The organism is Morganella sp. TYF_1 (genome assembly GCF_043105645.1).
In the GTDB taxonomy this organism is placed as follows: Bacteria; Pseudomonadota; Gammaproteobacteria; order Enterobacterales; family Enterobacteriaceae; genus Morganella; species Morganella morganii_B.
On the sequence record NZ_JBICLU010000012.1, the window covers coordinates 115,344 to 173,014 of the forward strand.

At 49.7% G+C, this 57,671-nt stretch carries 53 protein-coding genes, 1 tRNA gene and 3 pseudogenes (2 of these 57 cut by a window edge); 25 read left to right on the plus strand and 32 right to left on the minus strand.

The window, feature by feature from the left end:
- Positions 1 to 940, minus strand: partial view of an ATP-grasp domain-containing protein gene (locus ACF8OF_RS04690; RefSeq protein WP_392495880.1) — the 5' portion only. 119 nt of this gene lie to the left of the window's left edge; 940 of the gene's 1,059 nt are visible here — the first part of the coding sequence; it begins with the start codon at positions 938 to 940; its stop codon lies beyond the left edge, outside the window.
- A 294-nt stretch (positions 941 to 1,234) separates the two neighbouring features.
- Here ACF8OF_RS04690 and ACF8OF_RS04695 point away from each other — a divergent pair, with 294 nt between their 5' ends.
- From ACF8OF_RS04695 to ACF8OF_RS04720, 6 genes are read left to right on the plus strand one after another with little or no spacing between them, the layout of a single operon-like run.
- Positions 1,235 to 1,822, plus strand: coding sequence for a TerD family protein (locus ACF8OF_RS04695; RefSeq protein WP_262861561.1), 588 nt, complete (start codon positions 1,235 to 1,237; stop codon positions 1,820 to 1,822).
- Positions 1,822 to 2,979: a TerD family protein gene (locus ACF8OF_RS04700; RefSeq protein ID WP_262862558.1), complete on the plus strand. Its 1,158-nt coding sequence runs from the start codon at positions 1,822 to 1,824 to the stop codon at positions 2,977 to 2,979. The genes ACF8OF_RS04695 and ACF8OF_RS04700 overlap by 1 nt, the downstream gene beginning before the upstream one ends.
- Positions 2,980 to 2,998: 19 nt before the next feature.
- Complete coding sequence (locus ACF8OF_RS04705; RefSeq protein WP_025153947.1) at positions 2,999 to 3,454, plus strand: tellurite resistance TerB family protein; 456 nt, start codon at positions 2,999 to 3,001, stop codon at positions 3,452 to 3,454.
- Positions 3,455 to 3,476: 22 nt separating this feature from the next.
- Entirely contained in the window at positions 3,477 to 4,511 is a 1,035-nt protein-coding gene (locus tag ACF8OF_RS04710; protein WP_392495883.1) for a TerC/Alx family metal homeostasis membrane protein, read from the plus strand.
- A 42-nt stretch (positions 4,512 to 4,553) separates the two neighbouring features.
- The gene (locus ACF8OF_RS04715; protein WP_004238854.1) at positions 4,554 to 5,132 is read left to right on the plus strand and encodes a TerD family protein; all 579 of its coding nucleotides are present in this window, start codon (positions 4,554 to 4,556) and stop codon (positions 5,130 to 5,132) included.
- A 60-nt stretch (positions 5,133 to 5,192) separates the two neighbouring features.
- Positions 5,193 to 5,768 (plus strand): TerD family protein, encoded by a 576-nt coding sequence (locus tag ACF8OF_RS04720; RefSeq protein ID WP_262861559.1) that lies wholly within the window; start codon positions 5,193 to 5,195, stop codon positions 5,766 to 5,768.
- An 83-nt stretch (positions 5,769 to 5,851) separates the two neighbouring features.
- On the opposite strand, the gene ggt is transcribed toward ACF8OF_RS04720, so the two are convergent.
- From ggt to ACF8OF_RS04740, 4 genes are all read right to left on the minus strand, one after another.
- Positions 5,852 to 7,615 carry a gamma-glutamyltransferase gene (gene ggt, locus ACF8OF_RS04725; protein WP_262883058.1) on the minus strand — a complete coding sequence of 588 codons (1,764 nt, stop codon included), beginning with the start codon at positions 7,613 to 7,615 and terminating at the stop codon, positions 5,852 to 5,854.
- Between the two features lie 244 nt (positions 7,616 to 7,859).
- Positions 7,860 to 9,329: a dipeptide/tripeptide permease DtpB gene (gene dtpB / locus ACF8OF_RS04730; protein ID WP_392495884.1), complete on the minus strand. Its 1,470-nt coding sequence runs from the start codon at positions 9,327 to 9,329 to the stop codon at positions 7,860 to 7,862.
- Between the two features lie 409 nt (positions 9,330 to 9,738).
- The gene (gene hpaC, locus ACF8OF_RS04735) at positions 9,739 to 10,263 is read right to left on the minus strand and encodes a 4-hydroxyphenylacetate 3-monooxygenase, reductase component (protein ID WP_392495885.1); all 525 of its coding nucleotides are present in this window, start codon (positions 10,261 to 10,263) and stop codon (positions 9,739 to 9,741) included.
- A 148-nt stretch (positions 10,264 to 10,411) separates the two neighbouring features.
- Complete coding sequence (locus ACF8OF_RS04740; RefSeq protein ID WP_392495886.1) at positions 10,412 to 11,884, minus strand: NAD-dependent succinate-semialdehyde dehydrogenase; 1,473 nt, start codon at positions 11,882 to 11,884, stop codon at positions 10,412 to 10,414.
- Between the two features lie 238 nt (positions 11,885 to 12,122).
- Between ACF8OF_RS04740 and hpaR the strand changes: the two genes are divergently transcribed.
- Positions 12,123 to 12,554, plus strand: coding sequence for a homoprotocatechuate degradation operon regulator HpaR (hpaR, locus tag ACF8OF_RS04745; RefSeq protein WP_032097842.1), 432 nt, complete (start codon positions 12,123 to 12,125; stop codon positions 12,552 to 12,554).
- A 42-nt stretch (positions 12,555 to 12,596) separates the two neighbouring features.
- Here hpaR and ACF8OF_RS04750 read toward each other — a convergent pair whose 3' ends face one another.
- Together ACF8OF_RS04750 and ACF8OF_RS04755 are read right to left on the minus strand one after the other, a co-directional pair.
- Positions 12,597 to 14,597: a choline BCCT transporter BetT gene (locus ACF8OF_RS04750; protein ID WP_262861556.1), complete on the minus strand. Its 2,001-nt coding sequence runs from the start codon at positions 14,595 to 14,597 to the stop codon at positions 12,597 to 12,599.
- 429 nt (positions 14,598 to 15,026) lie between these two features.
- A complete protein-coding gene (locus ACF8OF_RS04755; protein ID WP_392495887.1) occupies positions 15,027 to 15,461 on the minus strand; it encodes a hypothetical protein in 435 nt (144 codons plus the stop codon).
- A 311-nt stretch (positions 15,462 to 15,772) separates the two neighbouring features.
- Between ACF8OF_RS04755 and ACF8OF_RS04760 the strand changes: the two genes are divergently transcribed.
- A complete protein-coding gene (locus tag ACF8OF_RS04760) occupies positions 15,773 to 16,450 on the plus strand; it encodes a DUF421 domain-containing protein (RefSeq protein WP_262861554.1) in 678 nt (225 codons plus the stop codon).
- A 2-nt stretch (positions 16,451 to 16,452) separates the two neighbouring features.
- On the opposite strand, the gene ACF8OF_RS04765 is transcribed toward ACF8OF_RS04760, so the two are convergent.
- The 12 genes from ACF8OF_RS04765 to ACF8OF_RS04820 all read right to left on the minus strand — a co-directional run bounded on the left by ACF8OF_RS04765 (position 16,453) and on the right by ACF8OF_RS04820 (position 31,055).
- Entirely contained in the window at positions 16,453 to 17,208 is a 756-nt protein-coding gene (locus tag ACF8OF_RS04765) for a DeoR/GlpR family DNA-binding transcription regulator (protein WP_279799165.1), read from the minus strand.
- A 43-nt stretch (positions 17,209 to 17,251) separates the two neighbouring features.
- Positions 17,252 to 18,061, minus strand: coding sequence for a Cof-type HAD-IIB family hydrolase (locus ACF8OF_RS04770; protein WP_392495888.1), 810 nt, complete (start codon positions 18,059 to 18,061; stop codon positions 17,252 to 17,254).
- A 43-nt stretch (positions 18,062 to 18,104) separates the two neighbouring features.
- Positions 18,105 to 18,947: a histidine biosynthesis protein gene (locus ACF8OF_RS04775; protein WP_392495889.1), complete on the minus strand. Its 843-nt coding sequence runs from the start codon at positions 18,945 to 18,947 to the stop codon at positions 18,105 to 18,107.
- A gap of 123 nt (positions 18,948 to 19,070) precedes the next feature.
- Positions 19,071 to 20,645: a PTS sugar transporter gene (locus ACF8OF_RS04780; protein WP_279799170.1), complete on the minus strand. Its 1,575-nt coding sequence runs from the start codon at positions 20,643 to 20,645 to the stop codon at positions 19,071 to 19,073.
- Between the two features lie 356 nt (positions 20,646 to 21,001).
- Positions 21,002 to 22,144, minus strand: a complete 1,143-nt coding sequence (gene lldD / locus ACF8OF_RS04785) for an FMN-dependent L-lactate dehydrogenase LldD (protein ID WP_004238839.1) — start codon at positions 22,142 to 22,144, stop codon at positions 21,002 to 21,004.
- A 46-nt stretch (positions 22,145 to 22,190) separates the two neighbouring features.
- A complete protein-coding gene (locus ACF8OF_RS04790) occupies positions 22,191 to 23,771 on the minus strand; it encodes an L-lactate permease (RefSeq protein WP_392495891.1) in 1,581 nt (526 codons plus the stop codon).
- Between the two features lie 323 nt (positions 23,772 to 24,094).
- Positions 24,095 to 25,018: a LysR family transcriptional regulator gene (locus ACF8OF_RS04795; RefSeq protein ID WP_072871983.1), complete on the minus strand. Its 924-nt coding sequence runs from the start codon at positions 25,016 to 25,018 to the stop codon at positions 24,095 to 24,097.
- Positions 25,019 to 25,109: 91 nt separating this feature from the next.
- A complete protein-coding gene (gene rnz / locus ACF8OF_RS04800; protein ID WP_392495893.1) occupies positions 25,110 to 26,027 on the minus strand; it encodes a ribonuclease Z in 918 nt (305 codons plus the stop codon).
- A 42-nt stretch (positions 26,028 to 26,069) separates the two neighbouring features.
- Complete coding sequence (locus ACF8OF_RS04805) at positions 26,070 to 26,633, minus strand: YiiX/YebB-like N1pC/P60 family cysteine hydrolase (RefSeq protein ID WP_279799177.1); 564 nt, start codon at positions 26,631 to 26,633, stop codon at positions 26,070 to 26,072.
- On the minus strand, positions 26,633 to 27,037 hold the full coding sequence (locus tag ACF8OF_RS04810) for a DUF4878 domain-containing protein (RefSeq protein ID WP_262862562.1): 405 nt from the start codon (positions 27,035 to 27,037) through the stop codon (positions 26,633 to 26,635). The genes ACF8OF_RS04805 and ACF8OF_RS04810 overlap by 1 nt, the downstream gene beginning before the upstream one ends.
- Before the next feature lie 412 nt (positions 27,038 to 27,449).
- Positions 27,450 to 29,093 carry a methyl-accepting chemotaxis protein gene (locus ACF8OF_RS04815; RefSeq protein ID WP_349466367.1) on the minus strand — a complete coding sequence of 548 codons (1,644 nt, stop codon included), beginning with the start codon at positions 29,091 to 29,093 and terminating at the stop codon, positions 27,450 to 27,452.
- A 330-nt stretch (positions 29,094 to 29,423) separates the two neighbouring features.
- Entirely contained in the window at positions 29,424 to 31,055 is a 1,632-nt protein-coding gene (locus tag ACF8OF_RS04820; RefSeq protein ID WP_392495896.1) for a methyl-accepting chemotaxis protein, read from the minus strand.
- Positions 31,056 to 31,778: 723 nt separating this feature from the next.
- On the opposite strand from ACF8OF_RS04820, the gene ACF8OF_RS04825 reads away from it, so the two are divergent.
- The 10 genes and pseudogenes from ACF8OF_RS04825 to ACF8OF_RS04870 all read left to right on the plus strand — a co-directional run.
- Positions 31,779 to 32,837, plus strand: coding sequence for a CZB domain-containing protein (locus ACF8OF_RS04825; RefSeq protein ID WP_392495897.1), 1,059 nt, complete (start codon positions 31,779 to 31,781; stop codon positions 32,835 to 32,837).
- 137 nt (positions 32,838 to 32,974) lie between these two features.
- Positions 32,975 to 34,300 carry a hypothetical protein gene (locus ACF8OF_RS04830; RefSeq protein WP_392495898.1) on the plus strand — a complete coding sequence of 442 codons (1,326 nt, stop codon included), beginning with the start codon at positions 32,975 to 32,977 and terminating at the stop codon, positions 34,298 to 34,300.
- A 285-nt stretch (positions 34,301 to 34,585) separates the two neighbouring features.
- A pseudogene (gene tssD, locus ACF8OF_RS04835) lies at positions 34,586 to 34,915 on the plus strand (type VI secretion system tube protein TssD); the annotation flags it as partial.
- Positions 34,916 to 35,046: 131 nt separating this feature from the next.
- Positions 35,047 to 35,178 (plus strand): annotated as a pseudogene (locus ACF8OF_RS04840) (contractile injection system protein, VgrG/Pvc8 family); the annotation flags it as partial.
- Positions 35,179 to 35,961: 783 nt separating this feature from the next.
- A complete protein-coding gene (locus tag ACF8OF_RS04845) occupies positions 35,962 to 36,519 on the plus strand; it encodes a fimbrial protein (RefSeq protein ID WP_262863025.1) in 558 nt (185 codons plus the stop codon).
- Positions 36,520 to 36,648: 129 nt separating this feature from the next.
- Positions 36,649 to 37,275, plus strand: coding sequence for a molecular chaperone (locus tag ACF8OF_RS04850; protein ID WP_349468085.1), 627 nt, complete (start codon positions 36,649 to 36,651; stop codon positions 37,273 to 37,275).
- Positions 37,241 to 39,802: a fimbria/pilus outer membrane usher protein gene (locus tag ACF8OF_RS04855; RefSeq protein WP_349468084.1), complete on the plus strand. Its 2,562-nt coding sequence runs from the start codon at positions 37,241 to 37,243 to the stop codon at positions 39,800 to 39,802. Before ACF8OF_RS04850 ends, ACF8OF_RS04855 begins: the two co-directional genes overlap by 35 nt.
- A 5-nt stretch (positions 39,803 to 39,807) precedes the next feature.
- Positions 39,808 to 41,130, plus strand: a complete 1,323-nt coding sequence (locus tag ACF8OF_RS04860) for a fimbrial protein (protein ID WP_262883112.1) — start codon at positions 39,808 to 39,810, stop codon at positions 41,128 to 41,130.
- A gap of 44 nt (positions 41,131 to 41,174) precedes the next feature.
- Positions 41,175 to 41,837, plus strand: coding sequence for a molecular chaperone (locus ACF8OF_RS04865; RefSeq protein WP_392495900.1), 663 nt, complete (start codon positions 41,175 to 41,177; stop codon positions 41,835 to 41,837).
- Positions 41,838 to 41,847: 10 nt separating this feature from the next.
- Positions 41,848 to 42,603 (plus strand): annotated as a pseudogene (locus tag ACF8OF_RS04870) (IS3 family transposase); the annotation flags it as partial.
- A gap of 230 nt (positions 42,604 to 42,833) precedes the next feature.
- On the opposite strand, the gene ACF8OF_RS04875 reads toward ACF8OF_RS04870, so the two are convergent.
- The 4 genes from ACF8OF_RS04875 to mutY all read right to left on the minus strand — a co-directional run bounded on the left by ACF8OF_RS04875 (position 42,834) and on the right by mutY (position 45,564).
- Positions 42,834 to 42,909 (minus strand) — tRNA-Phe (locus ACF8OF_RS04875).
- A 174-nt stretch (positions 42,910 to 43,083) separates the two neighbouring features.
- On the minus strand, positions 43,084 to 44,160 hold the full coding sequence (mltC, locus tag ACF8OF_RS04880) for a membrane-bound lytic murein transglycosylase MltC (RefSeq protein WP_262859279.1): 1,077 nt from the start codon (positions 44,158 to 44,160) through the stop codon (positions 43,084 to 43,086).
- Between the two features lie 69 nt (positions 44,161 to 44,229).
- The gene (locus ACF8OF_RS04885) at positions 44,230 to 44,502 is read right to left on the minus strand and encodes an oxidative damage protection protein (protein ID WP_004237812.1); all 273 of its coding nucleotides are present in this window, start codon (positions 44,500 to 44,502) and stop codon (positions 44,230 to 44,232) included.
- A 9-nt stretch (positions 44,503 to 44,511) separates the two neighbouring features.
- A complete protein-coding gene (gene mutY, locus ACF8OF_RS04890) occupies positions 44,512 to 45,564 on the minus strand; it encodes an A/G-specific adenine glycosylase (protein ID WP_392495901.1) in 1,053 nt (350 codons plus the stop codon).
- 228 nt (positions 45,565 to 45,792) lie between these two features.
- Between mutY and trmB the strand changes: the two genes are divergently transcribed.
- From trmB to ACF8OF_RS04915, 5 genes are all read left to right on the plus strand, one after another.
- Positions 45,793 to 46,512, plus strand: a complete 720-nt coding sequence (gene trmB / locus ACF8OF_RS04895) for a tRNA (guanosine(46)-N7)-methyltransferase TrmB (RefSeq protein WP_262862566.1) — start codon at positions 45,793 to 45,795, stop codon at positions 46,510 to 46,512.
- A complete protein-coding gene (locus tag ACF8OF_RS04900; RefSeq protein ID WP_025154052.1) occupies positions 46,512 to 46,838 on the plus strand; it encodes a YggL family protein in 327 nt (108 codons plus the stop codon). Before trmB ends, ACF8OF_RS04900 begins: the two co-directional genes overlap by 1 nt.
- A gap of 106 nt (positions 46,839 to 46,944) precedes the next feature.
- Positions 46,945 to 47,871, plus strand: coding sequence for a glutaminase B (gene glsB, locus ACF8OF_RS04905; RefSeq protein ID WP_262859276.1), 927 nt, complete (start codon positions 46,945 to 46,947; stop codon positions 47,869 to 47,871).
- Positions 47,872 to 47,915: 44 nt separating this feature from the next.
- Positions 47,916 to 48,644 carry a DUF2884 family protein gene (locus ACF8OF_RS04910; RefSeq protein ID WP_262859275.1) on the plus strand — a complete coding sequence of 243 codons (729 nt, stop codon included), beginning with the start codon at positions 47,916 to 47,918 and terminating at the stop codon, positions 48,642 to 48,644.
- 160 nt (positions 48,645 to 48,804) lie between these two features.
- The gene (locus ACF8OF_RS04915; RefSeq protein ID WP_392495903.1) at positions 48,805 to 49,761 is read left to right on the plus strand and encodes a siderophore ABC transporter substrate-binding protein; all 957 of its coding nucleotides are present in this window, start codon (positions 48,805 to 48,807) and stop codon (positions 49,759 to 49,761) included.
- Between the two features lie 57 nt (positions 49,762 to 49,818).
- On the opposite strand, the gene hemW is transcribed toward ACF8OF_RS04915, so the two are convergent.
- The 4 genes from hemW to ACF8OF_RS04935 all read right to left on the minus strand — a co-directional run bounded on the left by hemW (position 49,819) and on the right by ACF8OF_RS04935 (position 52,878).
- Positions 49,819 to 50,949, minus strand: a complete 1,131-nt coding sequence (hemW, locus tag ACF8OF_RS04920) for a radical SAM family heme chaperone HemW (RefSeq protein WP_349467911.1) — start codon at positions 50,947 to 50,949, stop codon at positions 49,819 to 49,821.
- The gene (rdgB, locus tag ACF8OF_RS04925) at positions 50,942 to 51,538 is read right to left on the minus strand and encodes an RdgB/HAM1 family non-canonical purine NTP pyrophosphatase (protein ID WP_072871876.1); all 597 of its coding nucleotides are present in this window, start codon (positions 51,536 to 51,538) and stop codon (positions 50,942 to 50,944) included. Before rdgB ends, hemW begins: the two co-directional genes overlap by 8 nt.
- Before the next feature lie 12 nt (positions 51,539 to 51,550).
- On the minus strand, positions 51,551 to 52,099 hold the full coding sequence (locus ACF8OF_RS04930) for a YggT family protein (protein WP_262883090.1): 549 nt from the start codon (positions 52,097 to 52,099) through the stop codon (positions 51,551 to 51,553).
- 80 nt (positions 52,100 to 52,179) lie between these two features.
- Entirely contained in the window at positions 52,180 to 52,878 is a 699-nt protein-coding gene (locus ACF8OF_RS04935; RefSeq protein ID WP_262868095.1) for a YggS family pyridoxal phosphate-dependent enzyme, read from the minus strand.
- Between the two features lie 21 nt (positions 52,879 to 52,899).
- Between ACF8OF_RS04935 and ACF8OF_RS04940 the strand changes: the two genes are divergently transcribed.
- Positions 52,900 to 53,922: a type IV pilus twitching motility protein PilT gene (locus tag ACF8OF_RS04940; protein WP_392495905.1), complete on the plus strand. Its 1,023-nt coding sequence runs from the start codon at positions 52,900 to 52,902 to the stop codon at positions 53,920 to 53,922.
- Between the two features lie 27 nt (positions 53,923 to 53,949).
- On the opposite strand, the gene ruvX is transcribed toward ACF8OF_RS04940, so the two are convergent.
- The 4 genes from ruvX to rsmE form a co-directional block, all read right to left on the minus strand.
- Positions 53,950 to 54,372, minus strand: a complete 423-nt coding sequence (ruvX, locus tag ACF8OF_RS04945) for a Holliday junction resolvase RuvX (RefSeq protein WP_262859269.1) — start codon at positions 54,370 to 54,372, stop codon at positions 53,950 to 53,952.
- The gene (locus ACF8OF_RS04950; RefSeq protein WP_262859268.1) at positions 54,372 to 54,935 is read right to left on the minus strand and encodes a YqgE/AlgH family protein; all 564 of its coding nucleotides are present in this window, start codon (positions 54,933 to 54,935) and stop codon (positions 54,372 to 54,374) included. Before ACF8OF_RS04950 ends, ruvX begins: the two co-directional genes overlap by 1 nt.
- A gap of 76 nt (positions 54,936 to 55,011) precedes the next feature.
- Complete coding sequence (gshB, locus tag ACF8OF_RS04955) at positions 55,012 to 55,962, minus strand: glutathione synthase (protein WP_354622181.1); 951 nt, start codon at positions 55,960 to 55,962, stop codon at positions 55,012 to 55,014.
- Positions 55,963 to 55,971: 9 nt separating this feature from the next.
- Positions 55,972 to 56,703 (minus strand): 16S rRNA (uracil(1498)-N(3))-methyltransferase, encoded by a 732-nt coding sequence (gene rsmE / locus ACF8OF_RS04960; protein WP_349467920.1) that lies wholly within the window; start codon positions 56,701 to 56,703, stop codon positions 55,972 to 55,974.
- Between the two features lie 241 nt (positions 56,704 to 56,944).
- On the opposite strand from rsmE, the gene ACF8OF_RS04965 reads away from it, so the two are divergent.
- The gene (locus tag ACF8OF_RS04965) at positions 56,945 to 57,598 is read left to right on the plus strand and encodes a prepilin peptidase (protein WP_392495907.1); all 654 of its coding nucleotides are present in this window, start codon (positions 56,945 to 56,947) and stop codon (positions 57,596 to 57,598) included.
- On the opposite strand, the gene ACF8OF_RS04970 is transcribed toward ACF8OF_RS04965, so the two are convergent.
- Positions 57,578 to 57,671: the 3' end of a DsbA family protein gene (locus ACF8OF_RS04970; RefSeq protein WP_392495909.1), read on the minus strand. Its footprint extends 518 nt past the window's final position; only the last 94 of its 612 coding nucleotides appear in the window; the start codon falls outside the window, past its right edge; its stop codon occupies positions 57,578 to 57,580. The genes ACF8OF_RS04965 and ACF8OF_RS04970 overlap by 21 nt on opposite strands.

The following is a 57,671-nucleotide window of genomic DNA, read 5'->3' on the forward strand; positions in this document are numbered from 1 at the left end:
CGATACTGTGCAGGGCAAACAGACCCGGCAGATTCACCCCGCTCAGCGCGGTATAACCGATACCGCCGGACGGCCGCATATTGATTTCCAGCAGCAGCGGCTGCCCGTGATGGTCATGGCGGGTCTGCACATTCACCAGTCCGTCCGCCTTCATTACCCGCGCACAGGCGCAGGCCAGTTCAAATGCGGTGCCGTCATGTTCAAGGTATTGCAGGGAACCCTCTTTGCGCCGCGCAACAGCAGCCAGCACGTCACCGTTATCAGCCAGAATATCCACGGAATACTCCGGGCCGGGCAAATAAGGCATCAGTACCTGCGGGGGGCATTTATCAGCACTGTCAAGGGCGGACAAATACTGTTGCGGTGTGGTGATCCGCCGTTCGGGGTTTGTGAACATGGCCATTGGTGGCGCGTTGTCATCAAACTGCCAGAAACCGGCACCGTAAATGCCCTGAACCGGTTTAATGCACAGCGGCAGACCCGGAAACGGGGAATGCGTGAGTGCATCACGCAATTGCGCCGCAGAGGTAACCGGTACAGAAGGCACAACCGGCAGGCCGTGTGATGCCATCTCAGCAGCAAAGCGGACTTTATCATCCGCCACGGTGTGATCAGACAGAGAGGCGACACCGGTTATCAGCCGGGTGCCGGAAGCCGTGATAGTGTTTCTGTGCGTTTCAAACCACAGGGTATTCCGCCCGGCATGGATTGCCTGAATACCGTATTTCTCCGTAACAGACAGGATAAACCCCAGCCGATCGTTATCGTCAGCCGGTTCAGTCAGGGAAAAATCCGCCTCTGACAGGATCTCGTGACGGGGCTGCCGGTGAGAGGCAAAAATCGTGAGATCAACCTGTAATGTCTGCGCGAACAGCCTGATATTCCGGATCAGATCACGCTGGGAAGAGAGCCCTTCCGTCAGCCAGATCGCATGCGCCATTATTGTTTATTCCTGTTCTGTTTTATCCGATAGATTAGTAGCGAGTTTATTTAGGATTAATAAACATGTCAATCATATTATGATTATGTTTAAATTGACAATATGCTGACAAAATCTGACATTGTCTATAATTTTCAATATCATTATTTTCATATTAACTATATGTTTATATTGCATTATTAATTTAGTGTGAAATATATCTTGCCAAAGAACTCCGTCATGATATGATTTTTTAAAATTCATTATCACCAGTATCTGTTGCCGGGTTTTATCTCCCGTTTAAGGAATGAAAATATGGTTTCATTGACGAAGAATCAGACGGTATCTCTCAGCAAGGCATCTGCTGCATTAAATCAGCTGCATTTCGGTCTCGGCTGGGATCCTGTTCAGAAAAAGAAAGGTTTTCTCGGTTCGCTGTTCGGCGGCGGTAACGATTCCATTGATCTGGATGCCAGCTGTATCCTGCTGGATAAAAACGGTCGTATTCTCGACACCATCTGGTTCCGTAAACTGAAATCAGATTGTCAATCCGTGATCCACGAAGGGGATAACCTGACCGGCGAAGGTGACGGTGATGATGAAGTGATCCGTGTGGATCTGAACCGTCTGCCGCAGAATACCGAATATCTGGCCTTTACGGTGAACAGCTTCCGTGGTCAGACATTTAACGATGTGGAAAATGCCTTCTGCCGTGTGCTGGATCAGAGTGGTAAAGAGCTGGTGCGTTATCAGCTGAATGAACAGGGCTCACACACCGGTATCGTGATCGCCTCCCTGTGCCGCAGCGGCGGTGAGTGGAACTTTACCGCACACGGTGCTGCATGCCGTGGCCGCACGATTGACGACATGTCTGCTGACATCGTCAGTACGGTGGTGCGCTGATGAACATGACGCCCGGGGCGAATGCGCCTGTACCGCTGAAAACACTGCGGGTGACGGTGCTGTCCGGTGCGGCGGCGGATGCCTCTGCGTTCCGTCTGTATGCTGACGGCAAAGTGCAGGGCGATCCGGACATGGTCTTCTACGGCCAGCCGCAGAATGATGACAACACTATCAGCTGGCAGCAGAACGGCAATAATACCGTCTTTACGGTGGATGTCAGCCGTCTGCGTCAGGATGTGCAGAAAGTCGCGTTTGTGGTTACCTGTGACGGCGGACAGACTGTTGCCGGTCTGCGCAGCCTGGAAGTTCAGGTTGAGGCAGATCACGAAAAACGGCTCAGCGGCATTGTGGATACCGCCGGTCGTCAGGAAGCGGCACTGATCCTCGGTGAACTGTACCGCCGTAATAATGAGTGGAAATTCCGTTTTGTTGCCCAGGGTTTTAACGGCGGACTGAAACCGCTGGCGGAACACTTCGGGGTGGATGTGGCGGCAGAGTCCGCACCGGCACCGGCCCCCAAGCCGGCAGAAAGCAAAATCAGTTTAAGCAAGATATCGCTGAGCAAAGAAAAGCCGTCAATCAGTCTGAGCAAGCGGGATAACTTCGGTGAAATCCGCATTAATCTGAACTGGCACCGGGATGCTCAGAACAGCCGTTCCGGGGGCTTTCTCAGTAATGTGTTCGGTGGCGGTAACAAAGGGATTGACCTGGATCTGGGCGCATTTGTTGAATTACAAAACGGTCAGAAATCGGTGATTCAGGCGCTGGGTAATGCGTTTGGCGATTACCGGCGCGAACCGTTTATTCAGTTGCAGGGCGATGATCGCACCGGCGCGGTTTCAGAAGGTGAGTGGCTGCATATCAACGGCGGCGAGTGGAAACATATCCGTCAGATCCTCATCTACGCCTTTATTTATCAGGGCGTACCGAGCTGGGACAAAACCGATGGCGTGGTGACGGTCTTTGTACCGGAGCAGCCGCCGGTGGAAACCCGGCTGACAGAAGGGGACGACCGCCGCACCATGTGCGCGATTGCCCGGCTGGTCAATGAGAACGGGGCGATAACAGTCGAACGTCTTAACCGTTTCTTTAAAAATCAAAGCGATATGGATGAAGCATTCGGGTGGGGTTTCCGCTGGAAAGCCGGTTCGAAATAATTTAAGTGAGGATACAGCAATGAGTATACTTAACCGGGTCAAAAATGCGTTTAATTCAGGCCGTGAAGAGCTGACAAAACAGGTCAGCCGTTTCAGAAACCGTAAGTTTATGGAAGGCACAATCGCTGTCTGTGCCCGTATCGCGGTTTCCAGTGACGGGGTCAGCGCGGAAGAAAAACAGAAAATGATCGGTTTTCTGAAATCCTCTGAAGAGCTGAAAGTCTTTGAGACCGAAGAAGTGATTACATTTTTCAACAAACTGGTCACCAGTTTCGATTTCGACATGGAAATCGGCAAAGGTGAAACCATGAAATATATCCTGGCGCTGAAGGATCAGCCGGAAGCAGCGCAGTTAGCGGTGCGTGTCGGGATTGCAGTCGCGAAGAGTGACGGTAACTTCGATCAGGATGAGCAGAAAGCAGTAAAAGAGATCGCCGCTGCCCTGGGGTTTGACCCGGCAGAATTCGGTCTCTGATTTTTATACCTAAGGGTTAATTATGGAATCAACACATATCGGTTTTCCGATGGAAACAGTCACCGTTTTCGTCGTCCTCGCAATCGGTGCGATTTTTATTGATTTGTTTATGCACCGGGGCGATAAGCCGGTTTCACTGAAAAATGCGGCAATCTGGTCTGTTTTCTGGGTTGCTGTGGCAATGGGTTTTGCCGGATTTCTCTATATCCACCACGGTTCAGAGGTTGCGAGCCTGTTCGTCACCGGTTATGCGCTTGAGAAAGTGCTGTCGGTCGATAACCTGTTCGTGATGATGGCGATTTTCTCCTGGTTTTCGGTTCCGGATCGTTTCCGTCACCGTGTGCTGTACTGGGGGATTATCGGAGCTATCGTTTTCCGCGGGATTTTCGTGGCGATAGGGACCGGTCTGCTGAGCCTGGGGCCGTATGTGGAAGTCATTTTCTCCCTGATCGTTGCATGGACCGCTGTCATGATGCTGCGGAACCGCGAAGAGCAGGATGAAATAGAAGATTACTCACAGCACATTGCTTACCGGATGGTGAAAAAACTGTTCCCGATCTGGCCGAAGCTGAGCGGACACGCTTTCCTGCTGACGCAGAAAGAAGTGGATGCCGAACTGGCAAAACCGGAGAACAAAGACGTCACTATCGGGCGCGGTAAAAAAGCCGCTCTGTATGCCACGCCGCTGATGCTGTGTGTGGCGGTGGTGGAACTGTCCGATGTGATGTTTGCGTTTGACTCCGTACCGGCGATTATCGCGGTGAGCCGTGAGCCGCTGATTGTTTACAGCGCCATGATGTTCGCGATCCTCGGCCTGCGTACCCTGTATTTTGTCCTGGAAGCACTGAAGCAGTATCTGGTTCACCTGGAAAAAGCGGTTATTGCGCTGCTGTTCTTTATCGCGGTGAAACTGGGTCTGAATGCGACAGACAGCCTCTGGGGTCACGGATTACATATTTCGGCCACCAGCAGCCTGTTCGTGGTGCTCGGGGTTCTGGCACTGGGTATTATCGCCAGCTTTGTTTTTCCGGAAAAAACGGAAAGTGCGGATAAGTAATTATCCGCCACCCGTCACTGATTTAACTAAGGAGTAAGTGAAATGAGCGTTTCTCTTTCTAAAGGTGGTAACGTGTCGCTGAGCAAAACAGCCCCTTCAATGAAAAACGTCCTGATTGGCTTAGGCTGGGATGTTCGTTCCACAGATGGTCAGGATTTTGACCTTGATGCCTCTGCCTTTCTGCTGACCGCCGCCGGTAAAGTGCGTGGTGATGCAGACTTTATTTTCTATAACAACCTGCGTTCATCTGACGGTTCAGTCACCCATACCGGCGACAACCGCACCGGCCAGGGCGATGGTGATGATGAATCCCTGATCATCAAACTGGATATGATTCCGGCGGAGATCGACAAAATTGTCTTTGTGGTCACTATCCATGACGCGCAGACCCGCCGTCAGAGCTTCGGCCAGGTATCCGGTGCCTTTATCCGCCTGGTCAATGATGACACCAATACTGAAATCGCCCGTTATGATCTGACCGAAGATGCCTCTACCGAAACCGCGATGCTGTTTGGTGAACTCTACCGTCACGGTGCTGAGTGGAAATTCCGTGCTGTCGGCCAGGGCTATGCCGGTGGTCTGTCATCGGTCTGTGCGCAGTACGGTATCAACGCATCCTGATTATTTTTTTCAGCGGGCTGATAACCAGCCCTCTTTATAATCCGCAGCAGGAGTCCGAAAATGGCAGTTTCTCTTACAAAAGGTGGTAACGTCTCCCTGACCAAAGAAGCCCCGTCAATGAGCGTGGCAATGGTTGGTCTGGGCTGGGATGCGCGTGTGACTGATGGTCAGGATTTTGACCTCGACGCATCGGTATTTATGGTGGGTGACGACGGAAAAGTATTATCCGACAGCCATTTCATCTTCTTTAATAACAAAACCAGCCCGTGCGGCGCGGTGGAACACCAGGGCGACAACCGCACCGGTGAAGGCGACGGTGATGATGAGCAGGTGAAAATCAGCCTGAACACCCTTCCGGCGGATGTGAAAAAACTGGTTTTCTCCGTCACGATTTATGATGCGGAAGCTCGTAAACAGAACTTCGGTATGGTCAGCAACAGCTTCATCCGTATCTGTAACAATGATAACGGCAGTGAAATTGCCCGTTTCGACCTGTCTGAAGATGCATCAACAGAAACCGCGATGGTCTTCGGTGAATTATACCGTCACGGCGCAGAGTGGAAATTCAAAGCCGTCGGCCAGGGCTTTGCCGGTGGTCTGTCTGCATTAGCGTCTCAGCACGGTGTTAATATTTAATTATTGATATCAGCGGGTTGCCATAAAAAATGCCCTGTCCGTGACGGACAGGGCATGCTGCGTTTACAAATCCGGCCGGGAGATTATTCGACTCCTGCTGCCTCCCCGGCCGGGCGGCGCACATCGTTAGCACCATACAGATAACCTTCCCGCACCTTACCGGACACGGCGGCATCATTGCCGGAAGAGTCCGCACTGACCCCGGCGGCACCCGGTAACCCCACCATAATCAGCTCGGCGGCACCCCACGGTGTCTGCTCAACCATCTTATAACCCATTTTATCCAGCAGATTCAGTGAGTCTTTTGATACACCACGCTGCTCGTAATACACCTCATCCGGCAGCCACTGATGGTGGATACGCGGCGCATTCACAGCTTCCTGCGGTGCCATGCCGTGATCGATAATATTCAGCGCGGTCTGCAGGGTGATAGAGATGATCCGTGAGCCGCCCGGCGAGCCAAGCACCAGGAAAATCTTACCGTCTTTGGTAACAATGGTCGGGCTCATGGAAGAAAGCGGACGTTTGCCCGGGGCAATCGCGTTGCGCTCACCCTGAACCAGGCCGTACATATTCTTCTCGCCGATTTTGGTGGTGAAATCATCCATTTCATCATTGAGGAAGAAACCGGTGCCCGGCGGGATCACCACCGCACCGAAACGGCCGTTGATGGTATAGGTGGTGGAAACCGCATTGCCTTTGTTATCCACCACGGAATAGTGTGTGGTTTCCGGTTTTTCATGCGGACCGGTGCCCGGTTGCACCTGAGTTGACGGTGTGGCTTTGCCCGGAATGATTTCTTTGCGCAGTTCTTCCGCATAGGCTTTGCTGGTCAGCTTTTCGGTCGGATTTTTCACAAACGCCGGGTCACCGAGGAAGGTGTTGCGATCCATATAAGAATGGCGCATCGCCTCTGTCAGAGTGTGGATATAATCCGCCGAGTTAAAGCCCATTGCTTTCAGATCATAACCTTCCAGAATATTCAGGGTCTGGCAGATAGTCACGCCACCGGAGCTCGGCGGCGGGGCGGATATAAACTCATAACCGCGATAGGTACAGGTGACCGGTGCAACCTCAGAAATGGTGTAATCCGCGAAATCCTTGGCTGTCAGCTTACCGCCGCCTGCCTGAGCGGCTTTTTCCACGATTTGCGGGATGTCACCTTCATAAAAGGCGGAAGGGCCTTCTTTGGCGATACGCTCCAGGGTATTGGCCAGATCGGTCTGAATCAGGCGGTCGCCGGGCTGAAATGCGGAGCCGTCAGGTTTAAGGAAAATCCGCGCAGCTTCCGGATCCTGCTTAAAGCGGGCGGTGGTGGTGTCCAGCACATCGGTATCCGCGCGGGTCAGGATAAAACCGTCACGGGCCAGTTTTATCGCCGGTGCCATCACCTGTTCCCGCGTCATGGTGCCGTATTTTTCCAGGGCATAATCCAGCCCTTTTACCGTTCCCGGCACCCCGGCGGCGAGGTAGCCGTACAGGCTGGCATCTTTGATCAGATTACCGTCTTTATCGAGATACATATCCGCAGAGGCAGATGCCGGGGCAGTCTCACGGAAATTGATGAAAATATTTTTACCGTCTGCCAGATGCAGGGTCATAAAACCGCCACCGCCGATATTACCGCAGCAGGGATTCACCACCGCCTGGGCGTAGCCGACAGCCACCGCCGCATCCACCGCGTTACCGCCGGATTTCAGAATATCAGCCCCGGCCTGTGATGCCAGATGCTGGGAAGAGACCACCATCCCGTTGCGGGCTTCAGCGGCGGGTTCGGAAGCAGCATACAATTGCGGGGAAAGCAGCAGAGAGAGCAAAAGAACAGGTGTTCGCCATGGGGTTATCATTATTATCTCCGTTGATCGTGCAGGGTTTTGTATGATGAAGTGATTGACTATTTGTTAATTAATAGTTAATTAACGTATAGCAGGGATACCAATATTTGAGAAATGGCGTGCGGGAAAATGTGAAACCGGGCAGAAAAGCAGAGCGGGGAGGTAATAAAAAACCCGGATAGCCCGGGTTATGCACAACAGCGTGTCATTACGCAAACGAGACGGTAAACCGGTGCCGCAGCACCGGTTAACACAATCAGGCTGTTTTTTCTTCTTTCATGATTTTGTTCAGTTTCGGTACGATAGCCCACATAATCAGGCCGGCAACTGCCGTTGCAATACCGATTTTACCAAACACATCAGTGTAGATACCGAGAGTCTGAAGCGGATCAGTCACGCCTTCCGGCGGGGCGGTAAAGGTCGCCACGTAACCGCCCAGCAGTGTTGCCATCGCCTGAGTCAGGAACCACATCCCGAGAATAAAGCCCATCAGGTACTGCGGAACGAACGCAGCCACCATTGCCAGACCCAGCGCACTGATCATCAGTTCACCGACGGCCTGGAAGAAGTAAACCAGAACGATAAACCACGGTGAGGTCAGACCGGAGGCATCCGCAAACCACATACCGGAAGCGGCAGCGGTCAGGAAACCGGCAGAGCAGCAGAACATACCGATGGTGAATTTACCCGGCATGGAGAAATCTTTGCCGCGAGCGCCCATCCTGCTGTAGAAGTAAGCCAGAACCGGGCTCAGTACGATGATCCAGAACGGATTCAGTGCCTGGAAGCTGACCGGATGCACATCGATACCCATAATGGTGTGATGCACGTTATAGATAGCGAAGAAGTTCAGTGAAGTCGGCATCTGGGCATACAGCACATAGAAGATAACCGCTTCCAGCATCAGAACAAATGCCACATACATCTTGTTCCGCTCAACGCCTTTCAGTTTGAACGCTTCGCGGAAGAAGAAAAAGATAACCACAGCGGTAACGGCGAGTAACACATAGTTGGCAATGATAACGTTATGCAGTAACCATGCGCACAGGAAGACGGTTGCCACACTACCGGCGAGAACCACCAGCAGGCTGCCGAATTTCATTGGTTTGTGATCCGGCTCGGAACCGATATTGCTCACCATTTTCTGGCAGAAAAGGAAGACCGCCAGGGCGATCAGCAGGCCGATACCACAGATATTATAGGTGACGGTATAGCTGTATTTGTCCGCGATAACCGGTGCCAGTGACAGGGAAATCAGGGAGCCGATGTTGATCGACATATAGAACAGGGTAAATGCCCCGTCCAGACGCGGGTCTTTCGGCGGATAGCATTTTGCCAGCAGGCTGGCCGGGTTGGCTTTGAATAAGCCGTTACCGACAGCAATAGTACCCAGTGCGTAGAAGATCAGATCCGGGTGCATGATAGACAGGCCGGTCATAAAATAACCGACAGCCATCACAATGGCTCCTAAGATGATGGTCCGTTTGGTCCCGAGGACGTGGTCACCGACGTAGCCCCCGATAGAGATCAGACCGTATACCAGCGCGGCGAATGCCCCGAAGGTGATGAATGCCTGTTCCTGACTGAATCCCAGTTTCTGAACGAAGTAGACGGCCAGGATGCCTTGCACACCGTAATAGCCGAAGCGTTCCCACAGCTCCACGATAAAAATCATGAAGAATGGCTTGGGTTGGTTAAACAAACCAACCTGCGCGGGTTTACTCATGGTTTAATGCCTCTTATTAATAATTATTCATCACGCAAAAGCCTTCCCGGCATCGCGGAGGCAAAGCTAAAAGATAAACTCTTGCGTAAGGTTGAGTGTTTGCGTATTTGTCAGGGTATTTGCCAAAGGGCTCAGACTAATATATTGCCTGCTGAGCATCTCAAAGGCAGATCACACTTACTGCAATAATTAATATCATAATTGAAATAAAATTCATTAGATTGACATCAATAATTAGTCTGCAATGGTTTTATTGATGGTGATTTAAGCGGATTGGCGGTTATTTATTCTGTTGTCAGGAGGGCGGCGGAATTAAATATGACAAACTGTAACAGATATTTTTCTGATGAATAACAATTCATTAACGCAATGTGTGTTAACGAATTGTTATGCTAAGAATGAAAGCGGATCAGGCAACAGCAGCAGCGGGGATATCACCGGTTTCGACAGTACGGAAATCGCGGCGGAAGTAAATCAGACCATGTCCTTTGTCGCGGACATCGATATTGCGGATCTCCGCCATAAAGATATTGTGTGTGCCGATTTCCTGCACCTGAGTGACCACACCTTCCAGACAGGCCAGAGAGCCATGCAGACAAGGTTGTCCCAGCGCTCCCGGCTGCCAGTGATCACCGGCAAAACGTGCATCCATACTCAGGCCGGTCATCCCGGCAAAATCACACGCCAGTGCCTGATGTTCATGGGTGAGCACATTGACGCACAGCCGACCGTTGGCTCTGAACACCTCACTGAGCGCACTGCTGCGGTTGATGCACACCAGCAGGGTCGGCGGCGTATCCGTGACAGAGCAGACCGCGGTGGCGGTCAGCCCGCCGCGCCCGGCGTCGCCGTCGGTGGTGACGATATTGACGGCAGCGGAGAGTGTCGCCATTGCGTCGCGGAACAACAGACGCTGTGAATTATCCAAAGACATACCAACTCCCGGTGGGATAAAAAATGTGACGCAATTGTTGCTTATTTGCGAATGATACGCAGTCTAATCATAGCCGGGGAAAAATACAAGGGAGAGTCAGAAAATGCGGCTGCCGGAAAGGACAGCCGCAGGCGGTGGTCAGCGGGGATTAACGGATCCCGCCGAAGCAGAGGTATTTGATTTCCAGATAGTCATCAATACCATGGCGGGAGCCTTCACGACCGAGGCCGGATTGCTTGATACCGCCGAACGGTGCCACTTCTGTGGAAATAATCCCTTCATTAATACCGACCATTCCGGCTTCCAGGGCTTCCGCCACGCGGTAGACCCGGCCGATATCGCGGGAGTAGAAATAAGCAGCGAGACCGAACTCACTGTTGTTTGCCGCGTGTATGGCCTCTTCTTCTTCCCGGAACCGTACCAGCGGTGCCAGCGGGCCGAAGGTTTCCTCGCGGGTCACCAGCATGTCCGATGTGACACCGGTCAGTACAGTCGGCTCAAAAAATAATCCGCCCTGTGCCGCCGGTTTACCGCCGCTGAGAACCGTTGCGCCTTTGCTGACCGCATCCGCGATATGCTCACTGACTTTGCGGATAGCAGCCTCATTAATCAGCGGGCCTTGCTGCGCTTTTTCGTCGGTGTACGGCGCGACATGCAGGGCACTGACAGCTTCCGCCAGTTTCGCGGCAAAGGCATCATACACACCGTCCTGCACATAGAGACGGTTGGCACAGACACAGGTTTGTCCGCTGTTGCGGAATTTGGCGGCCATGGCTCCGGCAACTGCTGCATCAAGATCGGCATCATCAAATACAATAAACGGTGCGTTACCGCCCAGTTCGAGAGACAGTTTTTTAACGGTCTCCGCACTTTGTGCCATCAGCAGCTTGCCGACACGGGTGGAGCCGGTAAAGGATATTTTGCGCACGACCGGGCTGGTGGTCAGTTCGCCGCCGATAGCCGCCGCATCAAGGCCGGTGACAACATTAAACACCCCGGCCGGTATACCGGCCTGTTCACCGAGTGCCGCCAGCGCCAGGGCGGAAAGCGGGGTTTCCGCTGCCGGTTTCAGCACCATGGTACAGCCTGCCGCCAGTGCCGGAGCGGCTTTGCGGGTGATCATGGCATTCGGGAAGTTCCACGGCGTGATAGCACCGACCACCCCGATCGGCTGGCGGATAGTGGCGATTCGCTGTCCGCTCTGTGTCGCCGGAATGGTTTCGCCGTACACGCGCTTGCCTTCTTCGGCAAACCATTCGATAAAGCTTGCACCGTAGGCGATTTCCCCGCGTGATTCCGCCAGCGGTTTGCCCTGCTCCAGGCTCAGGAGTTGTGCCAGTTCCTCCTGATTCTCCATAACAAGATCAAACCAGCGGCGCAGGATTTGCGCACGGGCTTTGGCGGTCAGGGCGCGCCAGCCCGGCAGGGCATTTTCGGCTGCGGCAATGGCAAGCTGAGTTTCGTGTGCGCCGAGGTCGCTGACGCGGGTGATCAGCCCGCCGGTGGCCGGGTTGGTCACATCAAACGTGGCCTTATCCTGTGCATCGGTCCACTGGCCATTGATATAGCCGCCGGTGCGCAGCAGGGAAAAGGAAGGATCGGTTAACGATGAGGTGAACATAGAGAGCTCCGTTGCGTTTTCTCAAAAAAGTGATGAGGGCACTGAGATATCAGCAGAAGACCATTGATTTATTGTTAATATAGCGTTAATAAAAGGAGAGTCCTTTGGGTCTTTATGACTGATATGCTTTTTATTCTAACAGAGGATGTCTGATTGCGCATTTTCCCGATAAAATGGCGCCTTTTTTTGATAACGTCGATGTTTATGATGTGAGTACATCGCGGAGAAATTACCCATTATGCATGAATCATTACTTATCGCCCTTTTGCAGGCCCGTGAAGTGGTCCTCGGCTACTTTCGCCCGACCCTGAAAGCACACCAGCTGACAGAGCAGCAGTGGCGGATTATCCGCATACTGGCTAAGACCCCGTCACTCGATTTTCATCTCCTGGCACAGAAAAGCTGTATTCTGCGTCCCAGCCTGACCGGCATTCTGACACGGATGGAAAAAGCGGGCATTATTCATCGTCTCAAGCCCCTCAGTGATCAGCGCAAACTCTATCTTTCCCTGACTGACGAAGGCACGGCACTGTATCACCGTGTGCAGGCGGAAGTGGAGACCGGCTATCAGGCGCTGGAATTACAGTTTACGCCGGAGAAGGTGCGCCAGCTCTATGCGTTGCTGGATGACCTGGTGGCACTGCCGCAGCGCGACAACGAAGAAGAATAAAAAAATGCCGCTCAGATGAGCGGCGTTTTTACAGTGACAGACTTACTTCTTGCCGAGCAGATGCAGGAAGTGAATATGTTTTTCATACTGGTCAAGGATGTCATGAATAATCTGCTCCTTGTTCCAGCCCATAATGTCATAATCCTGTCCGCCCTCTTTCAGATGGATTTCCGCGCGGTAATAGCGGTGCTCCTCATCTTTTTCCTCGTCGGTCATCCCGGAAAGGGCAAAGGACGGCTGATTGTAATAGCGCAGGCGGGTTTCATAGATAAAGTTCATATCATCCCCCAGATCGACCTCAAAGGTGATCCGGTCATCACGGCTGCGGTCGATACGGCTCGGGGTGCTCTGTTTTTCCAGCTCCTGTGACACCATCTCCATCGCCTCTGACACCACTTCATCAATAAAGCGTTTGACCAGCGAACGTTTCGGAAAATACCCGATATTACGCAGGCGTCGCTGCCACGGGATCGGATTGCGGCTGGCGGTCGGTGCAATGGTCGCCAGCTGCTGGCTGTCGCGCTTGTGCACATCAATCCGCAGGGCTTTGATCAGCCCGTAAATCGAGAACAGCAGCACAACCGCAAACGGCAGGGCACTGGCGATAGTCACGGTTTGCAGGGCGGATAATCCGCCGGCCAGCAGCAGCGTGATCGCTACCACGCCCATCAATCCGGCCCAGAAGATCCGCTGCCAGACCGGCGTGTGAGCATCCCCGCCGGAGGCCAGAGTGTCCACGACCATCGCGCCGGAGTCAGCAGAAGTGACGAAGAAGACAATCACCATCAGCATGGCAAAGAAAGAAAGCACCGTGGAGAACGGGAAATACTCGAGGAACTGGAACAGCGCCAGTGACACATCCTCTTTCACCACCGTGGCGAGTGCGGTTGCGCCCTGATTTTTGATCAGATCAATAGCGGTGTTACCGAAGAAGGTCATCCACAGCAGGGTAAAGCCCGCCGGGACAAACAACACACCGAAAACAAACTCACGGATGGTGCGCCCGCGTGAAATCCGCGCAATAAACATCCCGACAAACGGCGACCACGACAGCCACCAGCCCCAGTAAAGCAGGGTCCAGCCGCCCAGCCAGTCATCTGACTTCGGCTCATAGGCAAAGAGATTAAAAGTATTACTGACGATTTCAGAAAGATAACCGCCGGTGTTCTCAACAAAGGATTTCAGCAGCAGCACGGTCGGGCCTAACACACCAACCATAATCAGCAGCAGAACCGCCAGACCGAGGTTCAGCTCTGACAGAAAACGGATACCTTTATCCAGACCCGACACCACTGACAATGTTGCCAGTGAGGTGATGACCACAATCAGCACCACCTGAACGGTTTCTGTCTGCGGCAGGCCGAACAGATGATTCAGTCCGGCATTCACCTGTAACACACCGAAGCCGAGAGAGGTCGCGACCCCGAATACCGTACCGACCACGGCGAAAATATCCACCGCATGACCGGCTGCGCCGTAAATACGGTCACCGATAATCGGGTAGAGTGCGGAACGCAGTGTCAGCGGCAGGCCGTGGCGGTAACTGAAAAACGCAAGGATCAGCGCCACAACCGCGTAAATAGCCCAGGCGTGTAACCCCCAGTGGAAGAAGGTCAGGCGCATGGCCTCTTTTGCCGCTTCAACCGTTTCCGGTGTACCGACAGGCGGGGAAAGATAGTGCATCACCGGTTCGGCGACACCAAAGAACATCAGCCCGATCCCCATACCGGCGGAGAACAGCATGGCAAACCAGGAAATATAGCTGTACGCCGGACGGGCGTGGTCAGGGCCGAGTTTAATATCACCGAAACGGGACAGCCCCATAAAGGTGACGCTCAGTAAAATCAGGGCGACGGCGAGAATATAGAACCAGCTGGCATTTTTAAACAGGCTGGTCTGAAGGGCTTTAAGGTGTATGTCCGCCGTCTGGGGAAACAGGGCGGCAAAGCCGACAATCAGAAGAATAACCAGGGCCGAAATATAAAAAACCGGCGGATTAATCTTCATTTTTTTTGCGGATTGTTCAGTGTCCTGATGACTCATGAATTATTCCTTTTATCAGTTGCAGATAACGCCGGCAGTAAAAAGGGGAGAACTGCATCAAAGCGTCAGATTTTCCTTCTGAAAACGGTACGCGGCTGCGTAGCGGCAAATAGAAACCCCGGCAAAATAGTGTCAGCGGGAGATCAGAAAAAACGGAGATGAATACAGGCTAAACCTGCGGGAAAAATGCGGTGATATCAGATTTTATTACCCCGGTTGGTGAAAAAAAGAGGATTATAGTGCCAAAAATGTCACTCTGCGGCAAGTCGCGGGGTATTTTTGCGGGAAAGAGAGATATTTTTCGCTGTGAATTTTATTTACGGGAACCGGCAAACTATCTGAAATAACACAATAAAAAAGCCGGAAACAATCATTGTTTCCGGCTGGCGGCTGTTTTACGGATTGGTACGGGATATTACCTGTTCCGGTTTACTGAGCATCCGCAGATTTTCCGCTGACATCCTGTTTCAGCTCATCAATTTTTTTATCAGCAGCGGCTTTGGCGTCATCCGCTTTTTGTTTCAGCTCTGCGGCTTTTTCTTCCGCGGCTTTTTTGGCGTCTTCGCCTTTATCTTTGGCGTCAGCCAGCAGGGCATCGGCTTCTTTTTTCAGTTCATCCGCTTTGGCATCGGCACTGTCACGGATTTCTGCCGCTTTCTCTTTCGCGTCAGCCATCACCGCACCGGCTTTTTCTTTGGCATCCTGCTTTATTTCATCCGCTTTCTGCTCTGCTGCGTCTTTAATCTGCGCGGCACCTTCCTGTGCTTTCTGCGCGGCAGGATCTGTTTTGCTGCTGTCGTCACAGCCGGTGGCCAGTGCGAATACCCCTGCAAGGATGAGTGAACTTAATAATGCTTTCTTCATGATTAACTCCTCTTCAGCAATACTGAGTAAAATAACCGGATAACATCGTGTCCGTGATTATTGATTATATAATAAAATCAGGCAGTCTGCTGACAGATATAATTTTCTGTCAGGGTTATCCCTTTCAGCATAGAATAATGAAGCGCCGGTTGTATAGCACCGGGGGAAATTTATCAGTAACGTCCTAAAATAATATCCCGCAGTATAACAATATCCGGTAATATCAATACAGAACGTGGTTTTATACGCGTAACACAGTAATGTGTTTTATTTCAGTTGGTTATCGTCATTTGTCAGTGTAAGGAAATACCATGACATATTATCTTCTGGTTATCGTCAAATTTATCATCGGTTTTGTTATTGTGTTAACGCACATGAATATCTCAGGGAAAACCCAATTATCACAAATGACACCGGTTGATTTTATCGGCAACTTTGTACTGGGCGGCATTATCGGCGGGGTTATTTACAGTGATACCATTCCGCTGACGCAATATATTATTATTCTGCTGATGGGCGTGAGTTTTATCAGCATAATCAATTGGGTCAGCAAACATATCAGTGTATTGCGGGCGGTGACTATCGGTAACCCTATCCCCATTATTAAAAACGGGGCGTTTATCATGGACAGCATTCATGAGAAGCGCAATAAAATCGATATTCTGAATATCACCTCCCGCATGCATGCACAGGGGATCTATTCATACCGTGATGTGTACTATGCGCAGATAGAGCCGGACGGTCAGCTGACGGTGATTTGTGACCAGTCACAGATGCCGTCAGTCATCGTGATGAAAGACGGCGTGCCGCGTAAACATGAGCTGGAACAGATTGGTCATGATGAGGCGTGGCTGACAGACTGCCTGAAACAGCAGGGCATTGATGATCCTGAGACCGTGTTCCTGGCGGAGTTTTATAACGGCAGCCTCAATGTGGTGATGAAAGACGGGCGAATGACCGGCCATCACCGTGAACCATCACAGCCGTAAGGTTATGGCACGATAACCACTTTTTCCGGGTATTTTTCACGGAATTCGTGTGCTTTTTGCCATTTATCGTCACAGATAATTTTGTCGATAACGGCAATTTCCGCGATCTTTAAAATCCCCTGCTGGCCGAATTTGCTGGAGTCGGCCAGGATGACTTTCTGTTTACTTTTTTCCAGCATTTTCCGTGCGATCATGCCTTCTTCGACACTTTTGACCAGAATACCTTCATCACGCACGCCGCCTGCGCCGACAAAGGCAAAGTCGGCATAAATATGATCGATTTCATGCAGGGTTTTCGCGCCGAGATTGGCCCGGAATTCATGGCTGTATTCACCGCCCAGCACATACACTTTTGCCAGCGGGTTCTGCGAGGCGATTTTATCCGCGATAAGGGCGGAATTGGTAAAAACGGTAAATGCAATCGCCGGTAACTGCGCGGAAAACAGCAGGGTTGTCGAACAGGAATCGATATACAGTGTGTCATGCTCGGAAATCAGCCCGGCAGCATAGCGCGCGAGGGTCATTTTTTCCTCACGGTTCAGTTCCAGCCGCTGTTCGAAGCTGCCTTCGCTGACACTCTTTTTCTTCATCGCCCCGCCGTGAATTTTAATGATCTCACCTTCTTTCTCCAGAATGGAGAGGTCACGGCGGATCGTCTCAGAGGTGACATTCAGCGTATCAGCAAGATCCTGCACACTGACCTCGCCTTTCTGATTCAGCAGATCGAGGATATATTCCTTTCTTTTTATCGGATTCATGACCGTTCTCATCACACTCGTAAACATGAACAATATTAGCGCATTATGCACCGTTGCGAAATGCCGCCCTGTAATGCTGAAGTGCGGCAGCAACGCCATCTTCCCGGCAGTCAGCGGTAATGTATCCGGCGGCCTGCTTCAGTGCCGGTACGGCATTGCCCATTGCCACACGCAGATCCGCAGCGGCAAATAAAGAGAGATCATTTTCCTGATCGCCGATGGCCATGATGGTTCCCGGCCGCAGAATACCGCACTCCGCCAGTATTTTCAGGGTACGTCCTTTGCTGACGGATGCCGGAACCAGTTCAAAATAGTGCTGGTCGGTAAAGAACGCGCTGATCTCCGCCGGTAATTGCGGGCGAAGGTTTTCAGCCCGTTGCCGCAGGGATACCGTTTCCCCGCACAGGGTGATTTTAATGATATCTGTCCGGCTGAAAATATCGTCTGTCGCAAGCGTTTGTATTGGCAGGCCGAATAATTCAGCTTCATGAATGGTGTATTCTGATATTTCCCCCGGCGGACAGAGCAGTTCATCCTCACCGAAGGCATGCCAGCCGGTGGTGAGCAGGTGCTGCAGTGCGGTTAACGCAGCCGGAGAGAGGGCAGTCCGGCTCAGAACAGCTTGTGTGCGGCAGTCATAAATCACCGCACCGTTACAGGCACCGATAGCCCGGAGTACCGGAAGCAGCCCGGCGCTGTCCGTCAGAGACAAAATTGCCCGCAGCGGGCGGGCAGAGCAGATCACAATATCTGTTTCCGGCGGCAGTGCCAGCAGCGCCCGGCGGTTGCCCTCTGAAATACGGTTATCCGGATGTAAAAGTGTGCCGTCGAGATCGATAGCCAGTGTGGTCATAAAAAGCCTCAGCGGGAGCGGTGCCCCCGCATTGGAAATACCATCAGTTATGATGAATAAAGGATTGGGTGACCTGCGCGGCTGCCTGACACACCACGTTATCAATTGCGGTGCCGACCACCAGAATATTCACCCCGGTTTCTTTAAACGCTTTGGCATTGGCGACGTTAATACCGCCTTCCGCCAGCGTCGGGACACTGACCGCACCGACCAACGCTTTCAGCCGGGCTTTAATCTGCTCCGGAATTTCACCCGCAGCCACACCCTCGTAGCTCATACCGGTCATCAGGCCGATCATATCCACGCCGATGGCTTCCATTTTCTTCGCCACTTCCGCGACCTCTTCCGGGGTTTCTGCCGGGATACCAAAGGTGTGCAGATCGTCAGGGTGACCAATGTAAGCATCCACGGTCAGGCCGAAGCGGTGCGCAAGATTGACAATATCAGCCAGATCGTCAAAGGTGGATTTATGGGTGTGCAGGCCGTCCGCCCCGGCGCGGGCAATCTGCAAAATATCCTCTTCTGTTACCGGCACCGGGATGGTTTCGGTGAATCCGCCGGCGATCCCGACCGTAATAAAGACATCATCCGGGATCACATTGCGGATACCGTTGACGGCTTCCGCCATCTGCGCGGTGGAGATCTCATGGCGGATCTGCTCGGCGGCGTGCATGTTATTCACGCCACGATGTCCGCGTGCCAGCGCCAGCGCCGGATGGTTCGGCTCCAGCATTTTGACCCCGGCATCACACACTGCTTTCGCCAGTCGCGCATCATCACCGGTGATACCCGTGCTGAGCAGAGTCTGCCCGTTGTGCAGCGCAATAGCATTTCTGACTTTTGCCATGGCCTGTTCACGTTTTTTATTCATATCACCTATAAACATATCAACCTCTTATTACTTTTTTTGTGTTTTTGTATGACGGCACCCGAAGATGCCGTTTTCATAAAGCCCTGGTGTTGGCGTGTGATATTTTTCACACTTATTATTTGCTGTGTTGTCTTTGCATCAGCCTGCAGCTTTCACGGTTGTCACGGCACTGAAACGGTTGGCGATGACAGTAATGGCGCAGGTTAAAACCAGAATCACGGTCATGGTCAGCGCCATGTAAAGTGCGTTACTGGATAAGAACGGAGAGGCAAACGCCGGTACATACGCCACCCCTTTGACATTAAACATGCCGAGCATCATGCCGCCGATCCCGGCGGAGAGAATGGCACCGCCGAACACGATTTTGTTGGCAAACATGAAGGGATACGCTGATTCCACAAAGGTACCGAATCCCAGATTGATAAGCAGTCCCGGGGCGGCGACAGCGGCCTCACTGCGTTCACGCGGGGCAATGACGTTTGCCAGGTTAATCCCTGCTGCCACCATCACCAGCCCGACCATATCCACCGCGCCGAGGAAGCTGACACCGGTTTTTTCCATCTCAAGCAGCACCAGCGGCAGGATCACCGCGTGATACACACCGCCGAGGATCGCAGGCCAGATAACCAGACCCGCCAGCAGACCTGCCAGAACCGGGCTGAAGGCGAGGGTGCTTTCCAGCGCCAGTTTGATGTAGTTACCGGCCAGCAGCGCCAGCGGGCTGAGGAAGTAGAACATGATAAGACCGGCAGCCAGACCGGAAATCCCGCCTGCCACGATGTTGACGGTGGTCATCGGGAACTTCCAGCTGATGCACAGGGCAAACAGGTAACGGACAAAAATACCCGCCATAATCCCGCCTGCGATCCCGCCGATCAGCCCCCCCTCGACCGAGAGCACCCCGGCGACGACCCCGGAAACAATAGAGACCTCATCCAGTTCGGAAACCTGTTTGGCGGCTATCACCGCCACAATCACCGGCAGCCCTTTGAGCAGGAGCTGGAAAATGGCATCCAGGCTTTCCAGCCCCGGGATATGACTCAGCGCCAGCACAATCGCCATGGCAATAAAGCCGGGCAGGGCGGGGATCATAATGCCGCGGATATTCATCCGCTTAAGCAGGCTCTTATCAGACGGCCCGCCGGTGCTGCCTGCACTGCCCAGAACCGGACGGAATTTAATCCCCCAGTGTTTGCACAGCGAGGAGATAAATGAAATCGCCCGGGTTCTGCTGGTGGTACCGGTGGTACCGGAGGTGGCAATCACATTGGCACCGGCAGCGGCGATATGGGCCATCGAGGTACCGCCGGTACCGGCGATCGGCACTTTCTTTTCTGCCGCGGCCTGAAGTGCCAGGCGGTTGGCGTTGTGCGGATCGCCGCTCATAATAATGATGCCGTCGATATCACCCTGTTCTATCAGCCGGGCAATCTGTTCATCACTGCTGCGTACCGCGTCATTCACTTCCGCCAGAGTGCCGGAGAAGGTAACGGCAGGCACGGCATCGGCGTCTGTCAGGGTGTAGACCGCAGCGGCGGTAGAGGGTTTGGCAACATCCATCGACGCCTGTGCTGCAATAAACTGCACTGCGGCAACAGACACACCGGCGGACTGACATTGCGTGTAGATCTCGCTCAGAAGTTTTTCAGGATCTGCACCACCGAGGTTGTACAGGTTCCCGCCACTACTGCCCAGTATGACAATTTTTTTCATAATCGGACCTCAGGGGGTTCAGGGTAAGTAACGACTTATTGTTGTTTTTTGTTGATATTGCGTTGGATAACAACGTAAATCAACACATTAAAATAGGATGCATTGTTTATGAAATAATCACTGAATTGATTCAACTCGGGGAAAATAGTGATGATATGTCCATTTGTTAGTGTGATTAGCTGGTTTTTTGGTAATTTTGTTATATTTTATTCTGTTTAATTATTAGCTAATTATTTTGCTTTATGTTGTTTTGTGTGAGTTTGATCATAATTAATCGGACAGATCACACAAGAAAACCACATAAAACAAAAAAGCCACTCCGGGGAGTGGCTTTTGCTGAAAAGTAAAAAAACGGATCAGCCGGGCAGATTAACCAGCGAGTCGCGGGTGATATCGCGGATGGTTTTTGCACCGGTCAGCGTCATTGCCACGCGCATCTCTTTATCAATCAGATCCAGCAGATTTTCGACCCCCGCCTGTCCCTGTGCCGCGAGGGCGTAAACAAAAGCACGACCCAGCAGGACAGAATCCGCACCCAGCGCCAGCATCCGCACCACATCAAGGCCATTGCGGATCCCGGAATCGCTCAGAATCGTGATATCCGATTTTACCGCATCGGCAATGGCAGGCAGGGCGCGGGCAGTGGAAAGTACGCCGTCGAGCTGGCGGCCGCCGTGGTTGGAGACCACAATGCCGTCCGCGCCGAAACGCACTGCATCTTTCGCATCTTCCGGATCCAGAATCCCTTTGATAATCATCGGGCCTTCCCAGAACTCGCGGATCCACTCCAGGTCTTTCCAGGAAATGGACGGATCGAAGTTTGCTCCCAGCCAGCCGATATAATCTTCCAGTTTGGTCGGCGCGCCGCGATAGACCGAGATATTACCCAGATCATGCGGTTTGCCCAGCACGCCGACATCCAGCGCCCAGCGCGGGTGAACCATCGCCTGTAACACACGGCGCATGGCGGCATTCGGGCCGCTCATCCCGGAATGGGCATCACGGTAACGCGCTCCCGGCACCGGCATATCAACGGTAAAGACCAGCGTTTTGACCCCGGCGGCTTTGGCGCGCTCAAGGGCATTTTTCATAAAACCGCGATCGCGCAGCACATAGAGCTGGAACCACATCGGGCGCTCAATCGCCGGAGCAACTTCCTCAATCGGACACACGGATACTGTGGAGAGAGTAAACGGCACGCCTTTATTCGCCGCTGCTTTTGCCGCCTGCACCTCACCGCGACGGGCGTACATCCCGGTCAGCCCGACCGGTGCCAGGGCAACCGGCATTGCCAGTTTTTCCCCGAACAGTTCAGTTTCCAGACTGAGAGAAGACATATCGCGCAGCACCCGCTGACGCAGGGCGATATCCGCCAGATCCGCCGTATTGCGCTTCAGGGTATGCTCGGCATACGCCCCGCCGTCAATATAGTGAAACAGGAAGGGAGGCAGTCTGGATTCGGCAGCCGCCCGGTAGTCTGTTGAAGCGGAAATAATCATCTTAAATACCTGTATATGTATGTAACAAACTCAGCACTGTGCCCGGTTACAGGGTCAGTATCAGTGCCATCACGGCGGCAATCACGCCGTAGATAAACATCGGAACCACTGTCTTTTTGATAATTGACCCTTCGGCATTGGTAATACCGAGGATGGTGCAGACAGCGATAATATTATTCAGACACACCATGTTCCCCATGGCTCCGCCGACAGACTGGAGCGCGAGGGTTAAATTGACATTCAGTCCGGTGGTTTGCGCGATCGACTGCTGGATGCCGCCGAAGGTCAGGTTGGATACGGTATTGGAGCCGGAGAAGAACGAGCCGAGTGCGCCGAGGTAAGAGGCGAAGTAGATCCAGCTCTCACCGGTGGCACCCGCCAGAGAACGACCGATAATGTAAACCGGCGCATTTTCGCCGCCCTGCATCATCAGATTGACCATAATCAGCGCACCAAACAGGGCAATAAACGGTTTGTTGGTTTGCTGTGCGGTCTGCACAAACATGGTTTTTACCTGCGTCCGTTTCAGGCGGAACAGGAAAATACCGATAAGCACCACGAGGAAGAACGGGATCAGCGCCGGGACATACAGCGTTTTATAATCTGCCGCCGCCGGGGTGCCGAACACATTGCTCAGACGGACAATCAGTGCATCACTCAGCGTGATATGGCCGAGGAAACCCAGTGTGCCTTCCCAAATCACGTTAGTGCTGTTGAGCAGCCTTTTCAGGCCGAGCTGGTGGATGCGGGTAACAATCAGAATACCGATCAGCAGCAGGGTCGGGGTCATGGCTTTGATAACCTGCCCGAACGGGATCACTTTTTTCTCTGTTTTTTGTTCTGTGCGGGTCAGGCCGATACCGGCACGGGCAGTCACCACCGAGATCCCGAGGCCGATTGCCCCGCCGAGCAGCGCCGGGAACTCATAGTTCACCTGTGCCAGCAGCAGATACGGCACGGTACAAGCGAGCACACTGATCAGAATAAACACGATATTGCGGCGGATTTCCTGCCAACTGACAATAAAACGCAGCGCCAGCAGCGGGATCACAAATGCAGCGACAAAGTGGATCAGCGCGGAGTAGTGGCTTATCTGATAAACACTCTCTTCATTCAGCCCGAGGTTGGCAAAACCAAACCAGGTTGGTGTACCGACGGCGCCGAACGAGACCGGCACGGAGTTCATCACCAGCGTCAGCAGGGCAACCCGTATGGCCGGGAAGCCGAGACCGACCAGGATTGGGGCGGCGATAGCGGCAGGTGTTCCGAACCCGCTTGCGCCCTCAATGGTAAAGGCGAATGCCCAGCCGATAATCATCAGCTGTGCCACCGGATTCGGGCTGATGTTTTCCAGCCAGCTGCGCACCACGTTTTCCGCGCCGCTGACTTGCATCAGCTTATTGAGCATAATTGCCCCGGCAATGATGGTGATCGGTGTCAGCACAGAAATAAAGGCGGTGACAATATTGGCGCTCAGCAGCGTGAGATCTGTTTTAAACCAGAACAGCTGGATACAGAACACCACGGCGGCGGTGAAAGGTAATGCGACGTAAGAAGGGATACTGCGGCGTTTTGTCATCATCCAGATTAACATCACGATCGGTGCAAGACTGAAAAAAATAGCCATAAAGCCCTCTGACATTATTATTGTTTTAAAATTAATGTTGCATGCAGGATTCGTTAAATTTTCATTACGGAATTATTTTAATCACAACCAAAAGGAATTATCTATGCTGCATTTTTTTAACAATTGAAAATGGGCAGGAAATGATAAAAACGTGGAAAATCAGGTGAAAAAAAGAAATAAAAAGACGTTATTTATCAGTAAATTAATGGGTTAATTTGTATGATGAAAGGACGGGGTCACATTAATTAGGCCATAACGGTCAATAGAGAAATTCCAAAAGTCGACTAATCCGTTGTCACGAACAGATAACAATTCTGAATCTGTCAGCCGAAATAGGGACGGATTGCCTGATATGACTGCTGGATATGATCGATCAGCAGGCGGATTTTCACCGGCAGATGGCGGGTGTACGGATACACGGCATATACGCCGAGTTTTTTCCCGCTGTAGCCCGGCAGGACTTCGGTCAGCAGTCCTGCTTCCAGATCTTCATGCACCATACAGCGCGGCACCATGGCGATACCGTGACCGCTGAGCAGCGCTTTGCGGATGGCGCGGGCATTATTGAACGCGATATTACCGCTCACCTGCAATTCATAGATTTCACCGGTGTCCGGGCGACGCATCAGCCAGTTTGAGGTCCCGCTCTGCTGATAGGTGTAAGTGAGGCAGTTGTGTGTCAGTAAATCTTCCGGATTCTGTGGCGCGGGGTGTTTTTCCAGATAACGGGGGGAGGCGAGGATCACCCAGTGAGAATCAATCAGCGGGCGGGCTATCAGGCTGGAGTCACTCATCATACCGGTGCGGATAGCCAGATCAATCCGTTCATTCACCAGGTCAACAAACCGGTTCTCCAGATGCATTTCCACTTTCACATTCGGGTATTTTTCACAGAATTCTGCCACACTCTCGCTGAGAACCAGCTCTCCGGAGATAGTGGGTACTGACATACGGATAAGCCCGGTCAGCTCATCACTGTTGGCACTGACTGCCTGTAATGCGCTGTGAACCTGGCCGGTAAGGGATTTGGCATGCTGATACAACACGCGGCCATTTTCCGTGACAGAGAGACTGCGGGTGGTACGGTACAGCAGACGGGCACCGAGGGCTTTTTCCAGACGTCCTACCCGCTTGCTGAGTACGGAGCCGGTGACACCGGCCATTTCCGCTGCTTTACTGAAGGAGCCGCAATCCACAATCAGCGCAAATAAAATCAGATCATTGGCGTACTCGTGGGCGGGCAGCATGGTAAAACCTCCGGCGGTGAATGAAATAATAAACAGCATTCACTATATCAAAATCTGTGTAACAGTGATAATCACGCCGGAGACAGACAGGTTAAATCGGATACACCATGTGATCAAAGGCAAACACGGTGGCCGGGAAAATTGCCTGACACTCGCGAAGTAAGCGCTCACAATCTTCTTCACTGTAGCGTCCGCTGAAATGGGTGGCGATCAGCGTACCGACGCCCGCATCCCGCGCCAGAGTGGCGGTCTGCACGGTGGAAGAGTGTCCGCGGCTGTTGGCTTTTTCAGACATCGTACCGTCGAGCGTGGCTTCCAGCACAATCACATCGGCATTCTGTGCCAGTTTCAGCGCATTTTCGCACGGTGCGGTATCACCAAAAATCACCAGATGACGTCCGCGCTGCGGCTCGCCGAGGTAATCTGCCCCGCAAATCACCCGGCCATCGTCCAGTGTCACTTCGCCGCCCTGTTTAAGGGTCTGCATCCACGGGCCGCCGGGGACACCTTCCGCTTTCAGGCGCTGTGCATCCAGCGCCCCGGGTTTATCATGTTCTTCAATCCGGTAGCCGTAGCTGATCACCGGATGCTCAAGTGAGTAAGCGCTGACTTTCAGTTGCCCGTCATCATAAATCACGCCTTCCTCATCTATCTCAATGATCTCCAATGGGAAAGTCAGATATGAGCCGCTGAGGGTCAGTGCCGTTTCAACAAACTGCGCCAGCCCCTGCGGGCCAAAGAGAGTAAGTGGTTCCTCACATCCGCCCATGGAGCGGCTGCATAACAGGCCGGGCAGGCCGAAAATATGGTCGCCGTGCAGATGGGTGATAAAGATTTTTTCCAGTTTCGGGATTTTGACCGGACTTTTCAGAATCTGATGCTGAGTGCCTTCGCCGCAGTCAAACATCCACAGGCCGCGCTGTAATGATTTGAGATCCAGCACCAGACTGCTGACGTTGCGGTTGTTTGACGGAACACCGGCACCGGTGCCCAGAAAAATTAACTCCATGTTGTTCCCTGTATTGCAATTGCCGCCGCGCGGAGGCCGGTATTAGGGAATACGGCGCAGTTGCGGCGAGCGGGTCATATTTTCCGGTAAGATTAACGGTTCTTCCGCCAGCGGTAAACTCAGACGGGTTTTGCCGGTGATGATGGTGACGCCGGCAGACTGCCAGGACTCTGCCGCCAGTTGTGTGCAGTACAGGCCATCCTGCGGGTTGATACTGAAAGGCGTGCCGAGCCTGGCGAGGGCATAATCACGCGCGCGCCGGTGATTTTCACCGTCCGCCTGTACGGCATACCAGGTAACCTGCCCGTCTTTGGCGTGCTGAATAAAGAAATCAAGGGGATCGCGGTTCACACCGCTGATACCGCCCGGATGTTCCTGCGGGGTGGCGTGAATGACATAAGTGCCTTCCGGTGTGATATCAACAACACCGACATGGCTGAAACCGCTGTTATCGATACTTCTGACAATGTCACTGATGGCTTCGCCGCCGTCACGGAAAATCAGGTCACCGCTCTGAATGCCGGGCGGAGGGATTGCCGCAGACAGAGGCAGCGCGGCTGCCAGCAGCGCCGGGAGCAGAAGCCCGGCGCGGAGTGCGGCTTTCATCAGCGCAGGATAATTTTCCAGTCGCCGCCGTCTTCCTGTGTCAGCAGGAAACGCTCATCTTTCTGTTTGCCGTCTTTGAAATTGACCGTCAGAACCACGGTTGCGCGTTTGTTATTTTCATCAATATCGACGGATTTCACTTCCGTGCTTTCCACGCCGCCGTTACCTTCAATGCGGCGCGCCATATCGCCGACAATCATCTGCACTTTGCCTTTGATTTCCATCTCATTTTTCTGTTTATCTTTTTCCGGGATGGCGAGCAGCTCATACGCTTTATCCGCATCTTTTTTCTCAACAGCACTGTAGAACTGTTTAACGACATCCTGCGGGGAATCACTGCCGCAGGCGGTCAGCATCATACTGCCGGCCAGCAGCATCAGGGAGAGCGCGATTTTTTTAAACATAGTTTTTCCTTTAAAAGACAACCGGTGTTTTTATTATTTTCTGATGCAAATACCGGCAGTATACGGACATCCGGCGGCTTGGCAATCCTGTCTGTAACGCCGATGTCGGAATCAGGGAAAAATTGTGTTTTTATTGTACACAGAAAACCCCCGGCTAGGCCGGGGGTTCCGGAAAGCTTACAGCTATAAGTCAGTTATAAAACCCCTTTTGACGTGTCGTTAATCACCACGTTATTGTTCTAATGGGTAATAAAATAATGAAACAGCCGGTAAATGCTGACTGCCGGTGATATAAGCGGAGCAGGTTATTAAAAAAAAGCCCATGAAACATGGGCAAACAGAGATGAATATAATTCAGCAGTATAGGGTGCAATGAAGTAATAATTCCGTTTTTTATTTCAGTATGTCCACCTTAAAAGGTTTCCCAGTCATCATCGGAATTATCTGCTGATTTTTTAATCGCGGGACGCTGTAATGGCACCATAATGCTGGTTTTCGTGCCGGCCTTCAGTTCTCTGCCTTGTATATGAAATACAGATACGGCCTGAGTCAGTCTGCTTGCCTGCTCTTCAAGTGACGCAGCCGCTGCGGCTGATTGCTCAACTAATGCCGCATTCTGCTGGGTGACTCTGTCCATTTCTGTCACCGCCACGCCAATCTGGTCAATCCCGCGGCTTTGTTCATCCGAGGCGGAGGCTATCTCACTCATAATATCGGTGACGCGGGTGACGGCGCTGACAATTTCATTCATCGTTTCACCGGCACGTTCAACCAGTACCGCACCGGTATCGACTCTGCCGACCGAATCCTCGATCAGGGTTTTGATTTCCCGGGCCGCCTGCGCACTGCGCTGAGCCAGATTACGCACCTCACCGGCAACAACCGCAAATCCGCGGCCCTGCTCACCGGCACGGGCGGCTTCCACGGCAGCATTCAGTGCCAGGATGTTAGTCTGGAAGGCGATACCGTCGATCACACTGATGATATCGGCAATTTTCTTCGAGCTGTCGCCGATACCGCGCATGGTATCCACAACATCATCCACCACTTTCCCGCCGCGCTCTGCGGTCTCAGAGGCGGTTAATGCCAGATGACTGGCCTGACGGGCATTATCGGCATTCTGGCGTACAGTCGCGGTCAGTTCTTCCATGCTGGCAGCCGTTTCTTCGAGAGACGCAGCCTGTTGTTCAGTCCGTGAAGAGAGATCGTTATTACCGGCAGCGATCTCACTGGCGCCGCTGTAAATAGCATTGGCACCATCACGGACATCACCGACTGTTCCGGCCAGTTCATGCTGCATATGACGCAGTGTATCCGCCAGTTTATTCACCTCATCACAGCCCGTGATATCAATGGTTTTGCTCAGATCACCTTTAGCAATAGATTGAATATCCGATACTATTCTGTTTAATGGTGTAATAATGATTTTACGAATGCCAAACCAAACACAAGAAATAATAATTAACACAGTGATTAGAATAGATATGACGGTGAATAGTATATTATCATAGCTGGTACCTGAATTTTGGTTAAATTCAGTGTAGTAATTTAAATATTTTGCATTATATTCATTGTATTGTTTTTCAAAAGCATCTTCAATATCCTGAGTTGGTTGTTCAGCAAACTCAGCACTCATGTCATTGCGCAGGAATTTTATTAAATCTGATTGTGCATTGTAATAGTTGTTAAATGTAACGGTTAAATCATCGTCATTCGTATTCTTTATTTTTGAATCAATGGATTTATATTCGTTGAATGATTTTTTTGATTGCTCAAGTTTTTTTTCTGACAATACTAATAATTCATTCCCTAAATCTTTTTGGTTTGCATAAGCAATGTATTTTTGCGCTCTGTTGATTTCAAACCTTGATCTTATTAATGAAACCCATGCATCATCGAGGGAGATGACTTTTTTCGTTTCATAATCCAGCTGTGTGGCCTGATTTTTTTGATTATTTGCATAATTTAAGAACAATACCCCGGATATTATCTGTAATAAAAGGAGCAAAATTAAAACAAAAACTAAGGAGACGGATATTTTTAGCTTTCCAATCACAGTGATACCTTATTGTTGTATTGCAGGTGCCATTAAAGTCATTTATTTTTATTTGACAGTGCGAACACTGCCATAAAAATAGCATCTGACATGTTAACATTATTTAATCAATATATTATATTCTGATAAGTGTGCATTTATGTGCTTTTATCTTTCGTTTTTACAGTGCATACAAAAATTTCGCGGAAGGGGACCAGGACGTGTGAGATAACGCCGGGACAGGTTTTAAAAAAAAAGCCCATGAAGTATGGGCAAAAGAGGTAAACCTAATTCAGCAGCATCTGGTGCAATGAAGTAAGAATTTCGTTTTTTTATTTCAGTATGTACACCTTAAAAGGTTTCCCAGTCGTCATCGGGATTATCTGTTGGCTTTTTAGGGGCAGGGGAGTGCAGCGGTATGATAGTGCCGGTTTTGGCGGCAGCCGTCACTTTTCCGGCCTGTATATGAAATACAGATACGGCCTGAGTCAGTTTGCCCGCCTGATCTTCCAGTGATGCGGCTGCTGCTGCCGATTGCTCGACTAACGCGGCATTCTGCTGGGTGACTTTGTCCATTTCTGTTACCGCCACACCAATCTGGTCAATCCCGCGGCTTTGTTCATCCGAAGCAGAAGCAATTTCACTCATAATATCGGTGACGCGGGTGACGGCGCTGACAATTTCATTCATCGTCTCACCGGCACGCTCAACCAGTACCGCACCGGTATCGACTCTGCCGACCGAATCCTCGATCAGGGTTTTAATTTCCCTGGCAGCCTGCGCGCTGCGCTGGGCCAGGTTACGCACCTCACCGGCGACAACCGCAAATCCGCGCCCCTGTTCACCGGCTCGGGCGGCTTCAACGGCGGCATTCAGCGCCAGAATATTGGTCTGGAAGGCGATACCGTCGATCACACTGATGATATCGGCAATTTTCTTCGAGCTGTCGCCGATGCCACGCATGGTATCCACAACATCATCCACCACTTTCCCGCCGCGCCCGGCGGTCTCAGAGGCGGTTAATGCCAGATGACTGGCCTGACGGGCATTATCAGCATTCTGGCGCACGGTCGCGGTCAGCTCTTCCATACTGGCGGCGGTCTCTTCAAGAGAGGCAGCCTGTTGTTCGGTCCGGGAAGAGAGGTCGTTATTCCCGGCCGCAATTTCACTGGCGCCGTTGTAAATTGCATTAACGCCGTCACGGACATTACTGACTGTCCCTGCCAGTTCACCCTGCATATAGCGCAGAGTCTCAGCCAGTTTATTCACCTCATCACAGCCGCGAATATCAATGGTTCTGGTCAGGTCTCCCCCGGCAATATGCCGGATGTTGTCAAGCACGTTATTCAGCGGTGTAATCAGTATGCGCTTAAGGGCTGACCATATACCAATCACAATAAGCAGGGTTATACAGAGCACGATAATCAGTATCCATATTGACTGACGGTCGGCTTTATCATCTTCTTTGATGATTTGTGCAATAATATCGTTATTTTTATGGCTGTATGTATCGTAATGCGTCAGATAAGCATCCTGACTGGTTTGAGTGTCCTGTAATATTGCCGTATTTAAATCACGATGTCGTATTAACTGTATAAGTTCGGTAATGGTTGTATGGTAGGTGTTATAGCTGTCTTCCAGATTTGTTCTTATCTGACCATGTAAGTTTGGCGTAGAATTAAATTTTTCCCAGTCACCTTCAACGTCTTTCAGGTTTTTAATGGCGCTGTTTAAGAGTGAATCTATTTCATTTTCACTTCGTCCGGAAATAAGTGCCCTGTTGAGGTTTAATCTGGCTTGTGAAAAATTCGACCAGACATTGGATAGCAGAACATTGCGCTCATTCAGACTGAGTACCTGATGGAAAGATGAAGCGCCTCTTTCTACAGTATTAAAATACAAACCACTTGTTAATAGTTGTAATACACAGAATATAAGCAGGGTTGCAGTCAGCGTAGTTGTTATTTTTAAACGGCTAAGCATTTATTTCTCTCTATATTAAGTGTATTTTTTTATGAAATCTAATACCAGCCACAAAGGGGGCTGTCATTCTTTTATGCCGAAAAAAGAACAGACGTATTCTGACGGGGCGGCATAGTGATACCGTCCGTTTTTACGGTTCCTCTTTTTATTACATAAATAAGGAAAATACACATATCAGGTTGATTATATTAATCAATTAAAAATGTTTTTCACTACTCAATCCAATCGTTTAAAACGATCGAAACCGGGATTTGCGATAGGTTGCAACTATTGATATATGCGTTTTTGATCGTTATTGTTGATGTGATAAAGCAAGTTGAACTTTAAATTCAAATAGTTATTTTTATTATTCGGATAAATTAATTTTCACTCTTAATTCGGGTAAAAATATAACGTTACAATATAAAAGACACGGGTGTCATCCGGGAAGGATTGTATTCCGGATAATGACACTGTATGCAAAATGTAACCGGGGGCCGGAAAATGAATGAGAATTCTTATCAAAATACGCATAATAAGAATAAATGTGTGTCGGTGTGAATCTGAAAACAGAAACAGATAAAGCAATATGGTGTAAAAATAATGCCGTGGCAGCAATAAAATCTGCGTACTATCATAATTAACACCGGATTCATATACATCATTACTCACGTCAGATGATATGATAATGTTCAGGCTGTCTGGCAGCATTAATGATGAAAAACAGAAAAAAGGACTTATATAATGCGTAAAAAACTAAAGCAGTGGTTTAAAAATAAGCGCAACCAACCGTCTCAGCAAAAAATAACAGATGTAGTATCAAATACTATCAGCACGGAAATATCAGCCAGTGATATAGCGGAGAAATCCTATGACAAGCTGTTGTGTCAGCATTTAATTTCCGGTATCAGTGCGGTAGAAATTATTCGTGATTCATTACTTAATTCCAGCCAGCGTTTGATGAAGGAACTGGTCACTGTCGATGAACTTAATCAGAAAAATGAAAGCGTCAGACGGGAGATGAATCAGCTCTCTGAATTAGTGCATCGCATTGAGCAACATACCAGTGAAAATATCACCTATGTTGATGAGCTTATTTCTGTACTTGGCGGTATAAATAGTAATATTGATGAAATAAATAGTCTTTCAAGGCAAACAAACCTGCTGGCAATAAATTCAGCTATTGAATCGGCTCATGTCGGCGCAAGAGGTGCCGGATTTTCAGTAATTGCAAAAGAAATTAAACAATTGTCGTCAGGCATTCAATTTCAGGCAAAGAATATTACGGCATTAACACTGGATATCAATCAGCATGCAAAAAGCATCAGTACCAGTGCGGAGAAAAATTATCAGTCTATTAATGATATTCGTTATGCGACAGAACAGGCCTGTATAATGTTACAGCAGACCATTGAACTTTCTGCTCATATGCAGGAAATTATTCGTTTCATTGCTACTCAGCAATTTCTTAACACAGTCAAATTAGATCATGTTATCTGGAAGATTAAAGTGTATGAATTAATTTTTAACCGCGATGAAACCTCTGAAGTTAACAGTCATACCGATTGTCGTTTAGGGAAATGGTTTTATGGTGAGGAAGGGCATAAATTCTCACACCTCAGTTGTTTTTCTGAGCTTGAGGTACCTCATGAAAAAGTACACCGTTCCGGCCGGGAAGCGTTACTGGCATTCAGATCAGGCGATGATGAACGGATGAATATCAGTTTAAATAATATGGAGCAAGCCAGTACATTAGTGATTAAACGGCTTGATGAGTTGTTATTACAGATACAGCCACACTAATCCCTTATAACGTTTATCGTTATGTGATTTGGTTTTTGTCATTTTAATCTAATCAGTAAAATGATGTTGTGGTTTTATTTGATTTAAGCTGAATGTATTAAGTTATCGTATCAACATGATTTAAGAGAACGACGTTAATGCTGATAAAGCCCGAAAGAATAAGTGCTTATTTTATTCGTTATGATATACAACCTGTTTATAAAGATGTAATTATCCGTATTATCACATCAGAAAAAATTTTCTTTTTTTGTCATTCACAATTTGATCATACTGATGATTTTCTTAATCAGTTAGTGCCCGGAGATAACATAATTGCAGCCGGGCACCTGTTAAATAATGGCGGCTATTGGCTTCATTGGGCTATAAAAGACGAAAATAATGAGTTAGTGCCCGAAAACAAATATGATGAAAGTCAGAATTTACTTAACTACCTGGCTTACGGTTCATTATCTATGTCAGTGAGCCTTTTGATGATTATTTGCGGTGCAGATTCAATCTTTATCGGGCTGTTGTTTCTGTTTTCACTTTTGATGAATATCTTTTTTGCAAAAGAATTAGTTATGTTTGCAATCTCTCCTTTCAATGAATCAGTTGAGATTTATCAGGGGGAGAGAAATATTATAGATAAACCTTTTTCTGATAAAAAAATCCATACGCTGATAAAAAAGCATGAGAAAAAAATATTTTCATTTATCAGTCTGTTTTTATTCGAAAGACAAAAAAAACTGTTTTCAGTCGATAACTATGAACTTATTAATAAGAGAGCTGAAAGCATCGGGCTTAGCGTCAGGTGGTTAGATGTTGATGAAGTACAAATACAGAGTAATATGAATGTTACCAGTTTGAGGGTTAATAATGTCAGAAGAACAGTTGAGATACCAAACAATTATTTTCTGATTAGTGATGGTGACAGTGACTTTTATTGTAAAACTCATCATGGTTATCAGCTCGGAGCAGTATTAACGAAAATAGAGCATCCTTTTTTTGTTGCGGTGAATGATAAAGTTGAAGTGATCAGTAATGTCGACAATAATCAGATAATCGGTCTTTATAATCATACTGATAAATCCGCCTATCTGTTCAGGTCGGACAGACATATTGATTACAGTGAAATAGCGCTGAAATCGATATTAGCATCAGCAATACTTATGTTTTTTATCATATTTATTCCTTGCCTGATGATTTTATTATATTTGGGGGCAGGGTTTGCCGGAGTTATTATTTCATTTTTTATGAGTATTTCTCTTCCTGCCATTATTTGTTTTTTATTATTTTTAAAAAGAAAACGATACGCTAAGCGAAAAAATCCGGACAAGTTTGCACTGGTGGAAAACTATATGCAATATCGTTTAGATCTGAATAATAATAAAAGCAGTATCAATATTGTATATAATACCGGAGGTCTCAGCAGATTTAATACGACTGCATCAGATAATAAAAAGATGAGGAGAAAATTAACATAATAGCAGATAGCCGTCATCAATTATGGCGGTTATGGTCGCTGTACTGGCAGGCACGCTGCCGGAATGGGAGTTTCACTTTACGGACGACGATTTTATCTGTTTATAGTCTGAGTTTCAGCATGGAAAATACAGGGTTCTTTTACATGATCTGAAAAAATGGCAATTTTTTATTATTTACAATATGTTATGTGATTTTTTTAATAAATATGGGTATTTGTTTGTTTTTTATCCGGTTTATTGCGCTGAGTAAATCTTAATTTATCATTTATAAAAGTTAAATATCCTGCTCACTGTCCGTTTAAATTCACGGTCGCGCTGAACAAAGCGGTTCCGCTGTTGTACAACGCCCTGGCGGCGGGTGAGATGCTGCCTAAGGTACAACTGAAATGGTACCGCACCTCTGTTGAAGGTAAGCAGGAGCACTTCTTCACCACCGCACTGGAAGATGCCACTATTGTCAATATCGACTGCAAAATGCCGCACTGTCAGGATCCGCAAAAAACGGATTACACGCAGCTGATTGAAGTCTCGCTGTCCTACCGCAAAATAAGCCGGGAACACACCGTCGCAGGCACCTCCGGTGCTGATGACTGGCGTGCACCAATCGAAGCGTAATGTGCTCACTGACACCACACATTCCTCCGGGGTGTGGTGTTCCTGCCTGAGCAGTTCCGGAGCCGGTATGTTTGCTGAAGATCCCCAAAAAAGGTTATTGAATCGTGAAGGCGTCAACGTCGGCACCGTGCAGGGGAGGACTGGTCTCCGCTGAACAGGGCAATACCGATGGCAACAATACCTGGTATCACTTTCTGATCCGCCCGGACATGTGCATCATGACGCTCAATCAGGACAGCCGTATCTTCCGGAAACAATCGGTACTGAAGACAGGGAAGAGATCACAGATCGTACCCACGGTAGACAAATCTGGCCTTTAGTTGGGTTGATTCAATTTCATTAAATATTTTAGGTAATTACAATTAATTGTGCTCAAAGGTCTCAGTCAAGATGACTGTGGTGCTGAGTCCTGTCGCATAACGTGTCAGTGTAATCGAAGATATCGGCCCGAATTAATACCTTGGTTTTGTAGATTCATTTTCTTATGCGCTCTTTTTCAGATCACTGGACAATGATGCGGCTATCATATTAATCCTGCAATCACAATATTGGTTCATACTATCCTCAAATCTATATAATTTTAGGAATAACAGACGACTCATAGCCTGCGTACTGACAGCCTTACTCACAATAAAACAGTGCCTGTTTTCGAGGGTTACGTCGCCATATGGCCAGCTAGGTCAGCTTTATTCATCCCATCAAAAATAATAATGCCGCTCCATTTTATTAGTTATTACCCATTGTATGTATTAATTAATGTGATCTCCATCAGCATAAATAACGTGAAAATATCATTTTTTTAATATATTTATCTAATTCATATGTATTAACAGTTTAATTTTACGATTAATAAGTTAAATCAAACAAGCGCTTTTTCTTCTTTTTACTATTCGTTGATATTAACACACCATTAGAGTATTTTGTGTCTCATTCCAAAAATTTGATTTATGATCATTCTTTTATCTGGTCAGTCTGGGCATAAAATCATTTACTAACAATCATTTTGGAATTGTAGTTTTTTATGAAATGTTAACAGGACCTTGATTATGAAAAATAAATTAAATAAGCTGATTTATATCAGTGCGTTACTTACACTACCTTGTGCTGCGTTAGCCGCACCAACTGTTACTTTTGAAGGTGAAGTTACTTCCCAGACATGTGCTGTCGATATCAATGGACAAACTGATTCTGTTGTTCTTCTGCCCACTGTAGCTATTACTGATTTCGGAGCCTCTCTGGCCTCCGGGCAAACTGCAGGTCTGACACCGTTTACAGTATCCCTGACCGGGTGTCAGGCTCCCTCGGCAGATACTGATATTACGACAAAATTTTTAGGCTATAATGTTGACAGTTCTACAGGGGTATTAGGCAATACCTATACTGGGAGTGATGCAGCCAGCGGATTTGGTATCCAGCTATTCAGTGAAGCGGCCGGAACGACTGCTATTACCTTAAATGGAGTAACGTCAGTACCCGGATTGGTATTAAAGAAAGATAAGACATCTGCTGATTATCAGTTTGCTGCAAAATACTACTCTCTGGGTACTTCTGGTACCGCAGGTAAAATCACAGCTGTTGCTGAATATACCGTGAGTTATCTTTAAAAATTAAAAACTGGCAGCAATACTATTGCTGCCAATTTTATGAAATAAATAATTATGAAAAAAATAATATATTCATTTGCTTGTTCGGTCTTTTTTTTGCTTGTCAGCAATGTTAATGCAAGCGTTATTATGACTGGAACAAGAATTGTTTTTCCGTCCGTTTCGACTGAAAAAATTATTCAGTTCAAAAATCCGGACTCACAACCCTATGTAATTCAGCTTCAGTTAACAACTGCTGATAATACCCCTGATCCTTCGGCTCCTTTTGTATTAGTGCCACCGGTATTCAGAATGGAACCACACACCGGACAATCTGTCAGACTTATAGCCAATGGAACCGGACGTTTACCTGAAAATAAAGAATCTGTTTTTTATCTTAATTTTACTCAATTACCCGCATTGAAGGCAACAGAGCAAAACAGATTAGTCATTGCAGTAACCAGCAGAGTTAAAATCTTTTACCGTCCGGACTCCCTGAAAGGTCAGGTAACTGATGCTTATCAGTCAGTTAACTTCAGTCTTAATAACGGAATTTTAACAGTACATAATCCTACTGGTTTTTATATTTCTATCCGGAAAGCAGTGCTGAAAATCGGAAACGAATCCGTAGTGATCAGTGAATCGGATATGTTATCACCCCAGTCAACAGTACAATGGCGGGTCCCTGCCAAAATAAAAACGTTAAAAGATGCACTGTTAGAAATGACCATGGTAAATGATTATGGTACTGATTACACAAAAGAAAGATATTTGTAACTGTAATTACATTTTGTATACGGGAAAAATGAAAAAATATTTTCCGCTGATATTAATTCTGAATTTCCCGTTTTCTGGTATTGCTGCTGATGAAAATGAATATATTTTTGATCCGTCCCTTTTCAAGGGAGGACATTTTGATTTGGCATCTCTTGAAATGCTGAGTAAACCGGGTGCGGTTCCTCCCGGGGATTATAAGCTTGATATTTATGTCAACCAGGTTTTTATAGGTAAATATGACGTATCCTATCAAGTAATAAATGATAATTCAGTACCCTGTTTTTCTCCGGAGTTGATAAATGATATCGGATTTAAAAATGGAGACGATATTATAAGAAATAGCAATAACAAATGCTTTTTCTTATCTGATATTTCTTCATTGGCAGAAGAAAAAACTGAATTATCTGCCCTGAAGCTCAATATTTCAGTTCCTCAGGCGCTACTTAATATAAAACCTCGTGGTTATGTCAATCCCGATAATTATGATTCAGGTGAAAATATTGGTTTTATTAATTATTTGGTTAACTATTACCATATTTCTTACTCGAATGAAAATACTGATAATTTTGATTCCGGATGGCTTTCTGTTAATGGTGGTGTCAATTTTGGGGCATTGCAGTATCGCCAGGTGAGTAACGTAGCGTGGAATAAAAATGACGGATATACATGGAATAACATAAGCAGTTATATACAACGTCCCTTAGTTACTATTATGAGTCAGTTCATGGCAGGGCAACTGGTCACCAATGGCCGTTTTTTTTCCGGCATGAGTTATAACGGTATCAACCTCTCCACCGCTGACGCTATGCTGCCTGATTCTGTGCGTGGTTACGCTCCTGTTATCAGAGGTATTGCATCAAGCAATGCTAAAGTTGTGGTACGCCAGAACGGACAGGAAATCTACCAGACAACGGTACCACCCGGTAACTTTGAAATAAATGATCTCTATCCGACAAGTTATAACGGAGACCTGCAGGTTCAGGTGACTGAGGCTGATGGTACCGTAAAAACTTTCGTGGTTCCTTTTTCTGCTGTTCCGGAGTCAATGAGACCGGGGATGTCACGCTATAATCTTGCTGTCGGCCGTACCCGTAATACTCAGAAAAAATCAGCATTTGCGGATATTACCTATCAGCGGGGGCTGACAAATTCGATAACAGCAAATGGCGGGGTTCGCGTTGCCGAAGATTATGTTGCCACTGTATTCGGAGGTGTGTACACCAGTACTTTCGGTGCATTTGGACTGAATACAACGTTCTCGCGTGCTAAATTACCCGGCAATACATCTGCAGAAGGATGGATGACACAGGCTTCATGGAGTAAAACATTCGAGCCGGCCGGAACGACGGTATCTCTGGCAACTTATCGTTATTCAACCAGTGGTTACCGGGAACTCACTGAAATTCTTGGTACCAGGAGTAATAGCCAGACGGGAGCGGACTGGTTGAACTATACCAGCGGACAACGTTCGCGGTTTGATATAACACTCAGCCAGAGTTTAGGTGACTACGGCAATATTTTTATTACCGGAGCAACCCAGAACTACCGTGATGGCAGATCCCGGGATACGCAGTTGCAGTTAGGGTACAGCCAGACATTTAATAATGGCATCAGTATGAATGCATCTCTTGCCAGACAACGTACCGGGAATTACGACAATGCGGGGACCATGGAAACCGCAACCGCTATCTCATTCTCGGTCCCGTTCTCTTTAAATTCGCCACGTAGTGTAAGCCTGAGTGCCTCTTATAATTATAGTAAAAGTAGCGGCGAACAATATCAGACAAGTGCTTCCGGTATGATGGATGATGCGCAGACGATCAGTTACAACTTGAATGCGACACATGACAAAAAATATGCACAAACTACATTAGGAGGAAGTCTGCAAAAAAGGCTTCCTGATGTAAATATCGGAATGAATGCATCAACGGGTAAAGGTTACTGGCAGGTATCAGGTAATGCCCAGGGAGCGCTTGCCGTTCACAGTGGCGGGCTGACATTTGGTCCGTACCTGGGTGACACTTTTGCACTGGTCGAGGCTAAAGGTGCCGAAGGAGCTAAACTATTCACGTCATCACAAACACACATTGACAGTAACGGATATGCTTTGGTTCCTTCTGTCACGCCTTACCGCTATAACAATATATCCATTGATCCTCAGGGTATGAAAGGGAATGTTGAAGTGCTGGACAGTCAGAAACGGGTAGCTCCGATAGCGGGCTCAGGCGTCAAAGTCAAATTCAGGACCAGAACAGGAGCTGCATTGTTAATTAAAACAATAACAGATTCGGGAATGACGATTCCTATGGGGGCTCAGGTTTATGACTCACAAGATCAACTGGTTGGAATAACAGGACAAGGCGGGCAGATTTATGTTCGTGTTGAGCAGCATGAAGGGGTACTGACAGCGCGGTGGGGAAATGGTAATGCATATTGTGCGTTACCCTACAAGATAAAAGAAAACGATATTAATCAGCCTTTAATTAATATGACAGTACATTGTAATAACTCATCAAAAGGAATGTGATTGTGATAAAAATTTATATTATTATCCGGGGAGTCATACTTCTTTTACTGGTATTTGCACTCCCCTCATTAGCAAGGTGTACAAGTACCGGTGTATCACAAACTGAAGATGGCCGAACTGCATTGATTCCGTTCGGAAAAATCAATATATACGATACGTATTTTTATCCGGCCGGCTCATTATTAGCAAGTGTTATTGTTCCGCCAACTAATTACACATATGGTGGTGCAACAGCCTCTTCTGTATTGTGGCAGTGCGATGCCAGTGATCTCTCTGATATTTATTTCCTGGTAGCGACTAACGGGGATGACCGGGTTGGCGGCTATTATGATCTGGGCCAGGCCGATGGAGTTTCGGATGTTTATGCGACATACTTTGCTTACGTGGGCATAAAACAAACCATGAGCGGTGTTGTGGTAACCCGTAACTGGAAAAAAGTGCCGGTCAGCACTTATGCGACCAGTGGTAGTAAAATCCAAATCCGCCTGCAGGATATACCTCCGCTTCAGGCTGAGTTATACCGTATAAGTCAGTTACCGGGTACAAGCGCCAGAAGCTATTATTGCGGAAACAATAATAATGACGGGAGCGGTATTGTTTATGGAAATACAGCCGGGAAGCTATACAGTTGTACTCAGCCGAATAGTTATATTCAGTTAGTGGGGCCGGGATTGACACATGATGAAGAAGGGCAGGACAGCAGCACTAACTTTAAGTTCTGGGGCGTTGATAACGGATTCGGTTATGGTATGAGAAACGTGAACAGGCTTTATAATACCCCGACTTGTGTTGCCCGGAGTGTAACACCACTTGTATTATTACCGACAATAACAATCAGTGAATTAGATGCGGGTCTTGCCAGCTCTGCTCAGTTTAACGTTAGCGTAGAATGCAGTAATAGTGTAACTTCCGGTACGGCTAATTCACAGACTGCTTTAGGTTTTCAGGTATCAGCAGGCTCTTATAACGCAGCAAAAACATTGAATCTGGTAAATAGCAGCAATGGTGTCAGTATGCTTCTTTCTGATAACTATACGAGCTCTGAAATGGCAAAAGGGGTTGGTATAACAATATCTTATAGTAACTCTCCTCTATCTGCACTGACATTAATCGGTCAACAGGGAACAGATCCGCTGAACTCAGCGTATATGGGCAGCAGTGCGGGCTGGTACCCGGTACTGGATAATGCAATACAGTCAGGCAGTTCCCACAGTGGTTACACTAACTATAACTACAATTTCACTGCAAACCTAAAAAAAATTAACGGACAGACTGTAACAGCAGGAAAAGTCAGAGCGACTGCAACGGTCCTGGTAAAAATACAATGATAATGAAACTAATGTTTCTTTTATTTTCTCTCAGCATGATTACTATGAATGCTTACTGCGGTATTATGCCTTCTCAGTCGCGTATTATTTATCATGAAGAAGATAAAGAGCAAAGTCTGATGCTGGCTAATACTAATGAATATCCGGTTATTGTTCAGACATGGATAGACAGAGGAGAAGGCAATCCGGAAACGGTCAACATTCCTTTTATCAGCATTCCTCCTGTATTCAGGATGGAACCTTCTGATATAAAAGGAGTAAGGATTATCTATAATAAAGATAAATTGCCGGACAATAAAGAATCTCTTTTCTGGTTTAACATATACGAAATACCACCTGAAAAAAAAGAATTCAACCCGGAAAATAGTGTACTAATAACAATGAACACTCAAATTAAATTATTTTTCAGGCCTGAAACCATAAATACCATACCAGAAGAAGTCGTGGAAAAAATCACTTGCAAAAAGATAAATAATACAAATATAGAGTGCTACAACCCATCCTTAATTCACCTTTCTGTTATTAATTTAAAAATCATGACAGATGATAATAAGATAAAGGAAGTATCAGGGAATGATTTAATACTGCCACCGTTATCGAGCAAAAAATTAACGATTGACGCTATGCATGGCAGTATAAAAAAAATGATAGTCATGTATGTTAATGATAATGGGGAAATATTAGAGCAAACCCTAAGCAATCGCTGATATTGGTGAGCAGACGGTGTATTTTTACAAACCGGATACCCAGTGGGATGAACCGGTGATATAGGTATTGACAGAGGCGGTAGAACATTATCCGCGTTACGGGCTTAAAAAGCTGTTTCAGATCCTGCGCAGGCAGGGCAACGGGTGGAATCATAAGCGTGTTCACCGGATCTATTATCTGCTGAAGCTGAACTTTCGCCGTAAAGGCAAACAACGTCTGCCTGTGCGTAATCCGGCACCACTGGCAACACCGGAGACACTGAATCAGACCTGGTCGGTTAATTTTATGCATGATGCGTTGATCTGTGGCAGGGGTTTCCGGACGTTCAATATCGTGGATGATTTTAATCGTGAAGCCTTGGCGATAGAAATTTATCTGAATATCCCGGCTCAACGTGTTGTCCGAGTATTGGACAGAATTGTAGCAACACGCGGATACCCGGTGAAAATGCGGATGGATAATGGTCCGGAGCTTATATCACTGACACTCGCACACCGGGCGGAAGAGCATGGAGTGATACTGAAATTTATTAAACCGGGTAAACCGACTCAGAATGCCTTTATCGAACGTTTTAACCGGACATACCGGACCGAAATACTGGATTTTTATCTGTTCCGGACACTGAATGAAGTACGGGAGATCACGGAACACTGGCTGAGGGAATATAACCGGGAGCGTCCACATGAATCCCTGAATAATCTGACACCGGAAGAATACCGGTTATTAGCTGAAAATAACGAAATCTCAAAAAGTGTGTGGAACTGAAACGGGTGTACTTACAACTAGAAATGAGAAGAACCGTAACTGACCGTAGAAAGACCGTAGCTGGGAAGTGAGAGAGAGGCTTGTCAGAAGATATTGATGTGTTTAAAAGCAACAAACATCGTCAAAAATGGCGAGAAATCCAGCAAATAAATAACGTGTTGCAACGACCGGAAATCTACTGTAGCCGGAAAAGGAAAAAGCCCCGCTTTTCAGCGAGGCCTTATAAATAGTGGTGCCCGGACTCGGAATCGAACCAAGGACACGGGGATTTTCAATCCCCTGCTCTACCGACTGAGCTATCCGGGCAACGAGGCGTATTAAACCCGATTCCGTTCCGGGCGTCAATCTTATTTCCTTCAAATTTAATCAAGTGACGGTTTTTTCTGCAATTTACTGAAATTTTAAGCAGTAACATTCATTTTTACGGCATAACACGTAAAATTACCGGCGGACAATTGCAGATCCTGTCCGCCGGAAAACTTAACGGCGGTAGCCTTTTTGCAGATCGTTGACTTTGCGCAGGTAATTACGGGATTCACCGGACGGGTGTTTCGTCGTCAGGGTTTCATACACTTTACCCGGCTCCATACCGCTGATAATGCGGGCGGCCTGCTTTTTATCATTGTGAAAGACACGCAGCACACTGCCCGCACCGCCGTTGTAGGCGGTGATAACCGCATAACGCCGTGATGTCGGGTTGCTGATCTCACCGAGGTAGGTATTCTGCAGAATGGCCAGATATGCCGTACCTGTGTCGATATTACTGGCCGGGTCAAACAGATAGCTGCGGCTTGGCACACCGGAGCGGCCCTGTGATTTAAACACATCACGTCCGGCGGTGTTCGGCATAATCTGCATCAGCCCCAGTGCATCAGAGCGGCTGACCGCATACGGGTTAAAGCTGGATTCTGTCTGCATAATCGCAAGGATCAGCGATTCTTCCACGCCGTATTTGGCGGATGCCTGACGAACCAGCGGCAGGTATTTGTGAGCGCGCTGGTCCAGATGGTTCGGCACCAGTTTCAGGGTGATATAGGTGATCATCTGTGAGCCGGACTGACGGCGCTGTAAGCGGTTGGTTACCAGATAATCCGCGAATTTGGTGGCTCGCCACTCCCAGCGGACGGGTTGTCCGGTATGATCCAGCACCTGGCCGAACAGGAACGGCTCTTTACTGATGGTGACATCGTTGGCATCGGAATAGAGGTCAACCGAGCCCGGATCATCCCCCATCAGCAGGGTATTGATAATCGCCTGACGCAGATGGGCTTCCGGCTCAACCCCTGCCAGAGTCTCAATGGTAACGGTACCGGCATCAAAGTTGATATGGGAGCGGGTGTAGTACTGATCGGTGTATTTGACATAATCTTTCGGACCGGCAATCAGTACTTCTTTTATACCCCAGATATTTTCAATGTTATGGGCAAACTGGCCCATCAGAATATCAAATCCGTTGGTATCCTTAACATATTCCGGACGGTAATCCGTCTGTTTCTGTGAACCGGTACAGGACGCCAGCAGCGGCGCAAGAATGATCAGTGCAGCAAGTTTTTTCATGGGTATAAATACGGTGTGATCCGGGTTCAGATACAACATCAGAGCCGGGAAAGGGCTCTGATGACAGGATTATTTTTCAGGCGGTGTATAGCCTTCAATGTGGATATCGTGGCCTTCAAACAGGAATTTGACCATCTCCTGTTCCAGCAGTTTACGATCGTCCGGGTTCATGGTGCTGAGTTTTTTCTCGTTGATCAGCATGGTCTGTTTGGACATCCACTGCTGCCAGGCTTCTTTGGAAATCTCATTAAAAATACGTTTGCCTAATTCGCCCGGATAGAGCTGAAAATCCTGGCCGTCAGCCTCACGCTGAAGAAAGGTGCAAAAAATCGTTCTGCTCATGTAACATCCTCAAAAATGGGGTTCTTTACCGATTTGCTTAAGCAAGGTTTCCACCGGGGCGGCCAGGCCGATTACCGGGGGATTTTGGCTGTTATACCAAATCCCGTCGCTGTCGTCATGGACTGCGGTGCGATCGGTGACGTTTGCGGCAACGGGGACAATATCCAGATGAAAATGGCTGAATGTGTGGCGGAAAGCAATCAGCTGCTGTAACGGTGAGTGGCTGATACGGCGCTGTGCCAGCCAGCCGTACATGTCATCTTCCGTTGCAAACTGCGGAAAACTGTATAATCCGCCCCAGATCCCTTTCGCCGGGCGCTTTTCCAGCCAGATCTCATTATCATGCTGAATGATAAGAAAGTAAGCTGTTTTTTCCGGAATCGATTGTTTCGGTTTTTTGCCGGGATACGCCGCCGGGTTGTGCTCTGCATACGCAATACAGCCGTATTGCAGCGGGCACAGCTCGCATCTGGGTTTGCTGCGTGTGCAGACCATCGCGCCCAGATCCATCATCGCCTGATTAAAATATTGCACGCCGTCAGCCGGGGTGACATCTTCCGCAATGGCCCAGAGGCGGTTTTCCACCTCTTTTTTGCCGGGCCAGCCGCTGACGGCATAACAGCGTGCCAGCACCCGTTTGACATTACCGTCCAGAATCGGGAAGTGCTGATTCTGAGAAAGTGACAGAATCGCGCCTGCGGTTGACCGCCCGACGCCGGGCAGGGCAACCACGTCCTCAAACGTGACCGGAAACCTGCCGCCGAATTCTGAGGCAATAGTCTGTGCCGCTTTGTGCAGATTGCGGGCACGGGCGTAATAGCCAAGCCCGGTCCACAAATGCAGCACTTCATCAAGCGGAGCGGCGGCGAGATCAGTAACCGCCGGAAACCGTTCAATAAAACGGTTAAAATAAGGAATAACCGTTGCCACCTGGGTCTGCTGTAACATCACTTCAGAAAGCCAGACGTGGTAAGGGGTCTTTTCCTGCTGCCAGGGCAGATTTTTTCTGCCGCAGCGGTGATACCACGTCAGAACCGACTGCGAAAATTGCTGTGCTTCCATGAGAATTAAATAATCATTGAATAGTTTTAATTGACGGGAATTCCAGCACACTGTTTTGCGACTGTAAACCAACTTTTACCCGAAATTGTGCGAAAGAGGGTGATTAACCGGTGCGAAGTCGGTTGTCTCTTGCTAAACTTGCCGCACTTTGCGTGTGTCAGCGCAGCGCAGCCCGTTGTGCCGGACACATTATGATTTATTTTTGCCGGGATACTGACAGCAAACCTTATGATCAACAATGTAATTTCGCCGGAATTTAATGAAGACGGCAGAGCCCTGCGCCGTGTCCGCAGTTTTGTGCGCCGTCAGGGACGGCTGACCAAACGTCAGGAAGATGCCCTGACTGACCTGTGGCCGTCAGCGGGTGTGGATTTTACCCCGGAACTGCTGGATTTTACCGCGCTGTTCGGGCGTGATGCACCGGTCACGCTGGAGATCGGTTTCGGCATGGGCACTTCTCTGGTGGAGATGGCGAAACAGAATCCGGATAAAAATTATCTGGGGATTGAAGTGCATGCCCCGGGGGTCGGTGCCTGTCTGGCAGATGCTCAGGAGGCCGGGGTAACGAACCTGCGCGTGATGTGCCATGATGCCATCGAAGTGCTGGATAAAATGATCCCGGATAACAGCCTGCATATGGTACAGCTGTTTTTCCCCGATCCGTGGCATAAGGCCCGTCACAATAAGCGGCGTATTGTTCAGTTGCCGTTTGCAGAAAAAGTGCGGACAAAACTGGCACCGGGCGGTATCTTCCATATGGCGACGGACTGGCAGCCGTATGCGGAGCACATGCTTGAGGTCATGACTCAGGCACCGGGTTACCGCAATCTGTCAGCCACACAGGATTATGTACCGCGCCCGGATACCCGGCCGGTCACGAAGTTTGAAAAACGCGGCCATCGCTTAGGCCATGGCGTCTGGGATCTGATGTTTGAGAGGATGAAATAATGGCAACACAACGTAGTCGTCGTTTACGGAAAAAAATGCGTATCGATGAGTTCCGCGAACTCGGTTTTTCCTTCAAATGGGATTTCCCGGAAGGTACTGATGTCGATACTATCGACCGCACGGTTGATCAGCTGGTTGACGAAGTGATCGAGCCGAACGGCCTGGCGCTGGATGCCAGCGGTTACCTGAGCTGGGAAGCCATGGTCTGTTTACAGAAAATCGGCGAGTGTACCGATGAACACCGTAAGCTGGTAGGTGACTGGCTGAAAGCCAAAGGGATGCAGAACATTCAGATGTCTGAACTGTTCGATATCTGGTGGGACTGAGATAAATTTCTTACCACGCTAATTATTAATAAGGGCACCTGAATGGGTGCCCTTATCTGTCTCCGGCCTCCGGATTTGCGGCATACCGTGTTTTGGAGTAACAATTTTGACCACACACTTTAGTAATGAACTGCTGGACGATATCTTACACCGTGTCCGGCCGCTGATTGGCTCCGGTAAGGTGGCGGATTATATTCCGGCGCTGGCGGAAGTCTCACCTGACAGGCTGGGGATCGCGGTGTGTACTGTGGACGGAGAAATTTTTTCCGCCGGTGATGCGTATCAGCGCTTTTCGGTGCAGTCCATTTCCAAAGTGCTGAGTCTGACACTCGCGATGACACGTTATAAGGAATCGGAGATCTGGTCCCGGGTCGGCAAAGAGCCGTCCGGTCTGCCGTTTAACTCGCTGGTGCTTCTGGAGATGGAAAAGGGTATTCCGCGCAATCCGTTTATTAATGCCGGGGCGATTATTATTGCGGATATGCTGCAGTCCCGCCTCAGTGCGCCGCGTCAGCGGATGCTGGAGTTTGTCCGCAAACTGACCGGCAGTCAGGATATTACCTATGATTTGCAGGTGGCGCGTTCTGAACTGGAACACGGCAGCCGCAATGCCGCTATCGCTTTTCTGATGAAATCTTTCGGCAATTTTGAAAATAATGTACTGACTGTGCTGGAGAACTATTTTCACTATTGCGCACTCTCAATGAACTGTGCTGAACTGGCAACCTGTTTTGCCTATCTGGCCAACGGCGGCGTACCGCTGGGTGGCAGCGAGCCGGTGATCACACCGTTGCAGTCACGGCAGATAAATGCCCTGATGCTGACCTGCGGGATGTATGACGGCTCGGGGGAGTTTGCTTACCGGATAGGCATGCCCGGTAAATCCGGGGTCGGCGGCGGGATCGTCTGTGTGGTGCCCGGCGAGTTTTCTGTGGTGGTCTGGTCACCGGAACTGGATGATTCCGGGAACTCTTTGGCCGGTTGCGCTGCCTTAGAAATGTTATCTGCAAAAATCGGGCGCTCTATTTTCTGAACCCGCCGGGTTCAGCGTCCGCTGTCTGAGAATCAGGAGTGTTTATGTTACGTAAATGGATTGCCGTTCTGAGTCTGGGTGCCGCGTCGCTGGCATCGGCGGAAGGGTATCAGTGCAGTGTCACCCCGCAGGATGATTTGGTTATCACACCGGCCTATGTACAGGTGATCGGGAAAAGCGGGGAAATGAAGATCACCCCTGACGGGCAGATTACCCGTGACGGCAAATCCCTGACACTCAGCGCCGCACAAAGTGCGGATGCAAAACGCTATCAGTCAGGTGTGCGTCAGGATGTGCCGTGGATAAAACAGCAGGCGGTGAACCGGATCGGTAAATCCCGTCAGGCGGTGGACAAGGTGCTGATCAAAGAGATGGGGCAGGACAGCAAACTGCGCGGCCATCTGACAACCCTGGAAGCGGATCTGAATAAACAGGTTGATCGGATTATTGAAACCCGTCCGGATGGTTATGCTTTCCATCATCAGGCGATTAAGCAGGTAGAGCAGGACGGACGTGCGCAAATTCAGCAGCGTCTCGGCGGTATGCTTCAGGATGCGATCAATGAGATCGGCCGCAAACAGCTGCTTGCCGGGCTGACCGGTGACAAAAACGCCGCCGGTGCGGCACTGAGCGGGCTGGACGGGTTACAGAAATCCTTACAGCAGGCCGTGCGTGAACAGGAAGGTGATTTTAAACAGTTCAGTAAACAGGTGTGCGGTAAAGTCACCACGCTGGAACAGCAGCGTATTCAGCTGATGAATTCCCTTAAGTAATATAAGGTTACCGGTACATTTTGTACCGGTAACTGTTTTTTTAGCTGATCAGGTTCAAATAAATAATAATTGTTATGATAATGATTCTTATTTGATTGACATGTTTCGGCTTCTGCCTAGAATGAACTGCAACGTTAAACGCATTTAATCAGGCAGGAACATGAAAAAGATCATTCCGTTAGTGTTAATTCCGTTTTTAGGCTTTGCCTCCGCTTCCGCGCTGGCTGACACCGCGCCGAAATACACCCCGAATCATATCGCCGCTGTGGCGGATAAAAGCCCGCTGCTGACCATCGAACATCAGTCCGGCTCCGCAAAAGTGGCACAGAAACCATCCCGCGTGGTGCTGTTTGACTTTGGTGTGTACGACACCATGAATAAGCTGGGACTGGCTGACAATGTTGTCGCGCTGCCGCTGGGTAATCTGCCGTCATACCTGAAAGGTCAGGTGAACAGCAAAGTCGCGGATGCAGGCGGAATGAAGACGCCGGACCTGGCAAAAATCGCGGAACTGAAGCCGGATCTGATTGTGATCACCGGTCGTCAGGGCAAATCATTCGATGAACTGAATAAAATCGCACCGACAGTGAACCTCGGTACCGGCGGTGATGATTATCTGGCAGCGGCAGAGGCGAATATTGCGCTGATCGGTCAGCTTTATGATATTGAGAAGAAAACCGCAGAAGAACTGACTGCACTGAATAAAACCATTGCTCAGGCTCAGGAAAAAGCCGCCAAATCCGGTAAAAAAGTACTGGTGATGCTGCACAATGACGGCAAATTATTCCCGAATAAACAGCCGGTTGTCTATCAGGTGGTGAAAGCGGCTGCTGTTGATATCCCGGTTGACCCGAAAGCAGAGAAAGATAAGCGTCCGCTGGTGACACCGGACATGGTGGCGGAGCTGAACCCGGATGTGATTCTGGTGATTGACCGCAGCGCGGCGATTGGCGCAGGGCAATGGGATAAAGCGGCCTTTGAAACTGATGGCGTGAAAAAGACCAATGCCTTTAAGAATGATAAGATTATCGTGTTACAGCCGGATCTCTGGTATCTCTCCGGCGGCGGGCTGGACAGTCTGAGCCGTCAGGTGCAGGCCGTGGAAAGCGCGCTGTAATCAGCTGGATTGATATAACTAATAAAACCCGGGCGTGAAAGCGACCGGGTTTTTGTTTTATAAAAACCGTTCCAGCAACGTATTGAGGAATAACTTGCCGTGTTCGGTTATCTGCCAGTGAGTTGCGGTTTCGGAAATCTCACCGGCATTCAGTGCCGCTTCGATTTGAGGGCGAACCACGGATTCCGGCAGTCCGGTGTAATCGGTGAAATCACTGCGCGGCATCGCTTCCAGCAGGCGGAACCGGTTCATAAAGAACTCAAATGGGCGGTCTTCCGTTGCCACGTCATTTTGCTGATCAAGGTAGCGCCCTTCCATATAACCGCGCGGATGTTTGGTTTTGACTGTCCGCAGAATGCGTCCGTCAGCAAACGAAATTTTGCCGTGCGCACCACAGCCGATCCCGAGGTAATCCCCGAAACGCCAGTAGTTGAGGTTATGCTGACACTGAAATCCCGGTTTTGCATACGCGGAGGTTTCATACTGCACATAACCGGCCTGTGTCAGTAGCTGATGCCCCTGAGAGAAAATATCCCACAGAAGATCGTCATCCGGCAGTACCGGCGGGCGGGAGCCGAAGCTGGTGTTCGGTTCAATCGTCAGCTGATACCAGGACAGGTGCGGCGGGGCAAGCTCAATCGCCTGGCGCAGGTCACTGAGCGCCTCGCCGAGATGCTGCTCCGGCAGCCCGTGCATCAGGTCGAGGTTAAAACTGCGCAGTCCGAGTGTCGCCGCGAGCCGGGCCGCCCGTTTGGCTTCTCCGGCATCGTGAATACGCCCGAGGCGGATCAGTTTGTCATCACCGAAGCTCTGCACACCAATGGAAATGCGGTTGATACCGGCTTTCTGATAGCCACTGAAACGGTCGGCTTCCACGGTGCCCGGGTTGGCTTCCATGGTCACTTCCGCATCCTCCGCGACAGGAATACGGGCACGTACACCGTCCATCAGTGTCTGCATGGCTTCCGCACTGAGCAGGCTGGGTGTACCGCCGCCGATAAAGATAGTGCGGATTTCACGACCATTAACCAGCGGTAAATCTGCCTCAAGATCAGCCAGTAAATGTGCCACATAATCATCATGCGGCACTTCACCTTTCAGCGCGTGAGAGTTGAAATCACAGTAAGGGCACTTCTGAACACACCACGGAATATGAATATACAGACTGAGCGGGGGAAGCTTACCCATTACGCAGGGCTTCCGACAGCAGTGCCAGCGCTTTGCCGCGGTGAGACATAGCCTGTTTTTCTTCCGGACGCAGCTGTGCGGCGGTTTTGTTCAGTTCAGGTAACCAGAAGACCGGATCATAACCGAAACCGCCTTCGCCCTGCGCCTGCTCTGCGATCACACCGGCCCAGCGGCCATGACAGATGATCGGCGTCGGGTCGTTTTCGTGGCGCATATAGACCAGTACACAGTTGAAGTGCGCCTGACGCTGTTCCGCCGGGACGCCGTCAAGGGCAGCCAGCAGTTTTACAATATTGGCACCGTCGTTGCCATCCGTTCCGGCATAACGGGCGGAGTAGATCCCCGGTGCGCCGCCGAGGTAATCGACAGAAATCCCGGAGTCATCCGCAATAGCCGGTAAACCGGTGACTTTTGCTGCGTGACGCGCTTTGATAATGGCATTTTCAACAAAGGTCAGGCCGGTTTCCTCAACGGAGCCGACACCCAGTTCCGTCTGTGCCACCACATCCATACCGGCATCTGCCAGCAGTGAGGCCATTTCACGGACTTTTCCGGCATTGCCGGTAGCTAAAACAATTTTGCGGGTCATATCAGCGCCTGATTATAAAAATATCCACTGAACAATATCGTTATAGAGATAGCCCAGCGCGTACAGAATAAAAATGACAATCATTGCAGAGAAATCAATGCCGCCCATCGGCGGAATGATACGGCGGAACGGTGACATCAGCGGCTCGGTCAGTTGCATCAGCACATAGTCCACCGGGTTGCGGCCCTGGCTGAACCAGCTGAGCAGCGCGCGGGCGAGGATCACCCAGAATACCGTCATACCTGCAAGATAGAGAAGATTAAAGAAAGCAACCAGCAGCATCAGCCCGCCGAGCTGGCCCTGAAAACCGGCCAGAAACCACGGAAAGAGCAGTTTCAGCAGGACGGCAATATAGGCCACCAGCACGGATGCTGTATCAATCGGGCCGATAGCCGGAATAATACGGCGCAGCGGACGGACAACCGGCTGTGTGGCTTTCACGACAAACTGGGCAAACGGATTATAAAAGTCCGCGCGCGCCCATTGCATCCAGACACGCAGCAGTAAAATCGTGGCATAGGCATGCAGGAGCGTGGTGACAACAAAATTCAGTGTTTGCATCGGTGAAATCCTTAACAGAAAACAAATTAACCGGTTTGTGATAACGCACTAAGGTACAGGAAGGTCATGATACAGAATGATCAGGATACAGAATAGTTACGCGCACCGAAAATTGCGGTACCAATGCGCACCATGGTCGAACCGCAGGTAATCGCGGCGTCCATATCATCGGTCATACCCATTGATAAGGTATCCGCCTGCGGGTATTTCCCCTGCAGTTCACGGAAAGCGGTTTCCATCTGACGGAAAACCGCACACTGACGTTCCGGGTCTGTTTCCGGTGCCGGGATTGCCATCAGGCCGCGCAGACAGACATTCGGCAGGGCCGCAACCTGTTCGGCCAGTGCCGGTAATTCCGCAAGGGTGATACCGGATTTGCTGTTTTCATCACTGATATTGATCTGGATAAGCACATTCAGCGGTGCTTTGTCTGCCGGGCGCTGATCACTCAGGCGCTGGGCGATTTTCAGCCGGTCGATGGTGTGGCACCAGTCAAAATGCTCTGCAACCAGACGGCTTTTATTAGACTGCAGCGGGCCGATAAAGTGCCATTCCAGGTGTTGATTCGCGGAGAAATACTGAATTTTTTCAACGCCTTCCTGGACGTAGTTTTCACCAAAGCGGGTTTGCCCGGCAGCTATTGCTTCTTCGAGCGCGCTCACAGGTTTGGTTTTACTGACGGCAAGTAAGGTCACTGTGTGTGGATCGCGGCCGCATTTTTGCGCCGCAGCGGTTATACGTTCTCTGATTTCTGTCAGATTGTCTTTTATTGGTTTCATGATGATCCGGGAGATAACCTAATGAATATGGATAATTTAATCGCCCTTAGTGTAAAGCATAATGCATCCGATCTGCACCTTTGTGTTGGTCAGGTGCCGGTATTACGGGTGGATGGAGAGCTTTTTTCGCAGACACACTGTGCGGCGGTAACGGATGACGCACTGCGCGGCTGGGTAAAGACGATCCTCGACCAGGCAAATTACCACAGATTGATGACAAAAGGGCAGGCGGATCTTGCGTTGTTTATCCGCGATCAACCTTTGCGGGTGAATATTTTCATGGCAGGGGGATTGCTGAACGCCGCACTGCGGCTGATAAGCCCGGTGGTTCCCTCTCTGGAGGATATCCTGGCACCGCCGGTGTTTGCCGGGCTGCTGTCAGAAACGCAAAGCGGCCTGATTCTGGTCACCGGGGCGACCGGCAGCGGAAAATCAAGCACGCTGGCGGCGCTGCTCAGTTATATCAATCAGCACTTCCGGCGGCATGTGATTACCCTGGAAGACCCGGTGGAGTTCCGTCACCGCAGCAGGCAGTCGCTGATCCGCCAGCGGGAAATCGGCCGTGATTGTGAGGATTATCAGCAGGGGCTGACAGCCGCACTGCGCCAGGATCCGGACGTCATTATGCTGGGAGAACTGCGGGATGAGGCGGCTATCCGTCTTGCGCTGACGGCGGCGGAAACCGGACATCTGGTGCTGAGTACCCTTCATACCAGAGGCGCGATTGCGGCGATTGAGCGGCTGACGGATGTGTTCAGCGGCGCAGAAAAAAACAGGGTATGCAGCCAGCTGGCAGGCAGTCTGGTGGCGGTGCTGAGTCAGTATCTGGTGGCAAAACAGGGCGGCGGGCGCTGTGCCGTGTTTGATGTGCTGATCAATACCCCGGCGGTGGAGAGCCTTATCCGGGATAACAAAGCATATCAGATTGCCTCTCATCAGCAGTCAGGCGCACAGTCCGGGATGATGACGGAGGAGCAGTGTCTGCAATGGCGGCGCGGCAGAGGAGAGATTGCAGGGGAGGCGGACGCGGTACCGGCATGGTAAACAGTACCGCGCGCCGGGGCAGAATTGTCAGCGGTAAAGCTGTTCAAACCAGCTTTCAAGGATAATCACGGCAGAGGCGGAGTCTACTTTGTCTTTGCCGAGAGCGCGGTAGCCGCCGTCTGCAAACAGATTGGCGCGGGCTTCCACCGTGCTGAGGCGCTCGTCATGGAGTTCAGCGCGGATCCCGAAACGCCCGTGCAGGCGGTTGGCGAATTTTTTCGCCTGATTCGTGACCAGCTGCGGTGTGCCGTCCATATTGAGCGGCAGGCCGACAACCACATAATCCGGCTGCCATTCACGGAACACGGCGGCGATCAGCTCCCAGTCCGGGATTCCTTCACGGGCTTTCAGTGCCGCCAGCGGGCGGGCGGTGCCGGTGATGGTCTGACCGACAGCCACGCCAATGCTTTTGGTGCCGAAATCAAAGGCAATCACAGTATTACTGCTCATTATGCGTGTCCGGCCTGTTGTGCAATGGTGTAAATATTGACGCCGATACCGGCGGCAGCTTCGCGCCAGCGGTCGGGCATCGGGGTACGGAACAGCAGGCGCTCACTGACATCGGCCACCAGCCAGCTGTTCTCCATGATTTCCCGCTCCAGCTGACCGGCTGTCCAGCTTGAGTAGCCGAGCGTCATCAGATAGTGCGCCGGCTGCTCTGCGGTTCCCAGGGTTTCCAGCACATCTTTCGAGGTGGTCAGAAACAGATCATCGGTCAGGCGGGTACTGGCGGCGTACTCTTTATCACCGGAGTGCAGCACGAAGCCGTGCTCTTCAGAAACCGGTCCGCCGAGCAGAACCGGTTTTTCCAGCGACAGGTTTTCATCATGGATATCCGGGGTGATTTTCAGCTTTTGCAGAATTTTACTGACAGACAGCTGTTCGATTGGTTTGTTGATCACCAGTCCCATTGCCCCGTTTTCATTGTGCTCACACAGATACACAACTGAACGCGCAAAATACGGATCATCCAGTGAGGGCATAGCAATGAGAATATGATGTTGTAAGTTCATAACCTTCTTTTCAGTCTGCCCGCAGACCGGAAAGAACGGCCTGCGGATATGGGTGTGCGGGGGAGAGCCCCGGCGGTTACCGGGCGAGACGTTTTTCAATGGCATCCATCAGCATGCCGGTGACAGAAACGTCCGGTTGTGCGGCTTCAATTTCGCGGGCACAGGTCGGGCTGGTTACGTTGATTTCCGTCAGGCGGTCGCCGATCACATCGAGGCCGACAAAAATCAGACCTTTTTCTTTGAGGACCGGTGCCACGCTGCGGGCAATGGCCCAATCACTTTCACTCAGCGGACGCACTTCACCGTGCCCACCTGCCGCGAGGTTACCGCGTGTTTCACCTTTGGCCGGGATGCGTGCCAGGCAATAAGGAACCGGTTCGCCGTCCACCACCAGGATACGTTTGTCACCGTCTTTGATGGCAGGCAGGAAGTTTTGCGCCATGCAGAAAGTATGACCGTGATTGGTCAGGGTTTCGATAATCACACCGACGTTCGGGTCATCCTGTTTCAGACGGAAAATAGACGCACCGCCCATGCCGTCGAGCGGTTTAAAAATCACATCACCGTGTTTTTGATGGAATTCACGCAGACGCTGTGCACTGCGGGTGACCAGGGTGTCCGGGGTCAGATCGGCAAACCAGGCGGTGAACAGTTTTTCGTTACAGTCGCGCAGGCTCTGCGGTTTGTTGACGATCAGGGAACCGGCACTTTCCGCACGCTCCAGGATATAGGTGGCGTAAATGAATTCAGTATCAAACGGCGGATCTTTGCGCATCAGAATGACATTCAGGGTGCCCAGCGCGATATCCTGCTCGCTGCCGAACTGATACCAGCCCGCCGGGTCTTCTTTCACCGTCAGGGTGCGGGTACGGGCACGGGCAACGCCCTGATGCAGATAAAGGTCATTCATCTCCATATAATGGATTTCATAACCACGGCGCTGTGCTTCGAGCAGCATCGCGAAACTGGTGTCTTTCTTGATTTTGATGGAATCGATAGGATCCATCACAATACCGAGCTTGATCATTTTTTCTCCTTAACCCAGATCGCCGAAACGCACCTGCAATGCGGTGATTGCAGTGAGCGCGGTGGTTTCTGTGCGTAATACACGCGGCCCTAATAAGATGTCGGTAAACTGATGACCGGCGGTCATCGCGATTTCCTCTGCTGACAGCCCGCCTTCCGGGCCAATCAGCAATCGCACTTTAGCGGTTTCTGCGGGCAGTGTATTGATACTTTGTGATGCGCGCGGATGTAAATTTATCTTCAGGGCATCATCATTTTCCGCACACCATGCTTCCAGGGTCTGCACCGGGCGGATCTCCGGAATCACGTTGCGTCCGCACTGCTCGCAGGCGGCGATGGCAATTTTCTGCCACTGCTGCTGTTTTTTCTCCAGCCGTTCACCATCCAGTTTAACACCACAGCGCTCAGAGATCAGGGGGGTAATAATCTGAACACCCAGCTCAACGGATTTCTGAATGGTGAATTCCATTTTTTCGCCGCGTGACATCACCTGTCCGAGGTGGATAGACAGCGGGGATTCGCGGTTATCGTCCTGCTCATCTGTCACACGGACGGACACATTTTTTTTGCTGATATCTGTAATTTCAGCATTAAAAATCCGATTGGTGCCGTTAAACAGGATCAGGGAATAGCCGGTTTTCATCCGGAGCACACGGGCAACATGGTTGGCACCGTCGTCTGTCAGTTCTGTCACCATGCCGGGGGTTAAAGTGCCGGGGTGATAAATGCGCGGGATCCGCATGAAAATATCCTTTACGTTCTGCCGGCACGCTGCCGGTTGATACACATTGCCCCATGATAATAGAGGGGGGATCCTCACTGCAAGCATCAGCCGGGATCATTACATGCCGGGGTAACTGTCAATATTGCGTGATGACCCGAAAAAAAATGTAATTCAGCGGTAATCAGGGAAAAAAAGATGTCTTTCCCGGGGCGGTCAGGCAGGCTGCGGATATCGCAACAGGGAAAGACGCGGAGAAAACATGGACTGGCTGATTATGATTATCTGGGGAGTATTTTTGCCGCTGCCGCTAAAAGCCGGGACGGAATATATTCTGCGCCATTACTATCAGTATCCGCAGCGGTTGCCGGGCGGGTGGCTGTATCTGCACTGCCTGTTATCCGGCGTGCTGATCGTGTTCTGGTCAGACGGACAGGGCGTGTATGTCCTGTTTCTGACTCTGCTGTTTTTGTGTCTGGTGATGCTGTTTCATATTGATAACGCAGTATTTTATCTGCCGGATAAACTGGTGTTCCCGGTGCTGTGGGCCGGATTGCTGTTTCAGAATGAGGTCCGGCTGGTGACGCTCTCTTCCGCGTTGTACGGGGTGATCGGCGGTTTTTTTCTGCTCTGGTGTGTGGCGGAAGGTTATGCCTGGTGCCGGAAAAAAAGCGGCCTGGGCGGCGGGGATATCAAACTGTTTTCTGCCTCCGGGGCCTGGGTGGGGGCGGAACAACTCGCGCTGTTGCTGATGCTGGCCTGTGTGTCAGCGCTGGTGGTGTCCGGGATGCACTATTTCCGTCATCGCGGTTATCATCACCCGCAGTGCGGCCCGCGTATTATTGCCTTCGGGCCGCATTTAATTGCGGGGATGATTATGGTGATGGGAATAATGTCAGGCAGTCGTTTTCAGTAACGGGATCAGCCTTTCCCAATGAGATTCCGCACCCAGTACCGCCTGGTTCGGGATGTGCTGAAATTGGCTGTCC

Coding starts and splice junctions, on each gene's coding strand:
- ACF8OF_RS04695 (WP_262861561.1), top strand. CDS start 1,235: ATGGTTTCATTGACGAAGAATCAGACGGTATCTCTCAGCAAGGCATCT.
- ACF8OF_RS04700 (WP_262862558.1), top strand. CDS start 1,822: ATGAACATGACGCCCGGGGCGAATGCGCCTGTACCGCTGAAAACACTG.
- ACF8OF_RS04705 (WP_025153947.1), top strand. CDS start 2,999: ATGAGTATACTTAACCGGGTCAAAAATGCGTTTAATTCAGGCCGTGAA.
- ACF8OF_RS04710 (WP_392495883.1), top strand. CDS start 3,477: ATGGAATCAACACATATCGGTTTTCCGATGGAAACAGTCACCGTTTTC.
- ACF8OF_RS04715 (WP_004238854.1), top strand. CDS start 4,554: ATGAGCGTTTCTCTTTCTAAAGGTGGTAACGTGTCGCTGAGCAAAACA.
- ACF8OF_RS04720 (WP_262861559.1), top strand. CDS start 5,193: ATGGCAGTTTCTCTTACAAAAGGTGGTAACGTCTCCCTGACCAAAGAA.
- ggt (WP_262883058.1), bottom strand. CDS start 7,615: ATGATAACCCCATGGCGAACACCTGTTCTTTTGCTCTCTCTGCTGCTT.
- dtpB (WP_392495884.1), bottom strand. CDS start 9,329: ATGAGTAAACCCGCGCAGGTTGGTTTGTTTAACCAACCCAAGCCATTC.
- hpaC (WP_392495885.1), bottom strand. CDS start 10,263: ATGTCTTTGGATAATTCACAGCGTCTGTTGTTCCGCGACGCAATGGCG.
- ACF8OF_RS04740 (WP_392495886.1), bottom strand. CDS start 11,884: ATGTTCACCTCATCGTTAACCGATCCTTCCTTTTCCCTGCTGCGCACC.
- hpaR (WP_032097842.1), top strand. CDS start 12,123: ATGCATGAATCATTACTTATCGCCCTTTTGCAGGCCCGTGAAGTGGTC.
- ACF8OF_RS04750 (WP_262861556.1), bottom strand. CDS start 14,597: ATGAGTCATCAGGACACTGAACAATCCGCAAAAAAAATGAAGATTAAT.
- ACF8OF_RS04755 (WP_392495887.1), bottom strand. CDS start 15,461: ATGAAGAAAGCATTATTAAGTTCACTCATCCTTGCAGGGGTATTCGCA.
- ACF8OF_RS04760 (WP_262861554.1), top strand. CDS start 15,773: ATGACATATTATCTTCTGGTTATCGTCAAATTTATCATCGGTTTTGTT.
- ACF8OF_RS04765 (WP_279799165.1), bottom strand. CDS start 17,208: ATGAATCCGATAAAAAGAAAGGAATATATCCTCGATCTGCTGAATCAG.
- ACF8OF_RS04770 (WP_392495888.1), bottom strand. CDS start 18,061: ATGACCACACTGGCTATCGATCTCGACGGCACACTTTTACATCCGGAT.
- ACF8OF_RS04775 (WP_392495889.1), bottom strand. CDS start 18,947: ATGTTTATAGGTGATATGAATAAAAAACGTGAACAGGCCATGGCAAAA.
- ACF8OF_RS04780 (WP_279799170.1), bottom strand. CDS start 20,645: ATGAAAAAAATTGTCATACTGGGCAGTAGTGGCGGGAACCTGTACAAC.
- lldD (WP_004238839.1), bottom strand. CDS start 22,144: ATGATTATTTCCGCTTCAACAGACTACCGGGCGGCTGCCGAATCCAGA.
- ACF8OF_RS04790 (WP_392495891.1), bottom strand. CDS start 23,771: ATGGCTATTTTTTTCAGTCTTGCACCGATCGTGATGTTAATCTGGATG.
- ACF8OF_RS04795 (WP_072871983.1), bottom strand. CDS start 25,018: ATGCTGCCCGCCCACGAGTACGCCAATGATCTGATTTTATTTGCGCTG.
- rnz (WP_392495893.1), bottom strand. CDS start 26,027: ATGGAGTTAATTTTTCTGGGCACCGGTGCCGGTGTTCCGTCAAACAAC.
- ACF8OF_RS04805 (WP_279799177.1), bottom strand. CDS start 26,633: ATGAAAGCCGCACTCCGCGCCGGGCTTCTGCTCCCGGCGCTGCTGGCA.
- ACF8OF_RS04810 (WP_262862562.1), bottom strand. CDS start 27,037: ATGTTTAAAAAAATCGCGCTCTCCCTGATGCTGCTGGCCGGCAGTATG.
- ACF8OF_RS04820 (WP_392495896.1), bottom strand. CDS start 31,055: ATGCTTAGCCGTTTAAAAATAACAACTACGCTGACTGCAACCCTGCTT.
- ACF8OF_RS04825 (WP_392495897.1), top strand. CDS start 31,779: ATGCGTAAAAAACTAAAGCAGTGGTTTAAAAATAAGCGCAACCAACCG.
- ACF8OF_RS04830 (WP_392495898.1), top strand. CDS start 32,975: ATGCTGATAAAGCCCGAAAGAATAAGTGCTTATTTTATTCGTTATGAT.
- ACF8OF_RS04845 (WP_262863025.1), top strand. CDS start 35,962: ATGAAAAATAAATTAAATAAGCTGATTTATATCAGTGCGTTACTTACA.
- ACF8OF_RS04850 (WP_349468085.1), top strand. CDS start 36,649: ATGACTGGAACAAGAATTGTTTTTCCGTCCGTTTCGACTGAAAAAATT.
- ACF8OF_RS04855 (WP_349468084.1), top strand. CDS start 37,241: ATGGTACTGATTACACAAAAGAAAGATATTTGTAACTGTAATTACATT.
- ACF8OF_RS04865 (WP_392495900.1), top strand. CDS start 41,175: ATGAATGCTTACTGCGGTATTATGCCTTCTCAGTCGCGTATTATTTAT.
- mltC (WP_262859279.1), bottom strand. CDS start 44,160: ATGAAAAAACTTGCTGCACTGATCATTCTTGCGCCGCTGCTGGCGTCC.
- ACF8OF_RS04885 (WP_004237812.1), bottom strand. CDS start 44,502: ATGAGCAGAACGATTTTTTGCACCTTTCTTCAGCGTGAGGCTGACGGC.
- mutY (WP_392495901.1), bottom strand. CDS start 45,564: ATGGAAGCACAGCAATTTTCGCAGTCGGTTCTGACGTGGTATCACCGC.
- trmB (WP_262862566.1), top strand. CDS start 45,793: ATGATCAACAATGTAATTTCGCCGGAATTTAATGAAGACGGCAGAGCC.
- ACF8OF_RS04900 (WP_025154052.1), top strand. CDS start 46,512: ATGGCAACACAACGTAGTCGTCGTTTACGGAAAAAAATGCGTATCGAT.
- ACF8OF_RS04910 (WP_262859275.1), top strand. CDS start 47,916: ATGTTACGTAAATGGATTGCCGTTCTGAGTCTGGGTGCCGCGTCGCTG.
- ACF8OF_RS04915 (WP_392495903.1), top strand. CDS start 48,805: ATGAAAAAGATCATTCCGTTAGTGTTAATTCCGTTTTTAGGCTTTGCC.
- hemW (WP_349467911.1), bottom strand. CDS start 50,949: ATGGGTAAGCTTCCCCCGCTCAGTCTGTATATTCATATTCCGTGGTGT.
- rdgB (WP_072871876.1), bottom strand. CDS start 51,538: ATGACCCGCAAAATTGTTTTAGCTACCGGCAATGCCGGAAAAGTCCGT.
- ACF8OF_RS04930 (WP_262883090.1), bottom strand. CDS start 52,099: ATGCAAACACTGAATTTTGTTGTCACCACGCTCCTGCATGCCTATGCC.
- ACF8OF_RS04935 (WP_262868095.1), bottom strand. CDS start 52,878: ATGAAACCAATAAAAGACAATCTGACAGAAATCAGAGAACGTATAACC.
- ACF8OF_RS04940 (WP_392495905.1), top strand. CDS start 52,900: ATGAATATGGATAATTTAATCGCCCTTAGTGTAAAGCATAATGCATCC.
- ruvX (WP_262859269.1), bottom strand. CDS start 54,372: ATGAGCAGTAATACTGTGATTGCCTTTGATTTCGGCACCAAAAGCATT.
- ACF8OF_RS04950 (WP_262859268.1), bottom strand. CDS start 54,935: ATGAACTTACAACATCATATTCTCATTGCTATGCCCTCACTGGATGAT.
- gshB (WP_354622181.1), bottom strand. CDS start 55,962: ATGATCAAGCTCGGTATTGTGATGGATCCTATCGATTCCATCAAAATC.
- rsmE (WP_349467920.1), bottom strand. CDS start 56,703: ATGCGGATCCCGCGCATTTATCACCCCGGCACTTTAACCCCCGGCATG.
- ACF8OF_RS04965 (WP_392495907.1), top strand. CDS start 56,945: ATGGACTGGCTGATTATGATTATCTGGGGAGTATTTTTGCCGCTGCCG.